This window comes from Streptomyces sp. NPDC094448, from assembly GCF_044763775.1.
Classification (GTDB): domain Bacteria; phylum Actinomycetota; class Actinomycetes; order Streptomycetales; family Streptomycetaceae; genus Streptomyces.
Map to the genome: position 1 here is coordinate 1 of NZ_JBIWGU010000003.1, position 57,671 is coordinate 57,671.

The 57,671-nt window shown below is 73.3% G+C and carries 20 protein-coding genes and 1 pseudogene (1 of these 21 running past the window's edge); 9 read left to right on the plus strand and 12 right to left on the minus strand.

Annotated features, from left to right (window positions below; genetic code table 11):
• A partial coding sequence (locus ACIQ9E_RS06630) for a type I polyketide synthase (protein WP_403704011.1) occupies positions 1-3,201 on the minus strand: 3,201 nt, incomplete at its 3' end.
• Positions 3,165-32,093 (minus strand): type I polyketide synthase, encoded by a 28,929-nt coding sequence (locus ACIQ9E_RS06635; protein WP_403702977.1) that lies wholly within the window; start codon positions 32,091-32,093, stop codon positions 3,165-3,167. The genes ACIQ9E_RS06630 and ACIQ9E_RS06635, both read right to left, overlap by 37 nt.
• Before the next feature lie 162 nt (positions 32,094-32,255).
• On the opposite strand from ACIQ9E_RS06635, the gene ACIQ9E_RS06640 reads away from it, so the two are divergent.
• Positions 32,256-32,528, plus strand: coding sequence for a chorismate mutase (locus ACIQ9E_RS06640; protein ID WP_403702980.1), 273 nt, complete (start codon positions 32,256-32,258; stop codon positions 32,526-32,528).
• 155 nt (positions 32,529-32,683) lie between these two features.
• Here the strand turns inward: ACIQ9E_RS06640 and ACIQ9E_RS06645 are convergent, their stop codons facing one another.
• Complete coding sequence (locus ACIQ9E_RS06645) at positions 32,684-33,721, minus strand: GDP-mannose 4,6-dehydratase (protein ID WP_403702983.1); 1,038 nt, start codon at positions 33,719-33,721, stop codon at positions 32,684-32,686.
• A 563-nt stretch (positions 33,722-34,284) separates the two neighbouring features.
• On the opposite strand from ACIQ9E_RS06645, the gene ACIQ9E_RS06650 reads away from it, so the two are divergent.
• Positions 34,285-41,430, plus strand: a complete 7,146-nt coding sequence (locus ACIQ9E_RS06650; RefSeq protein ID WP_403702986.1) for an SDR family NAD(P)-dependent oxidoreductase — start codon at positions 34,285-34,287, stop codon at positions 41,428-41,430.
• A gap of 253 nt (positions 41,431-41,683) precedes the next feature.
• Here ACIQ9E_RS06650 and ACIQ9E_RS06655 read toward each other — a convergent pair whose 3' ends face one another.
• Complete coding sequence (locus ACIQ9E_RS06655; protein ID WP_403702989.1) at positions 41,684-43,204, minus strand: hypothetical protein; 1,521 nt, start codon at positions 43,202-43,204, stop codon at positions 41,684-41,686.
• A gap of 113 nt (positions 43,205-43,317) precedes the next feature.
• On the opposite strand from ACIQ9E_RS06655, the gene ACIQ9E_RS06660 reads away from it, so the two are divergent.
• Entirely contained in the window at positions 43,318-44,547 is a 1,230-nt protein-coding gene (locus ACIQ9E_RS06660) for a molybdopterin-dependent oxidoreductase (RefSeq protein ID WP_403702992.1), read from the plus strand.
• A 387-nt stretch (positions 44,548-44,934) separates the two neighbouring features.
• On the opposite strand, the gene ACIQ9E_RS06665 is transcribed toward ACIQ9E_RS06660, so the two are convergent.
• From ACIQ9E_RS06665 to ACIQ9E_RS06675, 3 genes are read right to left on the minus strand one after another with little or no spacing between them, the layout of a single operon-like run.
• Complete coding sequence (locus ACIQ9E_RS06665) at positions 44,935-45,696, minus strand: class I SAM-dependent methyltransferase (RefSeq protein WP_403702995.1); 762 nt, start codon at positions 45,694-45,696, stop codon at positions 44,935-44,937.
• The gene (locus ACIQ9E_RS06670) at positions 45,693-46,310 is read right to left on the minus strand and encodes a DUF2064 domain-containing protein (protein WP_403702998.1); all 618 of its coding nucleotides are present in this window, start codon (positions 46,308-46,310) and stop codon (positions 45,693-45,695) included. Before ACIQ9E_RS06670 ends, ACIQ9E_RS06665 begins: the two co-directional genes overlap by 4 nt.
• Positions 46,307-47,062 carry a glycosyltransferase family 2 protein gene (locus ACIQ9E_RS06675; RefSeq protein ID WP_403703001.1) on the minus strand — a complete coding sequence of 252 codons (756 nt, stop codon included), beginning with the start codon at positions 47,060-47,062 and terminating at the stop codon, positions 46,307-46,309. The genes ACIQ9E_RS06670 and ACIQ9E_RS06675 overlap by 4 nt, the downstream gene beginning before the upstream one ends.
• Positions 47,063-47,185: 123 nt before the next feature.
• Here ACIQ9E_RS06675 and ACIQ9E_RS06680 point away from each other — a divergent pair, with 123 nt between their 5' ends.
• Together ACIQ9E_RS06680 and ACIQ9E_RS06685 are read left to right on the plus strand one after the other, a co-directional pair.
• Positions 47,186-47,941: a response regulator transcription factor gene (locus ACIQ9E_RS06680; RefSeq protein WP_403704014.1), complete on the plus strand. Its 756-nt coding sequence runs from the start codon at positions 47,186-47,188 to the stop codon at positions 47,939-47,941.
• A gap of 2 nt (positions 47,942-47,943) precedes the next feature.
• Positions 47,944-49,056 carry a sensor histidine kinase gene (locus ACIQ9E_RS06685; RefSeq protein ID WP_403703004.1) on the plus strand — a complete coding sequence of 371 codons (1,113 nt, stop codon included), beginning with the start codon at positions 47,944-47,946 and terminating at the stop codon, positions 49,054-49,056.
• Between the two features lie 226 nt (positions 49,057-49,282).
• On the opposite strand, the gene ACIQ9E_RS06690 is transcribed toward ACIQ9E_RS06685, so the two are convergent.
• The 4 genes from ACIQ9E_RS06690 to ACIQ9E_RS06705 all read right to left on the minus strand — a co-directional run bounded on the left by ACIQ9E_RS06690 (position 49,283) and on the right by ACIQ9E_RS06705 (position 53,993).
• Entirely contained in the window at positions 49,283-50,284 is a 1,002-nt protein-coding gene (locus ACIQ9E_RS06690; RefSeq protein ID WP_403703007.1) for an NAD-dependent epimerase/dehydratase family protein, read from the minus strand.
• Positions 50,285-50,386: 102 nt separating this feature from the next.
• Positions 50,387-51,265, minus strand: a complete 879-nt coding sequence (locus ACIQ9E_RS06695) for an aldo/keto reductase (protein ID WP_403703010.1) — start codon at positions 51,263-51,265, stop codon at positions 50,387-50,389.
• Positions 51,266-52,426: 1,161 nt separating this feature from the next.
• Complete coding sequence (locus tag ACIQ9E_RS06700) at positions 52,427-53,044, minus strand: DUF4241 domain-containing protein (protein WP_403703013.1); 618 nt, start codon at positions 53,042-53,044, stop codon at positions 52,427-52,429.
• Positions 53,045-53,444: 400 nt separating this feature from the next.
• Complete coding sequence (locus ACIQ9E_RS06705) at positions 53,445-53,993, minus strand: hypothetical protein (RefSeq protein WP_403703016.1); 549 nt, start codon at positions 53,991-53,993, stop codon at positions 53,445-53,447.
• A gap of 93 nt (positions 53,994-54,086) precedes the next feature.
• On the opposite strand from ACIQ9E_RS06705, the pseudogene ACIQ9E_RS06710 reads away from it, so the two are divergent.
• A pseudogene (locus ACIQ9E_RS06710) lies at positions 54,087-54,376 on the plus strand (transposase family protein); the annotation flags it as partial.
• An 842-nt stretch (positions 54,377-55,218) separates the two neighbouring features.
• Here ACIQ9E_RS06710 and ACIQ9E_RS06715 read toward each other — a convergent pair.
• The gene (locus tag ACIQ9E_RS06715) at positions 55,219-55,470 is read right to left on the minus strand and encodes a hypothetical protein (protein ID WP_403703019.1); all 252 of its coding nucleotides are present in this window, start codon (positions 55,468-55,470) and stop codon (positions 55,219-55,221) included.
• Between the two features lie 214 nt (positions 55,471-55,684).
• On the opposite strand from ACIQ9E_RS06715, the gene ACIQ9E_RS06720 reads away from it, so the two are divergent.
• The 3 genes from ACIQ9E_RS06720 to ACIQ9E_RS06730 form a co-directional block, all read left to right on the plus strand.
• Positions 55,685-56,209, plus strand: a complete 525-nt coding sequence (locus tag ACIQ9E_RS06720) for a hypothetical protein (protein WP_403703022.1) — start codon at positions 55,685-55,687, stop codon at positions 56,207-56,209.
• Positions 56,206-56,832, plus strand: a complete 627-nt coding sequence (locus tag ACIQ9E_RS06725) for an SMI1/KNR4 family protein (RefSeq protein ID WP_403703025.1) — start codon at positions 56,206-56,208, stop codon at positions 56,830-56,832. The genes ACIQ9E_RS06720 and ACIQ9E_RS06725 overlap by 4 nt, the downstream gene beginning before the upstream one ends.
• A gap of 428 nt (positions 56,833-57,260) precedes the next feature.
• On the plus strand, positions 57,261-57,671 hold the 5' portion of the coding sequence (locus tag ACIQ9E_RS06730) for a hypothetical protein (protein WP_403703028.1). It continues 117 nt past the right edge of the window; 411 of the gene's 528 nt are visible here — the first part of the coding sequence; the start codon lies at positions 57,261-57,263; its stop codon lies beyond the right edge, outside the window.

The window sequence follows — 57,671 nt, forward strand, 5'->3', positions numbered from 1 at the left end:
CCCCTCCCCCACCACCACCCGCACCACCTCAGCCAACAACGCCGGATGCAGACCAAACCGATCCGCCTCCCGCGCCACCTCACCCGACAGGGCGAACTCCGTCTCGGCAGCGGCGGTGTCCGTCATCGGCCGGCCGTCGACACCGGGTACGAGTACGCCGTTCGCGTGCTCCGTCCACTCCCCACCGTCCGTCCGCGAGAAGAAGGCGACCGTGCGGGCACCCGCCTGATCGGGCTCCCCCACCCGGGCCTGGAGCATGACGGCGCCGTCCACGGGCAGGGCCAGGGGGGTTGTGTGCGCGAGGCGTTCGACGCGGTCGCAGCCGACGTGGTCGCCGACCCTGAGAGCCAGTTCCAGCAGGCCCGTCTCCGGTGTCAGCCACTCCGTCAGCCAGGGCTGCGCATGGGCCGAGAGGCGGCTGGTGAAGACCACGCCTTCCGATGGGGCGAGCGGAAGGACCGCTCCGAGCATGGGGTGTGCGTCGGCGATCAGCCCGGCCGTGGTGATATCGCCGGTGTCCGGGGTGAGTGCCGGCCAGTACCGCTGGTGCTGGAAGGCGTACGTCGGCAGATCCACGCGCCGGGCGCCCGTACCGTCGTACCAACGCTCCCAGTCGACCGCCACACCTGCGCAGTACAGCTTCGCCAGCCCTTCGACGAGTGCCCTCTCCTCTCCCCGGTCCTTGCGCAGTACAGGGACCGCGGCCATGGCTTCCACGCTCAGCCGGGCGAGCGCGCAGAGGGTTCCGTCCGGGCCGAGTTCCAGGAACGTGTCGGCGCCCTGGTCGGCCAGTGAACGTACCGCGTCGGCGAACCGTACGGTGTCCCGGACGTGCCGCACCCAGTACTCCGGATCGCACACCACCTCCGCATCAGCGGCCAGCGCAATCTCCGGCGCCGAGAACGACAGCCCCGACACCACCGCACGGAACTCGTCCAGCATCGGATCCATCAACGGCGAATGGAACGCATGCGAAACCCGCAGCCGCGTGGTCCTGCGGCCTGCTTCGTCGAAGTGGGCCCGCACAGCCTCCACATCGGCCTCGGCTCCCGAGACCACGACGGCCGACGGGCCGTTGACGGCGGCAATCGACACCGACTCGTTCAGAAGAGGACGGACTTCCTCCTCGGTGGCCTGGACGGCGAGCATCGCGCCGCCCTCGGGCAGGGCCTGCATCAGCCGACCTCGGGCCCCGACCAGCGTGCACGCGTCCGCCAGCGACAACACCCCCGCCACATGCGCCGCCGCGACCTCCCCCACCGAATGCCCCGCCACAAAACCCGGCCGCAGCCCCAACGACTCCACCAGACGAAACAACGCCACCTCGACCGCAAACAACCCCGCCTGCGCAAACACCGTCCGATTCAGCTCATCCGCATCCTCACCCCACACCACCTCCCGCACCGGAACACCCAGCCCCGCACACACCGCATCAAAAGCCTCAGCAAACACCGGGAAACGCCCGTACAACTCCCGCCCCATGCCGAGCCGTTGTGACCCCTGCCCCGAAAACAACAGCGCAAGCGAACGCGAGGCAGCCACACCCCGGGCAACCTCCACCCCGTCCACCAACACCGCCCGATGCGCAAACCGCGCCCGCGATACCGTCGACGAGAAACCCAGGTCGAGCGGGGACCCTGTGGCCCCGGTCAGCCGTTCCTGCTGCGCGTCCAGTGCGGCGGCCGACTTCCCCGACACCAGGCACGGTGCGAGCACCGCCGGGTCCGAGGGAACAGCGGCCGGCTCGGCCGGGCCCTCCTCCAGAACCACGTGCGCGTTGGTTCCACTGATACCGAACGAGGACACGCCGGCCCGGCGCGGGCGGCCGCCGACCGTCCACTTCTCGGCGTCCGTGAGCAGCCGTACGCCGCCGGTCGTCCAGTCGACGTGCCGGGACGGCGCATCCACGTGCAGGGTGCGGGGCAGCACACCCTCCCGCATCGCCATCACCATCTTGATGACACCCGCCACACCGGCAGCAGCCTGCGTATGCCCGATATTCGACTTCACCGAACCCAGCCACAACGGCCGACCGCCCTCACCCCGCTCCCGGCCGTACGTCGCCAGCAGCGCCTGCGCCTCGATCGGATCGCCCAGCGGCGTACCCGTACCGTGCCCCTCCACCGCATCGACATCCGCCGCCGACAACCCGGCCGCCGCCAGCGCCTGCCGGATCACCCGCTGCTGCGACGGCCCGTTCGGCGCGGTGAAGCCGTTGCTCGCGCCGTCCTGATTCACCGCCGAACCACGGACCACGGCCAGCACCCGGTGCCCATGGCGACGGGCATCCGAGAGCCGCTCAAGAACCAGTACGCCCACACCCTCCGACCACCCGGTGCCGTCGGCGGCGTCCGCGAACGCCTTGCACCGGCCGTCCCCCGCCAGCCCACCCTGCCGGCTGAACTCCATCAGGGATCCGGGCGTGGACATGATGTTCACACCACCGGCGAGGGCGAGTGAGCATTCGCGCGCCCGGAGGGACTGGACGGCCCAGTGCAGGGCGACCAGCGAGGAGGAGCAAGCGGTGTCCACGGTCACCGCCGGGCCCTCCAGCCCGAGCTGATAGGCGAGCCGGCCGGATACGGCACTGGCGGCAATGCCCGTACCGATGTCCCCCGTGGCATCGGCGAGGGACCGGAGCAGCAGGTACGCGTAGTCCTGGCCGTTGGTGCCGATGAAGACGCCGGTCCGGCTGGAACGCAGCCGGGACGGGTCGAGCCCGGCCCGCTCGAACGCCTCCCAGGAGGTTTCCAGCAGCAGCCGCTGCTGCGGGTCCATGGACACGGCTTCCCGCGGGGAGATACCGAAGAAGTCGGCGTCGAAGCCGGCCACGTCGTCGAGGAATCCGCCACCGCGGCTCACGCCGTGGCCGCGTGCGTCGACTCCGGCGCCGCGCAGGGCATCGAGATCCCAGCCCCGGTCGGCCGGGAAGTCCGACATGGCGTCGGCTCCGGCCGCGATCAGCTCCCACAGATCCTCGGGCGAGTGGACCCCGCCCGGATAGCGGCAGCTCATCGCCACAATGGCGACGGGTTCGGTGGCGGCGGCGACCAGACTCAGGTTCTGGCGCCGCAGCCGCTCGGTCTCCTTCATCGAGGAGCGGAGCGCTTCGACGACCTTGTCGGGGGGCGGGGGCGTGGCCATGTTCAGCTCCGTCTGCTCCGTCAGTCCTGCGGTTCGTCGCGGTGGACCGGTTCGGATGTGGTCGTGTCCGGGGGCGTCGTATCCGTGGCGGTCGTGTTCGCGGGCGCCGGGTCCCTGGCCGTCGTATCCGTGGCCGTCGTGTTCACGGGCGCCGGGTCCGTCGTATCCGTGGTCAGGGCCGCCCGGACGAGTGCGTCCACGTCCATCGCGTCGATGGAGTCGGCGTACGCCGGATCCTCACCCGCCCCGTCCGCGGGCTCATCGCCCCGGCCGTGTTCGGCGGCCAGCCTCAGCAGCGGCTCCAGTACGCCGATACGGCGCAGCTCGGCCACGGACACGGAGGCCAGCAGGGCCTGGAGCCGTGCCCGGTCCGTGCTCTCGGCGGTCCCGGCGTTCGCCGCGTGCTCGGCGTTCTCTCCGTGTTCCGGCTCTGACGCCGCCGGGTCCAGCCCCCGGGCGATGTGCTCGGCGAGTTCGGCCGGGGTCGGATGGTCGAAGACGAGGGTGGCGGGCAGCTCCAGGCCGGTGGCCGCGGTGAGCCGATTGCGCAGTTCCACCGCCCCGAGGGAGTCGAAGCCCAGATCACGGAAGGCCTTCTCCGCGCCGACGGCTTCGGTTCCGGCGAGACCGAGAACCTCGGCGGCACTGGTGCGTACGAGCTGGAGTACGGCCGCCCCGCGCCGGGCCGCGGGCAGTGCGGCCAGTCGGGCGCGCTGCTCCGGGATTGGGGGCGCGCCCACCGGGCCCGCATCGGCCGGGGCTTCGGGCGTCGCGAGACCGTCCAGCAGCCTGCTCGGCCGTACGGCCGTGAAGGCGCGGGCGAACCGGCCGGGGTCGACGTCGGAGACGACGGTCGTCGGCTCGGGCTCCATCACCGCGCGGCGCAGCGCCGTAACGGCCAGGTCCGGGTCCAGGGGCCTGATACCGGCCCGCTCGGCGGCACCGGCCGCCCGGTCGGCGGCGGCCATGCCGGCTCCGCCCCAGGCTCCCCAGGCGAGGGAGGTGGCGGCGAGGCCGCGGGCGCGGCGCTGTTCGGCGAGGGCGTCGAGGACGGCGTTGGCCGCGGCGTAGTTGCCCTGGCCGGGGTTTCCGACGGCTGCCGAGGCGGAGGAGAAGAGGGCGAACACCGACAGGTCCAGATCCCGGGTGAGTTCGTCGAGGAGCAGTGCGGAGGTCACCTTGGCGCGGAAGACGCCGGTGAAGCGGTCCGGGGTGAGGCTGTCGATGACCGCGTCGTCGAGTACGCCGGCGGCGTGGACGACGGCGGTCAGCGGCGCATGGTCCGGGATGGCCGCGAGGATGCCGGTCAGTGCCTCGCGGTCGGCGGCGTCGCAGGCCGCGAGGGTGGTCTCGGCGCCCGCTTCGGCCAGTTCGGTGCGGAGGGCGGTGGCGCCGGGGGCGTCCGGGCCGCTGCGGCTGAGCAGGACCAGACGGCGGGCTCCGGCGGCGGCGAGGCGGCGGGCGACGTGCGCGCCCAGGGCACCGGTGCCGCCGGTGATCAGGACGGTGCCTTCCGGTTCCCAGGTCCGGGCGGGTACCGGGGCAGGGGTACGGGCGGGGGGCGGCGGGCCCAGCCGGCGGCCGTGGAGCGTACCGGACCGGACGGCGGTCTGGTCCTCTCCGTCCGGTGCGGCGAGAAGGGCCGTGAACCGGTCGAGGTCCGCGGGGTCGGCGGGCCCGGCCGGGAGGTCGATCAGGCCGCCCCAGCGCTGCGGGAGTTCAAGGGCGGCGACCCGGCCGAGGCCCCAGACGGCGGCCTGGGCCGGGCCCGGTACGGGCTCGCCGGGGGTGACGGCGACCGCGCCCCGGGTGATGCACCACAGGGGTGCGGTCAGGCCTGCGTCGCCGAGTGCCTGGAGCAGGGTGGCGGTCAGTGTCACGCCCCGCGGGATCTCGCCGGTCTCGTCGAGGGCGAGGAGGGAGACGACGCCGGTGAACGCCCGGCCGGAGGCGGCGGCCAGTTCCCGCAGCCGCTTCGCCGTCCGTTCCCGGTCGGCATCGGCGTCCGGGTTGATCTCGAAACGGACGGTGTCCGGGCCGAGGCGGCCGATGACGGAGTCCGTCCAGGGGTCGGCGGCGTGGGCGGTGGTGACGACGGCCAGCCAGGGGCCGGCGGGCGGGCCGGTACGGGTCCGGGGGCGGGAGAGCGGCTGCCAGGTGATGCGGCGGCGCAGTCCGTCGGCGGTGGTCTCCTCGGCGCGGCGGCGTCGCCAGGTGTCGAGAGCGGGCAGCACTCGGGAGAGTGCGCCGCTGTCGACGTCGAGGGTTCCGGCGAGTGAGTCGAGGTCCTCGGAGCGTACGGCGGTCCAGAAGGCGTCGTCCGTTCCGGTGACCGAGGTGGCCGGTGGGGTGGCCGCGGCCGGGCTCGGGTGGGACCAGTACCGCTCGCGCTGGAAGGCGTACGTGGGCAGTGGCACCCGGCGGGCTCCGGTGCCCGCGAAGACGGCGGGCCAGTGGGGAGCGCGGCCTTCGACGTGCAGACGGGCGACGGCGGCGAGGAGGGTGTCCGGTTCTGGACGGCCCCGGCGCAGGGCCGGTACGGCGGTCACGGCCGCCTCGCCCGGCAGCCCGTCGATGTCCTGGACCAGGGCGGACAGGGTGGCGTCCGGGCCGAGTTCGAGGAAGCGGGTGACACCGCGGGCGGCGAGGGCGCGCAGTCCCTCGCCGAACCGTACGGTCTCCCGGACGTGCCGTACCCAGTAGTCGGGGGTGCACATCAGCTCGGCGTCCGCCGGTTCCCCGGTCAGGTTCGACACGAGGGGCAGGCGCGGGGCGGTGTAGGTGATGCCCCGGGCCACTCGTGCGAAGTCGTCGAGCATGGCGTCCATGTGCACGGAGTGAAATGCATGGCTGACCCGCAAACGCCTAGTCTTGCGGCCGGCGTCCGCGAAGCTCCGGACGATCCGGTCCACGGCTGCCTCGTCGCCCGCGACGACGACGGCCCGGGGGCCGTTGACCGCCGCGACCGACACCCTTCCGGTCGCGGTCAGGTGTTCGCGTACCTCGTCCTCGGTCGCCCGGACGGCGGCCATCGCGCCGCCCTCGGGCAGTGCCGCCATCAGCCGGGCGCGGGCGGCCACCAGGGTGCAGGCGTCGTCGAGGGAGAAGACCCCCGCCACCTGGGCGGCGGCGAGTTCGCCGATGGAGTGTCCGGCGACGAAGTCGGGTCGCAGGCCCCAGGATTCGACGAGCCGGTAGAGGGCCACCTCGATGGCGAACAGGGCCGGCTGGGTGTATCCGGTGCGGTCGAGCAGGGCGGCCTCGGGGGTGCCTTCCCCGGCGAACATCAGGGGGCGCAGTGGCCGGTCCAGTTCCAGGTCGAACCGTGCGGTCACCTCGTCCAGCGCCTGGGCGAACACGGGCTCCCGGGCATGGAGTTCACGGCCGGCGCCTGCGCGCTGGGCGCCCTGGCCGGAGAAGAGGAAGGCGGTCCTGCGGCTGCGGGAGGTGGCTTCGCCGCGCAGTACGTGGGACGCGGTACGGCCGTCGGCGAGGGCCGCGAGACCGGTGAGGAGTTCGTTCCGGTCGCCCGCGAGGACGGTGGCCCGGTGGTCGAAGGCGGACCGGGTGGTGGCGAGGGAGTAGCCGAGGTCGGTGGCCGAGAGGGCGGGCCGGCCGGTGAGGTGGGTGTGCAGGCGGGCGGCCTGGGCCCGGAGGGCGTCGGGAGTGGTGGCGGAGACGGGCACGGGGATGCGTACGCCCGCCGTACCGCTGGTGGTGGCCGGTTCCGGCGTCGGCCGGGCCTCGCTGCGGGGGTCGTCCTCCGGGGGGGCGACCGCCTCTTCCAGGATGACGTGGGCGTTGGTGCCGCCGGCGCCGAAGGAGGAGACGCCGGCGCGGCGCGGGCGGCCGGTCTCGGGCCAGGCCGTCTCCTCGGCCAGCAGCTCGACAGCTCCGGCCGTCCAGTCGACGTGGGAGGAGGGCGTGTCCAGATGGAGGGTCTTCGGCAGGACGCCGTACCGCATGGCCATGATCATCTTGATGACTCCGGCGACGCCGGAGGCTGCCTGGGTGTGCCCGATATTGGATTTGACGGCGCCGAGGAGCAGCGGCTGCCCGGTCTCCCGGCCCTGGCCGTACGTGGCCAGCAGCGCCTGCGCCTCGATCGGGTCGCCCAGTCTGGTGCCGGTGCCGTGTGCCTCGACGGCGTCCACTTCGGCGGCGGTCAGCCTGGCGTTGGCCAGGGCGCGCCGGATCACGCGGCGCTGGGACGGGCCGTTGGGTGCGGTGAGGCCGTTGCTCGCGCCGTCCTGGTTGACGGCGGAGCCGCGGAGGACGGCGAGGACGGAGTGGCCGTGGCGGCGGGCGTCGGAGAGCCGTTCGACGACGAGTACGCCGACCCCCTCCGACCAGCCGGTGCCGTTCGCCGATTCGGCGAAGGCCCGGCAGCGTCCGTCCGGTGACAGGGCGCCCAGCTCGCCGAACTCGACGAACCCGACGGGGCTGGACATGACGGTCACACCGCCGGCCAGGGCCATGGAGCACTCGCCCGCCCGCAGGGCCTGCGCGGCCAGATGCAGCGCGACCAGCGAGGAGGAGCAGGCGGTGTCCACGGTCACCGACGGCCCTTCCAGGCCCAGGGTGTACGACAGCCGGCCGGACAGCAGACTGGCGGACTGGGCGGTCTCGACATGGCCGAACCGGCCGGCGGCGGGCCGGTAGTCGCCGCTGCCGCCGCCGATGAAGACGCCGGTATCGCCGCCGCGCAGGGTGTGCGGGTCCACCCCGGCCCGTTCCAGAGCCTCCCAGGCCGTCTCCAGCACGATCCGCTGCTGCGGGTCGACGATCATCGCCTCGCGCGGTGAGATACCGAAGAAGGCGGCGTCGAAGTCGGCGACATCGTAGAGGAATCCTCCGTTCCGGGTGATGCTGCGGCCCCGGCCCCCGGCGTCGCCGTGAGTGAGCCGGTCCAGGTCCCAGCCGCGGTCGGCGGGGAACGTGCCGATGACGTCGGCCTCGGCGCGCAGCAGTTCCCACAGGTCTTCGGGGGATGCGACCCCGCCGGGGTAGCGGCAGCTCATCCCGGTGACGACGACCGGGTCGTCGGCGGGGTCGAAGGCCGCGCCGCCCGTGGTACCGGCCGTGGCCGCCGGTTGGGTGCCCTCCGTCTCCTCCAGCAGGTCCGCGCGCAGCCGCGCGGCGAGGGCGGCCGGGGTCGGATGGTCGAAGGCGAGCGTGGCGGGCAGGGTCAGTCCGGTGGCCTTGGCCAGCTGGTTGCGCAGGTCCACAGCGGTGAGCGAATCGAAGCCGAGGTCCTTGAAGGCCTGCCCGGCGGGGATGGCCTCCGGGTCCGGATAGCCGAGCACGGCGGCCACTTCGCGGCGTACGAGGGCCGACAGCACCTCGTCCCGTTCGGCGCCCCCGGGCCTGGCGAGCAGTTCGGCACGGAGCACGGCCGCGGTGTCCGTTCCGGTGGTGCGCTCCTCGGCGGGTACGAGCGCGGTACGGGCCTCGGGGAGTTCCGCGAACAGCCTGCCCGGCCGGGTCTGCGCGAAGGCGGGCGCGAACTGCTCCCACCGTACGTCCGCGACGACCACGGCCGCCGCGCCGTCGCCCATGGCCCGGCGCATGGCGGCCAGGGCCCGGTCGGGGTCCATGGCGGGCAGACCGCTGAGCCGCAGATGCCGGTCGAGGGAGTCGTCGGCGAGCCCGGTCCAGGCGCCCCAGGCCACGGCGAGTGCGGTACGGCCGCCCGCGCGGCGGCGGTCCGCGAAGGCGTCGAGCCAGGCGCTGGCCGCGGCTCCCTCGCCCTGGCCGCGTACGCCCCAGACACCGGCGATCGACGTGAACAGGACGAAGGCGTCCAGTTCCCGGTCCCCGAGGAGGTCGTCGACGGCACCTTCCAGGGTTTCCAGGCCGGCCCGGACCACGTCAGGACCGGCGGGATCCGCGCCGTAGCCGGTGTGGATCACGGCGGTCAGCGGCCGGTCGGCCGGGATCGCGGACAGGGCCGCGGTGAGCGCGGTCCGGTCGTCGGGAGCGGCGGTCGCCACCGTGAGGGCCGCTCCGTGCCGGGCCAGCCGGTCCCCGAGTCCGGCGCGCAGGGCGGTGTCCTGTTCGCGTGCGGCGACGAGGAGCACGTGGGGTGCGCCCTGCCGGGCCAGCCAGTCGGCCGTCCGTCCGCCGAACCCGGCGGCGTCGCCGATGACCAGCACGGTCCCGGAGGGGGTCCAGGATCCGGCCGCCGGGTCGGCGGCCGACGACCGTACGAGGCGGCGGGCGTAGCCGCCGGACGGGCGCAGTGCCAGCTGGTCCTCACCGCCGGTGGCGGTGAGGAGGGAGCGCAGCCGGGCGGCCGTGCGGGTGTCGGGTACCTCGGTCACATCGAGGAGTCCGCCCCAGCGGTCGGGGGCTTCGAGGGCCGCGACCCGGACGAGGCCCCAGACGGCGGCCTGTGCCGGATCAGCGGGATCGTCGGCGCGGCCGACGGCCACCGCCCCCCGGGTGACCCACCACAGCGGTGCCTCGACACCTGCCGCCGTGAGGGCGGCCGACCAGGCGCCGGGCAGGGTGGTCTCGGCGGGGAGCAGGGACAGCACCCCGTCGAACCGGCGGCCGGGCTCCGTGAGCCGGGCCGGGAGTCCTTCGGTGTCGGCGGGGTCGACCACGACGCGTACCGTGTCCGGTCCGAGGGCGGCCACGATCCCGGCGGTCCAGGCGTCGTCCGCGTGGCTCTCGGGGACGAGCGCCAGCCAGCTTCCGGTGTCCGGGCCGGCCGGGGCGGTGTCGAGCGGCTTCCAGGCCACCCGGTAGCGCCAGCCGTCCACCAGCGCGTTCTCGTCGCGGCCGCGACGCCACGCGGACAGCGCCGGTACCAGCTCCGACAGGGCCGTCCCGTCCTCGGACAGACCGAGGACGGTGGAGAGTTCGGTCAGATCCTCCCGTTCCACCGCCGCCCAGAATCCGGCGTCGTCCGTGTCCCGCTCCCGCGTGTCCTGCCCGGGTGCGGGAAGGGCCGCGGGCTCGGGCCAGTACGGCTCCCGCTGGAACGGGTAGGTGGGCAGGTCGGCCCGCCGGGCGCCGGTACCGTCGTACAGCCGGGTCCAGTCGACCCGTACACCGCCGACGTGCAGCCGTGCGAGCCCGGTGACGAGGGCGGACTCCTCGGGCCGGTCCCGGCGCAGGGCCGGGGCGACGACGAGGTCCCCGTCCGTCAGGTTCTGCTCGGCGAGGGCGGCCAGGACACCGTCCGGCCCCACTTCCAGGAAGGCGGTCGCCCCCGCATCGCCGAGTGCGCGGACGCCGTCGGCGAAGCGGACGGTCTCGCGGACGTGCCGCACCCAGTACTCCGGATCGCACACCAGCGCCGCCGTGGCGAACCCGCCCGTGGTGTTCGACACGAGCGGCAGCAGCGGTGCGGCGAAGGACAGCCGGGAGACCACCTTCCGGAAGGCGTCCAGCATCGGTTCCATGAGCGGTGAGTGGAAGGCGTGGGAGACCCTCAGCAGCGTCGTCCTGCGCCCCGTCCCGGCCAGTTCGGCCCGTACGGCCTCCACCGCTTCGGCCGTGCCCGAGACGACGACGGCGTCCGGGCCGTTCACGGCCGCGAGGGACACCCCCTCACCGAGCAGCGGCAGGACTTCGTCCTCCGTCGCCTGGAGCGCGGCCATGGCGCCGCCCTCGGGCAGGGCTTCCATCAGCCGGCCGCGCGCCGCCACCAGGGTGCAGGCGTCGGTGAGCGTGAGGACGCCCGCGATATGCGCCGCCGTCACCTCGCCGATCGAGTGCCCGGCGACGTACTCGGGCCGCACGCCGAACGACTCCACCAGCCGGTACAGCGCGACCTCCACCGCGAACAGTCCGGCCTGCGCGTACTGGGTACGGTCGGCCGGGGCCGCGTCCGTACCCCAGATCACCTCGCGCAGCGGCCGGTCCAGTTCCCGGTCCAGCTCGGCGCAGACGGCGTCGAAGGCCTCGGCGAACACCGGGAAGCGGGCGTGCAGTTCGCGGCCCATGCCCGGACGCTGCGAGCCCTGGCCGGAGAAGAGGACCGCGGGGGACCGCTCGGCCGCCGTACCCCGGGCGATCTCCGTGCCGTCCACGAGTACGGCCCGGTGCGCGAGGTGTGTCCGTCCGGCGGCCAGCGAGAAGCCGACGTCCAGCGGCGACTCCCCGGCGCGACCGGCCAGCCGCGCGAGCAGTGCGTCGAGTGCGGGCCCCGACCTGGCGGACACCACCCACGGCAGCACCGACGGCACCACCGAGGGAACGTCCGGACCGGGCGCGGGCGGCGCCTGTTCGACGATCACATGCGCGTTGGTGCCGCTGACGCCGAAGGCGGAGACACCCGCCCGGCGGGGGCGCCCGGTCACGGGCCACGCCTGCTGCTCACGGACCAGGGTGACGGCGTCGTCCGCCCACTCCACATGCGTGGACGGGGTCTCCACATGCAGGGTGCGCGGCAGCACGCCGTGCCGCATGGCCAGGACCGTCTTGATGACACCGGCCATTCCGGCGGCGGCCTGGGTGTGGCCCAGATTGGACTTGACGGCGCCGAGGAGCAGCGGCCGTTCCCGGCCCTGCCCGTACGCGGCGATCAGCGCACCGGCTTCGATCGGGTCGCCGAGCGGGGTGCCGGTGCCGTGCGCCTCGACGGCGTCGACTTCGGCGGGCGCGAGTCCCGCGTCGGCCAGCGCCTGGCGGATCACGCGCTGCTGGGCCCGCCCGCTGGGCGCGGTCAGGCCGTTGCTGGCACCGTCCTGGTTGACCGCGGCACCGCGCAGCACCGCCAGGACGGGGTGTCCGTGGCGCCGGGCGTCGGAGAGCCGCTCCAGGACGAGGACGCCCGCGCCCTCCGACCACGAGGTGCCGTCGGCCGCGTCGGCGAAGGGCTTGCAGCGGCCGTCGGGCGCCAGCCCGCCCTGGGCGGAGAACTCGACGAACGAGTCGGGACTCGACATCACCGACACACCGCCGGCGAGGACGAGGGAGCACTCGCCGCCGCGCAGGGCGCGGATACCGAGGTGGAGGGCGACCAGCGAGGAGGAGCAGGCGGTGTCGACGGTGACGGCCGGGCCCTCCAGACCCAGGGTGTAGGAGAGCCGTCCGGACATCACACTGGCGGTGTTGCCGGTGGCGACATGGCCCCGGACGTCGGCGGTGCCCCGGCGCAGGACGGAGGTGTAGTCCTGGCCGTTGGTGCCGATGAACACCCCGGTGGCGCTGGCACGCAGCGAATCGGGGGCGATACCGGCCCGCTCCAGGGCCTCCCACGACGTTTCCAGCAGCAGGCGCTGCTGCGGGTCCATGGCGAGGGCCTCGCGCGGCGAGACACCGAAGAAGGGGGCGTCGAAGTGGCCGACGCCGTCGAGGAAACCGCCCTCCAGGGTGGCGGAGCCGCCTCGGCCGAGGGTGTCGAGGTCCCAGCCCCGGTCGGCGGGGAAGGCCGAGATGGCGTCCTCACCGTCGGCCAGCAGCCGCCACAGGTCCTCGGGGGAGGCGACCCCGCCGGGGAACCGGCAGCCCATGCCCACGATCACGACCGGGTCCCGGTCGGCGTCCACGACGGTTACGGGGGCGGGGGCCTGCGGGCCGGCGGCGGACTCCGCATCGCCCGTCAGCTCGGTGAGCAGGTGCGCGGCGAGATCCTGCGGGGTCGGATAGTCGTACACCAGGGTCGCGGGCAGCCGCAGACCGGTGGCGGCGCTCAGGGTGTTGCGCAGTTCCACGATGGTCAGCGAGTCGAAGCCGAGGTCGGTGAAGGCCTGGTCGGCGCCGATGGCGACGGCGTCGGCATGTCCGAGTACGGCGGCCACCCGGGCCCGCAGGAAGTCCAGGGCGAACTTGGCGCGGGCGGCCGCCGGCAGGGTCGCGAGCCGCTGCCGCAGGCCGCTCTGATCTTCCCCGGCCGGCTGCTCCGGAACGCCCGCGCCCCTGGTCTCCGAAGGATCAACGAGTTCGCCGATCAGGGGGGTGGGCCGGACCGCCGTGAACACCCGGGCGAACCGGGCCCAGTCGATGTCCGCCACGGTCAGCGCGGCCGGGCCGCCGTGGTCCAGGGCCAGGGTCAGCGCGTCGAGGGCCTGCTCCGGCGCCATGGGCGTGTAGCCGCCCCGGCGGACCCGGGCCCCGACGCCGGTCCTGTCACCGGCCATACCCGGGCCGGCCCAGGGGCCCCAGGCGACGGAGGTCGCGGGCAGACCCTGGCCGCGCCGGTGTTCCGCGAGCGCGTCGAGACAGGCGTTGGCGGCCGCGTAGTTGGCCTGTCCGGCGGCGCCGAGAACGGCCGCGGTGGACGAGAACAGCACGAAGGCCGCCAGGTCCGTGTCCCGGGTCAGCTCGTGCAGATGCCGCGCGGCCGTGGCCTTCGGGCCGAGTACGGCCGCGAACGCCTCCGGGGTGAGCGTGTCGAGGACACCGTCCGCGACCACTCCGGCCGCGTGGAAGACCGCGGTCAGCGGCAGATCTTCCGGAACGGCGGCCAGGACCCGGGCGAGCGCGTCGCGGTCGGCGGTGTCGCAGGCGGTCAGGGTGGTCCGGGTGCCGAGGGCGGCGAGTTCCCCGACGAGTTCCGCCGCGCCGGGCGCGTCGGCGCCGCGCCGGCTCACGAGCAGCAGATGCGCGGCTCCGCGGGCGGCGAGCCGGCGGGCGACGTGCGCGCCGATCCCGCCGGTACCGCCGGTGATCAGGACGGTTCCGGTCGGGGTGTACGGGCGGGCGTCGGTGCGGTCCGCGCAGGGGAGCCGGACCAGCCGGCGGGCGTACACCCCGGAGGCACGTACCGCCAGCTGGTCCTCGCCCCTGATGTCGCCCCTGATGAGACCCGTTTCCCCGGTCCCCGCGAGTAGTCCGGCGATGCGGTGTACGGCGGGTTCGTCGAGGGTTTCGGGCAGGTCGAGCAGCCCGCCCCACCGCTCGGGGTGCTCCAGGGCCGCGCTGCGGCCCAGGCCCCAGACGGCGGCCCGGCCGGGCCGGCCGAGCCGGTCGGAGCGGCCGACACTGACGGCACCCCGGGTGAGACACCACAGCGGAGCCTCGATCCCGGCGTCGCCCAGGGCCTGGACGGCGGTGGCCGTCGGCAGCAGGCCGTCCTCCTGGAGCGCCAGCAGGGACAGGACCCCGGTGAACGGACCGTTCGCCGAGGCCAGGTCGCGCAGCCGGGCGGCGAGGGCGGTACGCGTCTCACCGGCCGGGACGGCGAGGGTGAACCGGTCGCCGCCGAGGCGGCCGAGCAGCTCTTCGGCACCGTCGGCGCCGTCGGGGTCCGCCGGTACCAGGCAGAGCCGGTTGCCGGTGAGCGTGGTGGCCTTGGTGCGAGTCGCGGGCAGCGGCTTCCAGATGCCGGTGTAACGCCAGCCGTCGACGGTCGACTCGGCGCGGCGCTTGCGGCGCCACGAGGTGAGGGCGGGCACGACTGCCGTCAGGGTGGCATCGTCCAGCCCGAGGCCGGCGCCGAGCGCGGGCAGGTCGGCCCGCTCGACGGCCGCCCAGAACGCGGCGTCCACCGGATCGGCGGCGGGCCCTGACGTACCGGACCGGCCGTTCTCGGGCCAGTAGCGCTGCCGCTGGAACGCGTAGGTCGGCAGGGTTCCGAAGGCAGTGCCCGGATCCGGGGCGCCGCTCGCGGAGAAGAACCCGGCCCAGTCCACCCGTACCCCGTGGATATGGAGCCGGGCGAGGGCGGTGGCCAGCGCCGGGGCCTCCGCGCGGTCCCGGCGCAGCGCCGGTACGGCGGTGACCCGCTCATCGGGCAGGGCTTCCCGGGCCACTCCGCTCAGCACGGCGTCGGGGCCGATCTCCAGGAGCACGGTGGTGTCGAGACCGGCGAGGCAGTGGACCGTATCGGCGAACCTGACCGTGCCGCGCGCCTGCTCCACCCAGTACTCGGGCGTGCACAGCCGCTCGGATTCGGCGAGCCGGCCGGTCACGGCCGATACGAGGGGGATCACCGGCGGGTGGTAGGCGATCCCGCGCGCGACCCGGGCGAAGGCATCGAGCATCGCGTCCATCTGCGGGGAGTGGAAGGCATGGCTCACCCTCAGCCGCCTGGTCCGGCGGCCCTGTGCGGCGAACCGCGCCGCGGCCTCCAGGACGGGTTCCTCGTCGCCGGACAGGACCAGCGAGCGGGGGCCGTTGACGGCGGCGATCGCCATCCGGTCCTCCTGGCCGGCCGGCAGCGGCAGCACCTCCTCCTCGGTGGCCTCCACGGAGACCATCGCACCGCCGCCGGGCAGGGCCGACATCAGCCGGCCGCGCGCGGCGACCAGCGTGCAGGCGTCGTCCAGCGAGAACACCCCGGCCACATGGGCGGCGGCGAACTCTCCGATCGAGTGCCCGGCCAGATGGCCGGGCCGGACGCCCCAGGATTCGACGAGCCGGTGGAGAGCCACCTCCAGGGCGAACAGCGCGGGCTGGGTGCAGGCGGTGTCGTCGAGCAGCGCGGCCTCGGCGGTGCCGGGCTCCGCGAACATCACCTCGCGCAGCGGCCGCTCCAGTTCGAGGTCGAAGCGGGCCAGTACGGCGTCGAGCGCCTCGGCGAACACCGGATAGCGGTCGTACAGTTCACGGCCCATGGCGGGGCGCTGGCTGCCCTGCCCGGTGAAGAGGAAAGCGGTCCGGACGCCGCGTGCGGCGGCGCGGGCGGTCAGCAGCGCGGGGTCCGGCAGGCCGTCCCGCAGTGCGGTGAGGGCCCGTACGCACTCCTCGTGGCTGTCGGTGACCACGGCGGCCCGGTGTTCCAGGGCGGCGCGGCCGGTGGCCAGGGCCCGTCCCAGGACGGGCAGCGGCAGCGCGTCCGGCCGGTCTTCGAGCGTGTCGAGCAGACGCCCGGCCTGAGCGCGCAGCGCGGCCTCGGTGCGGCCGGACAGCAGGAGCGGAACCACGGCCGCGGGGTGCGCGGGCGTCCCCTCCCGCAGGACCACGGCCGCGGGCCGCGCGGGTGTCTCCCGCGGAGCTGCGTCCGCCGACTGCGCGGGCCTCTCGCGCGGCGCTGCGTCCGCGGGCCGCGCGGGTGTCTCCTCCGGCTCGGGTGCCGCGGCCGGGGCCTGCTCCAGGATCGTGTGGGCGTTGGTGCCGCTGAGGCCGAAGGAGGAGACGGCGGCGCGGCGCGGGCGGCCGGTCTCGGGCCAGGCCGTCTCCTCGGCCAGCAGCTCGACGGCTCCGGCCGTCCAGTCCACCTGGGTGGAGGGCCGGTCGATGTGCAGACTGGCGGGCAGCACCCCGTGCCGCATGGCCATCACCATCTTGATGACGCTCGCGACACCGGAGGCCATCTGGGTGTGGCCGATATTGGATTTCACCGAGCCGAGCAGCAGCGGCCGGCCGGCGTCACGGTCCTGTCCGTACGTCGCGAGCAGGGCCTGGGCCTCGATGGGGTCGCCCAGCCGGGTGCCGGTGCCATGGCCTTCGACGGCGTCGACATCGGCGGCGCGGACGCCCGCGTCGGCGAGGGCCCGCAGGATGACGCGCTGCTGGGAGGGCCCGTTGGGGGCGGTCAGACCGTTGGACGCACCGTCCTGGTTGACGGCGGAGCCGCGGATCACGGCGAGGACCCGGTGGCCGCCCGCCAGGGCGTCGGAGAGCCGTTCGACGAGGACGAGGCCGACGCCCTCCGCGAGACTCATGCCGTCGGCGGCATCCGCATAGGCCTTGCAGCGGCCGTCGACGGCCATGGCCCGCTGCCGGCTGAAGCCGACGAAGGCGTTGGGCGTGGCCATGAAGCTGACGCCGCCCGCGAGGGCCATGGTGGATTCGCCGTTCCGCAGCGACTGGCAGGCCAGGTGCAGCGCCACCAGCGAGGACGAACAGGCGGTGTCGAGGGTGACGGCGGGGCCCTCGAAGCCGAAGGTGTACGAGATCCGTCCCGACAGGACGGACGGGATGGTGCCGGTGATCAGATGGCCCTCGGCGCCGTCCTGGGCGGAGCCGCCGGACGTGTAGTCCTGGTAGCCGGCGCCGATGAAGGTGCCGGTACGGCTGCCGCGCAGGGTGGCCGGATCGATCCCGGCACGCTCCAGGGCCTCCCAGGAGGTTTCGAGGAGCAGCCGCTGCTGGGGGTCCATCGACAGGGCCTCGCGCGGCGAGATACCGAAGAATCCGGCGTCGAAGTCGGCCGCCTGCTCAAGGAATCCACCGCGTGTCGAGTACGTCCTGCCGGGCCGGTCCGGATCGGGATCGTAGAGCCCGTCGGTGTCCCAGCCCCGGTCGGACGGGAAGTCGCCGATCGCGTCGGCGCCGGCGGCGACGAGCCGCCACAGGTCCTCGGGGGACTCCACACCGCCGGGGTAGCGGCAGCTCATGCCGATGATCGCGATGGGTTCGTCGTCGGCGAGCGGGGATCCGGCGACGGCCGGGGTACCCGTTCCGGTCGGGGCGCCGGTGGTCTGCGTCCGCAGGAACTCCACCAGGGAGAGAGGGTTGGGGTAGTCGAAGACGACGGTGCTGGGCAGGGCGAGACCGGTCACGGCCGACAGCCGGTTGCGCAGGTCCACGGCGGTCAGCGAGTCGAAGCCGACGTCGCGGAAAGCCCGGTGCTCGGAGAGCGTATCCGCGGAGGCGTGCCCGAGGGCCGTGGCCGCCTCGGCGCGTACGAGGTCCAGCAGGGCCCGGTCCTGTTCGACGGCGGGCAGCGTCCGCAGCCGTACCATGAACTCGCTGTCACCGGTCGGCCGTTCGACGGCCCGGCTCGCCGCCTCCCGTACCTCGGCGATGTCCTCGAAGAGGGTGGTGGGCCGCCCGGAGGTGAACACCGGGTGGTAGCGGTCCCAGTCGATATCGGCGACGGTGAGCACCTGCGCGTCGTCGGCCAGGGCCTGGTCGAGCCCGGTCAGGGCCAGCTGGGGGTCCATGAAGTTCAGGCCGCTGCGGCGGATCTGGCCGGGGTCGACCCGGCCGAGTTTCAGATCGTCGGACCAGATGCCCCAGGAGATCGACGTGGCGTGGGCGCCACGGGCCCGGCGGTGTTCCGCGAGTGCGTTGAGGTACGCGTTGCCCGCGACGTACGCGGCATGCCGGCCGCTGCCCCACATTCCGGCGGTCGAGGAGTACAGGACGAACGCGTCGACCTGTTCGTCGTCCAGGAGTTCGTCGAGGTGCCGGGCGCCGTTGACCTTGGCATCGACGACCTCGGCGAAGGCCTCGGGACCGGTTTCGTCCAGGGAGGCGAGCGCGATGACGGCGGCGGTGTGCACGACGGTGCGCACGGTGTGGCCGTCGGCCGTCAGTCCGCCGAGGAGGGCCGCGACATCGTCGCGGTCGGTGAGGTCGCAGCTGCGGAACTCCGCCGCGCAGCCCAGCGCATGGAGTTCGGCGAGCAGTCCGGCGGCGCCGGGCGCGTCGGCGCCGCGCCGGCTGGTGAGCACGAGATGCTCGGCGCCCTGTCCGGCGAGCCGGCGGGCCAGGTGCGGGGCGAGGGTGCCGGTGCCGCCGGTGATCAGGGTGGTTCCGCGCGGGCGCCGGGCGCCGCCGCCGGTCGCGCTGTTCGTCGTGGTGCGGGCGATACGGCGGGCCAGGACGCCCGAGGCGCGCAGCGCGAGCTGGTCCTCGCCGGTCGTCCCGGTGAGGACGGCGGCGAGGCGTTCCCGGGCCCGTGCGTCGAGCGGGGTTTCGGGCAGGTCGACGACGCCGCCCCAGCGGTCGGGGTGTTCCAGGGCGGCGGTCCAGCCCAGGCCGTGGATCTGGGCCTGGGCGGGCCGGGTGAGCCGGTCCGCCCGGCCGGTGGATACGGCGCCTCTGGTGATGCACCACAGGGGCGCGCCGATACCGGTGTCGCCCAGGGCCTGGACGAGGGAGAGGGTCAGGGCGAGCCCGGAGGTGAGCGCGGGCACGGCCCCGCTCGGGCTTTCGTCGGCGGCCAGGAGCGACAGGATCCCGGTGAGGTCCGGGCCGGGCCCGGCCTGGGCGGCGCTTTCGGCGGCGATCCGGTCGGCCAGGGCCGACCGGTCGGCGCAGGTCTCGTCCAGGACCAGATGGCGTACGTCGGCTCCGGCGGCCGTCAGTGCCTCGGTGATATCGGCGTCGGCCGGAGCACCGGCCGTGGTGACCACCAGCCAGGTGCCGGGGGTCCGGGGGGCCGGGGGCAGTGCGCCGAGGGGTTTCCACACGGCGCGATAGCGCCAGGAGTCCACGGCCGCGCGGTCGCGGCTGCGGCGCCGCCAGTCGGCGAGCGCGGGCAGCAGCGGGGTGAGTTCGGATTCGGCCAGCCGCAGACCGGCGGCGAGGGACTCGACGTCGGCCTCCTCGACGGCGGTCCAGAACTCGGCGTCCGCCGGGTCCCCTTCGCCCGCGGCGCCCGGCCTGACCGGCACCGCCCACAGGTGCTCGCGCTGGAAGGGGTACGTGGGCAGGGCGACGCGGCGCGCGCCGGTGCCTTCGAAGACCCGGGTCCAGTCGGCCCGGGCGCCGCGGACGAACGCCTCGGCGAGCGAGGTCAGGAAGCGCCGGGTGTCGCCCTTGTCGCGGCGCAGGGTGCCGATCGCGGCGGCCCGGTGTCCGGTGTCCTCGGCCACGGCCTGGACGGCCATGGTCAGCACCGGGTGCGGGCTGCTCTCGACGAATACCTGGTGGCCCTGGTCGAGGAGGGCGGCCACGGCCGGGCCGAAGCCGACGGTCCGGCGCAGATTGCGGTACCAGTACGCGGCGTCCAGCGCGGCCGTGTCCAGCCAGTCGCCGGTCACGGTCGAGAAGAACGGGATCTCGGACGTGCGCGGGCGTACGGGTGCCAGGGCGGCCCGGAGTTCGTCCTCCAACCGCTCGACCTGGGCCGAGTGGGAGGCGTAGTCGACGGCGATCCGGCGGGCCCGGATGTCCTCGGCGGCGAGTTCCCCGATGAGCGCGTCCAGCTCCTCGGGGGTACCGGCGACGACCACGGACCGGGGCCCGTTGACGGCGGCGACCGAGATACTGCCGGTGCGCGCCGCCAGACGGTCCCCGACCTCGTCGGCGGAGAGCGGTACGGAGACCATGCCGCCGGAGCCCGCCAGCCGGCGGGCGATGGCCTGACTGCGCAGAGCCACCACCCGTGCCGCGTCGTCCAGGGTGAGGGCCCCGGCGACGGCCGCCGCGGCGATCTCGCCCTGCGAATGGCCGACGACCGCGTCGGGCGTGATGCCGTACGAGGCCCACAGATGGGCGAGCGACACCATGACGGCGAAGGTCACGGGCTGGACGACGTCGACCCGGTCCTGGGAGGGCGCGCCTTCGGCCTGCCGCAGGACGTCGACCGGCGACCAGTCGACATAGGCGGAGAGGGCCGCGGCGCATTCGTGCAGCCGCTCGGCGAAGGCCGGGGATTCGTCGAGGAGTTCCGCGGCCATGCCGATCCACTGGGAGCCCTGGCCGGGGAAGACGAACACGGTCCTGCCGTCGAGATCCGCGGTGCCGTGGACGACGGACGCGGAGGAGCCCCCGGTGGCCAGTGCCCCGACTCCGGCGCGCAGCGGTTCGGCGTGGTCGCCCAGGACGACCGCGCGGTGCTCGAAGAGGGCGCGCGTGGTGGTGAGGGAGTGGCCGATATCGGTCGGCAGCGCGCCGGGCCCGGTTTCGAGGCGTTCCAGGTGTTCGGTGAGCTGTGCGGCCTGGGCGCGCAGGGCGCCGGGCGTCCTGGCGGACAGCACCCATGGAATCGCGGCGCCGGCCGGAGCGGACGCCCGCCCTTCGTGCTCCGCCGCGGCCGCCGGTCCGTCCGGCGGCAGTGGTGTACCCGGGGCGGCCGGATCGCCAAGGGCGGGCGGGGCCGGGGCGGCGTCCGCTGCCGGTACGGCGGCCGTCTCCGTGGCCGCCCGTGCCGGTTCCTCGCCGGCGGGCGGTGCCGGGGACGGTACCGGCTCGCCGCCGGAGACGGCGGCAGGGGCCTCTTCCAGGATCACGTGCGCGTTGGTGCCGCTGATACCGAAGGAGGACACAGCGCAGCGGCGGGCCCGCTCACCGGCCGGCCAGGCGGCCGGGGTCCGGAGCAGAGCGACCGTACCGCCGCTCCAGTCGATGTGCGAGGACGGTTCGTCGGCGTGCAGGGTCCGCGGGAGCAGTTCGCCGCGCAGGGCGAGGACCATCTTGATGACGCCCGCCACACCGGCCGCGGACTGGGTGTGGCCGATATTGGATTTGACGGAGCCGAGGAGCAGCGGGTTCCCGGCGTCGTGGCCCGGTCCGTAGACGGCCTGGAGTGCCTGGGCTTCGATGGGGTCGCCGAGGGCGGTGCCGGTGCCGTGGGCCTCGACGGCGGTGATATCGGCGGCGGTCAGGCCCGCGTTGCCGAGTGCCTGGCGGATGACGCGCTGCTGGGAGGGTCCGTTGGGGGCGGTGAGCCCGTTGGACGCGCCGTCCTGGTTGATGGCGGAGCCGCGGATGACGGCCAGGACGTCGTGGCCGTTGGCCCGGGCGTCGGAGAGCCGTTCGAGGACGAGGACGCCGACGCCTTCGGCGAGGGTCATCCCGTCGGCGGCGTCGGAGAAGGGTTTGCAGCGGCCGTCGGCGGCGAGCGCCCGCTGCCTGCTGAAGGCGATGAACGGGGCGGGGTTGGTCATGACGGTGGCGCCGCCGGCCAGCGCGAGCGTGCTTTCCCCGTTGCGCAGGGACTGGCAGGCCAGATGCAGCGCCACCAGTGAGGACGAGCAGGCGGTGTCCACGGTGACGGCCGGGCCTTCGAGGCCGAAGAGGTAGGCGAGGCGGCCGGAGAGCACACTGGGGCTGGTCCCGGTGACGGCGTGCCCGGCGGACGCGTCGTCCATGCCGGTGCCGTACTCCTGGTAGGTGGAGCCGATGAAGGTTCCGGTGGCGGTGGAGTGCACGGCTGCCGGGTCGATGCCCGCGGATTCGAAGGCTTCCCAGGTGGTTTCGAGGAGCAGCCGCTGCTGCGGGTCCATGGAGAGGGCCTCGCGCGGGGAGATGCCGAAGAAGGCGGCGTCGAACTCGCCCGCCTCGTGGAGGAAGCCGCCCCGGGTGGAGTACGTCTTGCCGCCCGCGTCGGGGTCGGCGTCGTACAGGTTCTCGTCCCAGCCCCGGTTGACGGGAAAGTCGGAGGTGGCGTCGGCGCCCTCGGCGATCAGCTGCCAGAACTGCTCCGGGGAGCGGACGCCGCCGGGGAACCGGCAGCTCATGCCGACGATGGCGACGGGTTCGTCGTACCGGCCGGCGACCGCGGCCCGTGGGGCCGGCCGGTCCTCGGCCGCTCCCAGGATCTCACCGCGGAGGAAGGCGGCGAGGGCGACGGGCGTCGGATGGTCGAAGGCCATGGCGGCGGGCAGTGCGAGGCCGGTTGCGGTCGCGAGCCGTTTGCGGAGTTCGACGGCGGTCAGCGAGTCGAGACCGGCGTCGCGGAAGGCCCGGGTGGGGGCGACGGATTCGGCGGAGGCGTGTCCGAGGACAGCAGCCGTCTCGCGGCGTACCAGGTCCGCCAGGGCCCGGTCCCGCTCGGCATCCGACAGTGCCCGGACTTTGCGCACGAACGGTGAGGGACCGGCGTCGGTCGTCGGTGCCGCGGCGAGTGCGCGGACCTCGGGCAGTTCATCGAAGAGCCGGCTGGGCCTGGCCGCGGTGAAGACGGGGACGTAGGTCGTCCAGTCGACGTCGGCGACGGTGACGGTGGTGTCCCGCTGGAGGATCGCCCGGCCCAGTTCGGCGAGGGCGGTTGCGGGTGCGAGGGGGCGCAGGCCCTGGCGGGCGAGGCTGTCGGAAACGGCCTCGTGGGCGGCCATACCGGCTCCGGCCCAGGGGCCCCAGGCCAGGGAGGTGGCGGTCAGGCCGCGGGCCCGGCGGTGTTCGGCGAGCGCGTCGAGATAGGCGTTGGCGGCGGCGTAGGCGCTCTGCCCGGCGCTTCCCCAGATCCCGGCGACTGAGGAGAACAGGACGAAGAAGTCCAGGTCGTGGCCGTCCAGCAGGGCGTCGAGGTGAGCCGCGCCGAGGGTCTTCGCGGCGGCGTACTCGGTGAGGTCGGCGAACGGGGTGGCGGCGAGCGGCGTGGCCTGGCCGAGGCCGGCCGCGTGGACCACACCGGTCAGCGGATGCTCGGCGGGTACGGCGGCCAGCACGGCCGCCAGCGCGTCCCGGTCCGCGACGTCGCAGGCGGCGAAGGTGGCCCCGGCGCCCAGTTGCCGCAGTTCCTCGGCCAGTTCGGCGGCGCCCGGGGCGTCGGGGCCGCGCCTGCTGGTGAGGATCAGATGGCCGGCCCCGTGCCGGGCGAGCCAGCGGGCCACCTCGGCGCCGAGCGCGCCGGTGCCGCCGGTGACGAGTACGGTGCCGGTGGCGGTGAACGCCCCGTCCTTGGGGAGTCCGGCGGCCGGGCGCCGCATCAGCCGTCGGCCGTACGCGGCGCTGCCGCGCAGGGCGAGCTGGTCCTCGGCGGCTTCGCCCGGGGTGGTGGCCAGCGCGCTGACGAGGCGCTGCACGGTGGGCGCGGTCAGGGTTTCGTCCAGGTCGACGAGGCCGTGGAAGGCCCGGGGGCGTTCCAGGGCGGCGACCCGGCACAGGCCCCAGGCGGCGGCCTGGGCGGGGCGGGTGACCGGATCGGCGGCGCCGGTGGAGACGGCGCCGCGGGTCAGCGTCCACAGCGGGGCGGTACTGCCAGTGTCGTGCAGGGCCTGGGCGAGGACCGTACCGAGCGCGAGGCCGGTGGGCAGACCGGGGCCCCGGTCGACGGCGGTGTCGGCGAGCGGCAGCAGCGACAGCAGCCCGGCGGGCTCACCGGCCTCCGTCGCCGCGGTGAGCCGGGCGGCGAGTTCGGCGCGGTCCGGGCAGGTGTCGTCCAGGACGAGGCGGGTGAACCGGGCGCCGTGGCCGCGCAGGGCGTCCAGCAGTTCGGTGTCGTCGACGCGTTCCGTGGTGAGCACCAGCCAGGTGCCGTCCAGGACGGGTGCGGCGCCGGTGCGGATCTGCTGCCAGGCCACGCGGTAGCGGGCGGAGTCGAGCAGGGTCTGTTCGGCGTGGTGGCGCCGGTAGGTCGACAGGGCGGGCAGCAGGGCGGCGAGGCCGGCGTGCTGTTCGTCGCGGAGGCCGAGGATTCCGGCGACACCGTCGGTGTCGCCGCGTTCGACCGCGCCCCACAGGGCGGTATCGGCGGCCCCCGCGGTGCCGGACGCGCCGGGGGCGGGGGCGGTCCGCTCGGGCCAGTAGCGTTCGTGCTGGAAGGCGTACGTGGGCAGTTCGACCCGGCGGGCGCCGGCCGGGGCGTGGCAGGCGGCCCAGTCCACGGCGATCCCGCGTACGTGGAGCCGGGCGAGCGCGGCGACGGCGCTGTGCTCCTCGGCCCGGCCGGTGCGCAGCAGCGGGACGGATTCGACGGCGTCGCCGAGGATGTCCTGGGTGAGGGCGGACAGTACGCCGTCCGGGCCGAGTTCGACGAAGGTGGTGACACCGGCGGCGCGGGCCGCGCTCACCGCGTCGGCGAAGCGGACGGGGCGGCGGACCTGCTCCACCCAGTAGCCGGGGGTGCACAGTTCCTCGGCGGTGGCCGTCGCGCCGGTGGTGCGGGACACCAGGTCGAGTACCGGCGCGGTGTACGTCAGCTGCTCGGCGGTCTGCCGGAACTCCTGGAGCATGGGCTCCATCCGGGCGGAGTGGAAGGCGTGGCCGACCCGGAGCCGTTTGGTCCTGCGGCCCTCGGCGGCGAATGCCTCCGCCAGGGCGAGGGTTCCGGCTTCGTCGCCGGAGACGACGACGGCACGGGGGCCGTTGACGGCGGCGACGGAGACTCCGCCGGTGAGCCGGGCGAATACCTCGTCCTCGGTGGCCTCGACGGCGATCATGGCGCCGCCTTCGGGGAGGGCCTGCATCAGGCGGGCCCGGGCGGCGACCAGCGTGCATGCGTCGGCGAGGGTGAACACCCCGGCGCAGTGCGCGGCGGCGATCTCGCCGACGGAGTGGCCGAGCAGCGGGCCGGGGCGCACTCCGAAGGAGGTGATCAGCCGGAAGAGGGCGATTTCGACGGCGAACAGGGCGGGCTGGGCATAGCCGGTACGGTCGAGCAGGGCCGCCTCAGCGCTGCCCTCGGCGGCGAACAGCACCTCGCGCAAGGGGACTTCGTACCCGTGGTCCAGGTACTCCAGGGCCTCGTCCAGGGCGGTGGCGAACACCGGGAACCGGCCGTACAGCTCACGGCCCGTACCGGCCCGCTGCGAACCCTGCCCGGCGAAGAGGAATCCGGCCCTGGTGTCGCCGGTCTCGCCTTCCTGGAGCGCCGGGTCGGTCTCGCCGCGGGCCAGTGCGCGCAGAGCGCGCAGCAGTTCGGTGCGGCCGCCGACGGCGACGGCGCGCTGTTCGAAGGCGGACCGGGTGGTGGCGAGGGAGATTCCGATATCGGCCGGGTCGAGTTCGGGGTGGGCTTCCGTGTACGCGGACAGCCGGGCGGCCTGGTCGCGCAGCGCGGTCCGGGTCCGGCCGGAGAGCGGCCAGGCGGTGACCGGGGTCTCCTCGCGTGCGGCCGGCGCGGGCAGCGGCGGGGCCTGCTCGATGAGGACATGGGCGTTGGTGCCGCTGATCCCGAAGGAGGAGACTCCGGCGCGGCGCGGCCGGCCGGTCTCGGGCCAGGCCGTCTCATCGGCCAGCAGTTCGACGGCTCCGGTCTGCCATTCGACGTGCCGGGACGGCTCGGCGGCGTACAGGCTGCGCGGGACGAGGCCGTGGCGCAGGGCCATGACGGTCTTGATGACTCCGGCGACACCGGCGGCTGCCTGGGTGTGGCCGATATTGGACTTGACCGAGCCGAGCAGCAACGGCCGTGCGGGGTCGCGGTCCTGTCCGTAGGTGGCGAGCAGCGCCTGGGCCTCGATGGGGTCGCCGAGGGTGGTGCCGGTGCCGTGGCCCTCGACGACGTCGATGTCCGCGGTGGTGAGCCCGGCGCCGGACAGGGCCTGGCGGATGACGCGCTGCTGGGCGGGCCCGTTGGGGGCGGTCAGGCCGTTGGAGGCGCCGTCCTGGTTGACGGCGGAACCGCGGACCAGGGCCAGGACCCGGTGTCCGTTGCGGCGGGCGTCGGAGAGCCGCTCCAGGACCAGGACGCCGACTCCCTCCGCCCAGCCGACACCGTCGGCGGAGTCGGAGTAGGCCTTGCAGCGGCCGTCCGGGGAGAGGCCGCGCTGGCGGGAGAACTCGATGAGGGACGTCGGGGTGGACATGACGGTCACGCCGCCCGCGAGGGCGAGCGGGCAGTCACCGGCGCGCAGGGCCTGCATGGCCCAGTGCATGGCGACGAGTGAGGAGGAGCAGGCGGTGTCCACGGTGACGGCCGGGCCTTCGAGGCCGAGGGTGTAGGAGACCCGGCCGGAGGCGATGGACGGCGAGGTGCCGCTGCCCTGGTGGCCTTCGAAGCGGCTGTCGGCGAGGGTGGCCGCGTAGTCGTTGTACATGACGCCCGCGAAGACGCCGGTCCGGGATCCGCGCAGCGAGACCGGGTCGATGCCCGCATGTTCGATCGCCTCCCAGGAGGCCTCCAGCAGCAGCCGCTGCTGGGCGTCGGTGGCCAGCGCCTCGCGCGGGCTCATACCGAAGAAGCCGGGGTCGAACTCGGCTGCCTCGTGGAGGAATCCGCCGGAGCGGGTGTAGGCGGTGCCGGGGTGGTCCGGGTCCGGGTGGTAGAGCCCGTCGAGGTCCCAGCCCCGGTCGGTGGGCAGACCGGAGATGGCGTCGGTGCCGTCGCGGACCAGTCGCCAGAGGTCGTCGGGGGAGGCGACGCCGCCCGGGTAGCGGCAGCTCATGCCGACGATGGCGATCGGGTCGTCGGAGGCCGCGGTGGTGCGCGGGGCGGGGTCCGTGGCGACGGCGCCCCGGTCGCCCATGAGTTCGTCGACGAGGTGCGCGGCGAGCGCGGTGACCGTCGGATAGTCGAAGATCACGGTGGCGGAGGTGCGCAGCCCGGTGTGCAGGCGCAGCCGGTTGCGGAGTTCGACGGCGGTGAGCGAATCGAAGCCGAGGTCCTGGAACCGGTGGAGCGGGTCCACGTCGTCGGGTCCGCCGTGCCGCAGTACGGCGGCGACCTGGGTGCGGACGAGGGCGACGACGGTCTCGGTCCGGTCCTTCCCGTCGAGGCGGGCGAGTTGCCGGACGAGTCCGGCGGCGGCTTCGGACCCGGCGACGACCGCGCGCCGCACGGCGGGGCGGACGAGTCCGCGCAGCAGCGGCGGTACGTCGCCCAGCGCGCCCAGTACGGGCAGGTCGAGCCGGGCGGGCAGCAGGACCGGCGCGTCCACGGCGAGGGCCGCGTCGAACAGGGCGAGTCCTTCCCGCACCGTGAGGGCGGGGGTGCCGCTGCGGGCGAGCCGCTCCAGGTCGGCCCCGGTCATCGTGCCCGTCATTCCGGCGGTGAGGGCCCACGGTCCCCAGCCGAGTGAGCGGGCTGGCAGTCCGGCGGCGCGGCGCGACTGGGCGAGGGCGTCGGCGAAGGCGTTCGCGGCGGCGTAGTTGCCCTGGCCCGGCGCGCCCACGGAGCCGGAGAGGGAGGAGAACACCACGAAGGCGGCCAGGTCGGGGCAGCTTTCCGCGGTGGCTCGGTGGAGGTGCCAGAGGGCATCGGCCTTGGGCCGCAGGACGGCGCTGATCCGTTCCGGGGTGAGGGCGGTGAGGACGCCGTCGTCGAGGATGCCCGCGGTGTGCACCACGGCGGTGAGCGGATGCGCGGCGGGCACGGCCGCCAGCAGCCGGGTGACGGCGGCCCGGTCGGTGAGGTCGCAGCTTTCGACGGCGACCTGTGCGCCGAGGGCCTCCAGTTCGCCGGTGAATTCGGCGGCATCCTCGGTGGCGGGGCCGCGCCGGCTCGCCAGCAGCAGACGGCGTACACCGCGCTCGGTGACGAGGTGGCGGGCCAGGATCCGGCCGAGGCCGCCGAGGCCGCCGGTGATCAGGACGGTGCCCTCGGGGTCGAGAGCCGGTTCCGCCTGCTTCCGGCGGGCCCGGACGAGCCGGGCCGCGAGGACGGCGCCGTCGCGGACGGCGAGCTGCGGTTCGTCGCCCGCCAGGGCCTGCGGGGGCAGGGCGGCGGGCGCGCCGGGGTCGAGGTCGAGGAGGCCGAACCGGCCGGGGTGCTCGGCCTGGGCGGAGCGGACGAGGCCCCAGACGGCCGCGGCCGCCGGATCGGTGACGCCCTCGCCGTCGGCCGTGGCGACCGCGCCGCGGGTGACGAAGGTCAGCCGGGCGTCGGCCGTGGTCTCGTCGGCGAGCCACTCCTGGATCTGCCGGAGCACCTGCGCGGTCAGCGGGTGCGCGGCGGCGGCCGGGTCCTCGGCGGGCGCCGCGGAGACGGGGGCGACGACCTCGGCGGGCGGGGCGGCGCCCTCGGTCCGGACCAGCGGGGTGCCGAGGCCCCACGGATCGGTGCCGAGGACGGCGACGGAGGGCGGGGCGGGCTGCGTGGTGCCGCCGGGCGGCCGGGTCCAGCGGAGTTCGAACAGGGAATCGCGGACCGGCGCAGTGGCGGGGTCCGGCGCGGTGTCCCGCAGGGGGCGCAGGACGAGTGAGCCGACGGTGGCGACCGGGCGGCCGTCGGTGTCGGCGACGTCCAGGGTGACCGCGCCGTCTCCGGCGGAGGAGAGTCTGACCCGGACCGCGGTGGCACCGGTGGCGTGCAGGGTGACGTCCTGCCAGGCGAAGGGCACTCCACCGGTCCCGTGTTCGCCGAGGTCGAGGAAGGCGCAGGGGTGCAGGGCCGCGTCGAGCAGTGCGGGGTGGATGCCGAACACGTCCGTGGCCGTCCCGGTTTCGGGCAGCGCCACCTCGGCGTACACGTCGTCGCCGGCCTGCCAGGCGGCCCGTATGCCCTGGAACAGCGGCCCGTAGGCGAATCCGGCCTCGGCCGTCCGGCCGTAGAACCCGTCGAGGTCCAGCGGGCGGGCGCCAGCCGGGGGCCAGGCTCCGGCCGCGAACCCCTCCCCGGCCGGGGCGGGCCGGTCCGTGGTGGCCAGCACTCCCTGGGCGTGCTGCGTCCACGGCTGTTCGCCGGCGGCCCCCGCATCCCGGTCGCTGTCGGGCCGGGAGTGGACGGTCAGGGTGCGGCGGCCGGTCTCGTCGGGGCTGCCGGCCCACACCTGTACCTGTACGCCGCCCTGTTCGGGCAGGACCAGGGGCGCGGCGAGGGTGAGTTCCTCGATCAGATTGCAGCCGACCTCGTCGCCGGCCCGGACGGCCAGTTCCAGGAAGCCGGTGCCGGGCAGCAGTACGGTGCCGCGTACGGTGTGCTGGGCCAGCCAGGGGTGGGACCGGACGGAGAGCCGGCCGGTGAGCAGCAGTCCGTCGGAGTTGGCGAGCGACACGGCGGCGGCCAGCAGCGGGTGGCGGGCCGCGCCCAGACCGGCGCCGCGTACGTCTCCGGCGGGCCGGCCGAGCGCGGTGCGGGGCCAGAAGGCGCGGTGTTCGAAGGCGTAGGTGGGCAGGTCGACGGGGCGGGCCCCGGTTCCCGTGAACCAGGCGTCCCACCGGACGCGGACCCCGTGCACGTGGAGGGCGGCGACGGCCTCGGTGAAGGTGTCGGCCTCGGGACGGCCGGGGCGCAGCAGCGGGTTCGCCACCGGCTCCTCGGGGCGGGTCCGGGCCAGGGCGGACAGGATTCCGTCGGGGCCCAGTTCGAGGAAGGCGCCGGTGCCGTGGCCGGTGAGCCAGTCGAGCGCGTCGGCGAAGCGGACGGTGCGGCGGGCGTGGTCGGCCCAGTAGTCGGGTGAGGCGAACTGTGCGGCGGTGGCGGGGACGCCGGTGAGAGTGGAGATCACCGGGACGGCCGGGGCCTGCGGGGTCAGTCCGGCGACGACGGCGCGGTACTCCGCGAGCATCGGCTCCATCAGGGGCGAGTGGAAGGCGTGCGAAACGCGCAGCGGCCTGGTCCGGCGGCCGAGTCCGGCGAAGTGCGCTCCGACGGCGGCGGTCTCGTCGGCGGTTCCGGCGACGACGACGGCGTCCGGTCCGTTGACGGCGGCGACGGAGACTCCGCCGGTGAGCCGGGCGAGTACCTCGTCCTCGGTGGCCTCGACGGCGATCATGGCGCCGCCTTCGGGGAGGGCCTGCATCAGGCGGGCCCGGGCGGCGACCAGCGTGCATGCGTCGGCGAGGGTGAACACCCCGGCGCAGTGCGCGGCGGCGATCTCGCCGACGGAGTGGCCGGTGAGGAAGTCCGGTGTGATCCCGAGGGATTCGACCAGCCGGAAGAGAGCGACCTCGACGGCGAACAGGGCGGGCTGGGCATAGCCCGTACGGTCGAGCAGGGCCGCCTCAGCGCTGCCCTCGGCGGCGAACAGCACCTCGCGCAAGGGGACTTCGTACCCGTGGTCCAGGTGCTCCAGGGCCTCGTCCAGGGCGGTGGCGAACACCGGGAACCGGCCGTACAGCTCACGGCCCGTACCGGCCCGCTGCGAACCCTGCCCGGGAAAGAGGAGCCCGAGCCTGGTACGTGCCCGGACCGCGCCCCGTACTGCGGTCCCGTCCTCGCCGTCCCTGAGCGCCGCGAGCGCGGACCGGACCCCGGCCCGGTCGGCCGCGGTGATCACGGCACGGTGCTCCAGGCCGGCCCGGGTGGTGGCGAGGGAGTACGCGAGATCGGTGTCGGCGTGCCGCGGGTCGGCGTCCAGGAACTCCAGCAGCCGTGCCGCCTGGGCGCGCAGGGCCGCCGGGGTACGGCCGGACACCAGCCACGGCAGCGGGCCCGGCGCGGCGGCCCCCGGGATCCGCGGCTCGGGCGCGGCGGCGTCCTCGGGGGCCTGCTCGATGATGGCGTGCGCATTCGTACCGCTGAGGCCGAAGGAGGAGACTCCGGCCCGGCGCGGTTCCTCGCGCTTCGGCCACGGGGTGGGCTCGGTGAGCAGGCGTACGGTGCCCGCCGACCAGTCCACATGGGTGGACGGCTCGTCGACGTGCAGGGTCCGGGGCAGCAGTTCGTGCCGCAGGGCGAGCACCGTCTTGATGACGCCGGCCACCCCGGCGGCGGCCTGGGTGTGGCTGAGGTTGGACTTCACGGAGCCGAGCAGCAGCGGCCGCGCGGGGTCACGGTCCCGGCCGTACGTCGCGAGCAGCGCCTGGGCCTCGACCGGGTCGCCCAGGGTGGTGCCCGTACCGTGGGCCTCGACCGCGTCCACCTGGTCGGCGGAGAGCCGGGCAGCCCGGAGTGCCTGCTCGATGACCCGCTGCTGGGAGGGTCCGTTGGGGGCGGTCAGCCCGTTGGACGCGCCGTCCTGGTTGACGGCGGTGCCACGGACGACGGCCAGGACCCGGTGCCCGTTGCGGCGGGCGTCCGCGAGCCGCTCCAGGACGAGCACGCCGACGCCTTCGGCCCAGCCGGTGCCGTTCGCGGCCTCGGCGAAGGAGCGGCAGCGGCCGTCCGCGGCCAGCCCGCCCTGCCGGGCGAACTCCACGAAGGTGGTGGGGCTGGACATGACGGTGACGCCCGCGGCGAGCGCGAGTCCGGACTCCCCGGAGCGCAGCGACTGCGCGGCCAGGTGCAGGGCGACGAGGGAGGAGGAGCAGGCGGTGTCCACGGTCACGGCCGGGCCGACCGTACCGAGGACGTAGGCCAGCCGGCCGGAGATGACGCTGGTCGCGTTGCCGGTCAGGACGAAGCCCTGCACATCGTCGTCGGGCCCGGTGCGGTACTCCTGCGGCATCGCGCCGACGAAGAGGCCGGTACGGGTGGAGCGCAGGGCGAGCGGGTCGATGCCGGCCCGTTCGAAGGCCTCCCAGGACGCTTCCAGCAGCACCCGCTGCTGCGGGTCCATGGAGAGGGCCTCGCGGGGTGAGATACCGAAGAAAGCGGGGTCGAAGTCGGCGGCGCCGTGGAGGAATCCGCCGCGGATGTCCATGGGCCCGTCCGCGGGATCGAACTCCCAGCCACGGTCGGCGGGCAGCCCGGTGATGCCGTCCCGTTCCGCCACGAGCATGTCCCACAGGTCTTCGGGGGAAGCGACCCCGCCGGGGTAGCGGCAGCTCATCCCGATGACGGCGATCGGCTCGTTGGCCGCCGCCTCCAGCTCGTTCACCCGCTGCCGTGAGCGTTGCAGATCCGCGCCGGCCCGCTTGAGGTAGTCCCGGAGTTTCTGCTCGTTGCCCATATCAACTCAATCCATCTGGAAGACCGGCGGACAGCAGGGGACCGGGCGTGGCAAAGCCGCGCGTACCTGCGGATCAGCGCTAGTCTCCGATCGGCCGCGCCAGGAAATTCCCTAGTCATGGACTAGGGGTTTACACAGCGGCGTGAGGGCAGGATCGGCGGCATGTCCGAAACCGTGGAGGGCGGCTCGGCGCCCGACCGACTCGCCGGGCCCTCCGAGCCGGACGAACTCGACCGGCTCGACGAGCAGCTGATCGCTCTGGTGCTCCTGCGAGCGCGGCAGGCCCGTGGCCGGCAGTCGGACCGGCGTGCCTCGGGTCTGCCGGTGTCGCCGCTCGCCCGGGAGAACGCGATGCTGCGGCGGTACACGGAACGGCTGGGCCGGGAAGGCACGGCCATTGCGCTGGCGGTCCTCGCCCTGTCGCGGCACCGCTGATCTTTCGGGCGCCGTGGAGGTGTCCGGAACGGCTCCGGTCCCACCGGCGGCCGGAGCATCGGCCGGCGGCGGAGCGGCACTGCCCCACCACCGCGTACCGGTCCCGCGCCGGGGACCGGTGGGTGCCCGGATCGCAGGTCCGGGTGCCACCGGAGCTACCAGCGGGCCCCGGAGAGTGCGGCGCCGTGCTCTCGTACCAGACGCGCCTGCCTCAGGTCCGACTCGACCATCATCCGCATCAGTCCGGGGAAGTCCACCGTCGGCTTCCAGTCCAGCTGCTTACGGGCGCTGGAGGAGTCCGCGCAGAGCGTCTCCACCTCCGCGGGACGTACCAGTCCGGGATCGACGACGACATGGTCCTCCCAGTTCAGCCCCACGCAGTCGAATGCGATCCGGGCGGCGTCGCGTACCGAGTGCATCTGCCCGGTGCCCACCACATAGTCTTCCGGCCGGCCCTGCTGGAGCATCAGATGCATGGCGCGGACGTAGTCACCGGCGAAGCCCCAGTCCCGTACCGCATCGAGATTCCCCAGGCTCAGCCGCTCCTGAAGGCCCAGCTTTATCCGTGCGACGGCCAGCGAGATCTTCCTGGTCACGAACTCTGCGCCCCGCCGCGGCGACTCATGGTTGAACAGGATCCCGGAGACCGCGTACATACCGTAGGACTCCCGGTAGTTCCGGGTCATGTAGTGGCCGTACGTCTTCACCACACCGTAGGGGCTGCGCGGGTGGAACGAGGTCGTCTCGTTCTGGGGTGTCTGTGTCACCATGCCGAACATCTCGGACGAGGAGGCCTGGTAGAAGCGGATCTGCCCGGCGACAACGCTGCTCGACGACGGCTTGCTGAGGCCGCTGACGATCCGGATGGCCTCCAGCATCCGCAGCACACCCGTTCCATTGACCTCGGTGACCAGCTCCGGCTGCTGCCACGACATCGGTACGAAGGAGATCGCCCCCAGGTTGTAGACCTCGTCGGGCTGCACCGCGTTGAGCGCGGAGACCAGACTGCCCTGGTCCATCAGATCGCCGTCGACGAATCGGAGATCGGGGATCAGCCGGCTGACACGGTCCTTGCGCGGGTTCGCCTGCCCCCTGGTCAGCCCCCAGACCCGGTACCCCAGGGAGAGCAGATGCTCCGCCAGATAAGACCCGTCCTGTCCGGTGACGCCGGTGATCAGCGCGCTCTTGGCCATCCCATTCCCCTTCGTTTCACGGAAGGACCAGCGAAGCAGGAACGGGCTAAGGAATTTGCGAGACTTCGGCCGGGCCGTACGCAAGGGCGCCCGGCCGGGCGGGCTGACGGCAGTCCGGTCCCGGGCGGCGGGCGCAGGCGCGCCCGGCCGGGGCCGTAGCCGAAGACCATGCGCTCTCCGGCGGCCGTGCCGGCCGGATGCGGTATCCGAGGACGGCGCGGAGCGCAGCCACGGTGGCGAGCCGCCGCGCACCCGCCCGGCACCCGCGAAGCTGCGGCCGAGGATCGTACAGCTGTCTCCAGGTCCACTCGAACGGGTTCGCCCAACGCCCCTGCCCAGCAGGCCACTTCGCCATACTTCGCATCAGCCCGGCCGAACGGCGGGGCGAATCCCCCTGCGAGCGGTGTACCAGGGGTGCAGCGGTCGTCGATGTCCGGCGGAGCCGGGGGGAAGACGTTCGCCACCGCCGGTGCACAGGACGAACGCCACTCCCGCTCCTCCATTCCTGTTACCGGACCACGGCCGAGCGCGCCCCCGGCGGCACGGCCTGAAGGAACATCGCCATGAGCACCTTCGCAGCAGCCGCCCCGTCCGACGACGGGACCGCCCCCGCGGGCGGTTCCCGGGAGACGTCGGACCGGCCGCGGTATCGGAACGAGCCGGTCGCCGTGATCGGGATGGCTTGCCGCTTCGCCGGTGGTATCTCCACTCCGGAGGGGCTCTGGCAGCTGGTGGCCTCCGGCGGGGAGGTGATCGGCGAACTGCCCGCTTCCCGCGGCTGGGACCTTGGTTCGCTGTACAACGCGGACCGGCGGAGCCGGGGCACCTTCTCCATCCGGCAGGGCGGTTTCCTCGACGATCCGGCCGGTTTCGACGCCCGGTTCTTCGGCATCGGGCCGCGGGAGGCCGCGGCCATGCACCCGCATCAGCGGCTGCTGCTGGAGACGGCGTGGGAGGCGTGCGAACGCGCCGGAATCGTCCCGGAATCGCTGCGTGGCACCGGCGCCGGATCGTTCGTGGGCGCCTTCCACACCGACTACGGACCGCGGATGCACGAGGGATGCGATTCGGAGGGGCATCTGCTGATCGGCTCGACCGGTGTCGCCGCCGGACGCCTCTCGTACACTATGGGACTCGAAGGCCCGGCGAGTGTCGTCGACACCTCCTGCTCGTCCGGTCTCGCAGCGGTGCATCTGGCCGTCCGGTCGCTCCGGTCGGGCGAGTGCCCGCTGGCCCTGGCGGGTGGGGCATCGGTCCACGGGACACCCGGTCTGCTGGTGGACTTCAGCCGGCAGGGGGTACTGGCCGAGGACGGCCGCAGCCGCGCCTTCGGCAGCGGGGCCCGGGGGTTCGGCGTGGCCGAGGGCGCCGCGATGCTGGTACTGGAGCGGCTCTCGGACGCACAGCGCCACGGGCACCCGGTCCTGGCGGTGATCCGGGGCACGGCCTGGAACCAGGACGGCGCGAGCCAGGGTCTCTCCGCCCCGAGCGGAGCCGCGCAGCAGCGCGTCGTCCGGGCGGCCCTGGCCGACTGCCGGCTCACGGCCGGGGACGTGGATCTGGTGGAGGCCCATGGCACCGGGACCCGCCTGGGCGACCCGGTCGAGGCGGGCGCTCTGCTCGCCACCTACGGGCAGGACCGGCCGGCGGACCGGCCGGTCCAGGTGGGCTCGGTGAAGTCCAATATCGGGCACACCCTCGCCGCGGCGGGTCCGGCCGGTCTGATCAAGGTGATCCAGGCCATCCGGCACCGCACCCTGCCCAAGACCCTCCACGCCGGGACACCGAACCCCGAAGTCGACTGGGACAGCGGGCATCTGCGGCTGCTCACCGAGTCGATCCCCTGGCCCGGTCTCGGGCGGCCGCGCCGGGCCGGGGTCCTGTCCTACGGAGTGAGCGGCACCAACGTCCATGTGATCGTGGAGGAGGCTCCGCCTCCGCCGCCGGCCGTGCCCCGGCAACCGGTACCACCCGCCGGTGAACCGGTCGCACCCGAATCCATGAGGCCCTGGATCCTGTCGGCACGGACTGCCGAGGCACTGCGGGCCCAGGGACAGCGGCTGCTGACGCGCCTGCGGGAGCACGAGACCCTCGCCCCCGTCGACGTGGGCTGGTCACTGGCCGCCACCCGGGCACGGTTCGAGCACCGCGCGGCAGTGTTCGGCACCGACCGCGAGCAGCTGACCGCGGCGCTGCGACGGCTGGCGGACGGCGACGCATCACCGGACGTCGTACGGGGCACGGCCCACGCTCCGGCGCGCACGGCCTTCGTCTTTCCCGGCCAGGGCTCCCAGTGGCCGGGCATGGCCGTCGGCCTGCTGGCGTCGTCACCGGTCTTCGCCGAGCGCATGGAGGCGTGTTCCCGGGCGCTGTCCCCGCATGTGGAATGGTCGCTGACGGACGTCCTGCGCGGTGCGCCGGACGCGCCCGGTCTCGACCGGGTGGATGTGGTGCAGCCGGTGCTGTTCGCCGTCATGGTGTCGCTCGCCGCGCTGTGGCAGGCGCACGGAGTGGAGCCCGACGCCGTCATCGGCCACAGCCAGGGCGAGATTGCCGCGGCCTGTGTCGCCGGTGCCCTGAGCCTGGAGGACGCGGCGAAGGTGGTCGCGCTGCGCGGCAGGGCGCTGCTCGAACTCTCCGGCACCGGCGGTATGGCAACCCTGGCACTCTGCGCCGAGGACGCCGGAGAACTGGCCGGCGGCTGGGCGGGGCGGCTGTCCGTCGCCGCTCACAACAGTCCCGGCAGTACGGTCGTGTCCGGCGACGCGCAGGCGCTCGCGGAGCTGCTGTCCCGGTGCGAGGAGCGCGGGGTGTGGGCCCGGAGGATCGCCGTCGACTACGCGTCGCACTCCCCGCACGTCGACCGCCTCCGGGAACGGCTGTCGGCCGAACTCGCAGACATCCGGCCCCGGCAGGGCACGCTCCCGTTCTGCTCCACCGTCACCGGGGACATCATCGGCACCGGCGGGCTCGACGCCTCCTACTGGTTCCGCAATCTGCGCCGGCCGGTCCGGTTCGCGCCCGCCCTGGAGTCCCTCCTGCGCGACGAGCACACCGCCCTCGTCGAGATCAGTCCGCATCCGGTGCTCACCATGAGCATGCTGGAGATCACCGAGACCGCGGGCTCCCCGGCCGCCGTGCTGTCGACACTGCGGCGCGACGACGGCGGCATGGACCGCTTCCACCGGGCGCTGGCCGAAGCCCATGTCCACGGGGTCCCGGCCGACTGGGCGACGGTGTTCGCCGGAACCGGCGCGCGGCCGGTGGATCTGCCGACGTACGCCTTCCAGCACGAGCGGTTCTGGCTGGACGAAACCTCGGGCAGGCGCTCCGGTGCCGCAGCCGGCGGCCAGGACGCCTCCGGCCATCCGCTGCTCGGCGCGCAGACCTTCCTCGCCGATTCGGGGCAGCTGCTGCTGACCGGACGGCTGTCCCGGCACACCCATCCCTGGCCGGCCGACCACGCCGTACGCGGGACGGTACTGCTGCCCGGTACCGCCTTCCTGGATCTGGCCCTGCACACAGCCACCCAGCTGGGCTGCGACCGTGTCGCCGAACTCGTCCTGGAGCGGCCGCTCGTCCTGCCCGGGGACGACGCCGTCCGCATCCAGATCGCCGCCGTGCCGTCTTCCGACGGTACGTATACCCTGCGCATCCACTCGCGCGCCGAGAACGCCGCCGACGGCACGCCCTGGACCCGTCATGCCTCCGGCGTACTGTCGGCCGGGCCCCCCGCACCGCCGACCGCGCCCTCCGGCGAACCCTGGCCCCCGTCCGGTGCCACGCCCGTCGACCTCAGCGGTCTGTACCCCCGGCTCCGGGACACCGGCTACGAGTACGGTCCGGCCTTCCGCAATCTGACAGCCGTATGGCGCGACGGCGACACGATCCTGGCCGAGGCCGGTCTCGACCGGGAACATCACGCCGACGCCGGCCGCTTCGTCCTCCATCCCGCCCTGCTGGACGCCGTACTGCACGCGCTGCTCGCGGTCTCCCCCGACGGTACGGACGGGCTGATGCTGCCGTTCTCCTGGCACGACGTCAGGCTCCACGCCGCAGAAGCCACCCGCCTGCGGGCCCGTCTCGTACGCGCGCCGGACGGCACGGTCGGCATCACGCTGAGCGACCCCGCCGGCGCGCCGGTGGCCACGGCCGGGGCACTGGCCCTGCGGCCCGTCAGCGAGCAGGCCCTGCGATCGTCGACGATCACCGAGACGGCTCTGCACCGGGTCGTCTGGCCTACGAAGCCGCTCGGCACGGCCGACGACGCGGGCGGCACGGGCTGGGCCTGGGCGGGTTCCGGTACGGCGCTGCGCGCGGTGACGGCCGGTCTCGTACCCGACGGTCTGTGCCATCCGGATCTCGCGGCCCTCCGGCAGGCTTTCGCCGGCGGGGCGCCGATCCCGGAGACAGCCGTCCTGGTCCCTCCGCTCCAGGACGGCGACGACGTCACAGCGTCCGGAGTGCGCGCTCTCGTCCGAGAGACCGTCGAACAGCTTCAGACGTGGCTGGCCGACGACCGGCACACCGACACCCGTCTGCTGGTGGTCACGCACCGCGCGGTGACCACCGAGGCGGGCGAGGAGCTTCGCTCCCCCGGGCAGGCCGCGCTCTGGGGGCTGCTGCGTTCCGCCCAGAACGAGCACCCCGGACGGTTCACCCTCGCCGACCTTGACGGCCTGGAAGCCTCGTTCCGGGCCCTGCCCGCCGCCCTGGCCACCGGCGAACCCCAGTTGGCGCTGCGGGACGGCACGATGCGCACGCCCCGGCTCGCACCGGCCGTCGCGACGACCGCGCTGACGCCACCGGACCTCCGGACGCCCTGGAAAGTGGAGTTCGGCACCACGAACACCTTCGACTGCATGCGGCCGGCCCCCGCGCCCGAGGCGGACCGTCCGCTCGGCGACGGGGAGGTCCGGATCTCCGTGCGCGCGACCGGCATCAACTTCCGCTTCGTCCTGCTGGCCCTCGGGATGATCCAGGACCGCAGCGCCTCTTTCGCGGAGGCGGCCGGTGTGGTGACCGGTACCGGGCCGGGTGTCACCGGCCTGGCCTCCGGCGACCGGGTCATGGGGCTGCTGCCGGACTGTGCCGTGTTCGCCACCGATGCCATCACCGACCAGCGGCGGCTGCTGCCCGTCCCGGACGGCTGGTCCTTCCCTCAGGCGGCGACCGTGCCGGTGGCGTACCTCACCGCCTATGACGCCCTGGTACGCCTCAGCGGTCTCAAAAAGGACGCCAAGGTCCTGATCCACGCCGCGGCCGGCGGGGTCGGTATGGCCGCCGTCCGGCTCGCCCGGCATCTGGGTGCCGAGGTCTACGCCACCGCGAGCCCCGCCAAATGGGACACCCTCCGGGCCATGGGAATCCCCGGCACCCACCTTTCGTCCTCCCGCGCCCTCGACTTCGAGCGCGACTTCCTCCAGCGCACCGAGGGAGCCGGAGTGGACGTCGTACTGAACTGCCTGGCGAAGGAGTTCATCGACGCGTCTCTGCGCCTGATGCCCCGCGGCGGACACTTCATCGAGCTGGGGAAGACGGACCTCCGCGACCCCGCGACCGTCGCCGACGATCATCCCGGTGTGAACTACCGGGTCGTCGACCTGTCCTCGGCGGACACCGCCCGGTGGCACACCCTGCTCACCGGGCTGTCCGACCTGATCCGGCAGGACGTCGCCACTCCCCTCCCGGTGGTCGCGTGGGACGCCCGCCGCGCACCCGAAGCGCTCCACCATATGAGCCGGGCCAGGCACACCGGCAAGAACGTCCTGATCGCACCCCGGACCCCGGACCCCGACGGCACCGTCCTGATCACCGGCGGCACCGGAACCCTCGGCAGCCTCCTCGCCCGCCATCTGGTCACCGAACACGGCACGCGCCACCTGCTGCTGACCAGCCGCCGGGGACCTGAGGCACCGGGCGCGGCCCGGCTGCGTGACGAGCTGACCTCGCTCGGCGCCCGGGTCACCATCGCCGCCTGCGACGCCGCGGACCGGGACGCCCTGCGCGGCCTCCTCGATACCGTGCCCTCCACGCACCCTCTGACCTCCGTCGTCCACACCGCCGGTGTCCTCGACGACGCCACCCTCGCGTCCCTGACCCCCGGGCAGGTGGACCGGGTACTGCGCCCGAAGGCGGACGCCGCCCTCAACCTCCACGAACTCACCCGTGACATGGACCTCTCGGTGTTTGTGCTCTACTCCTCCATGGCCGGGCAGCTCGGCACCGGCGGGCAGGCCAACTACGCCGCGGCCAATACCTTCCTGGACGCCCTCGCCCACCACCGGCGCGGCCAGGGCCTGCCGGGCACATCGCTGGCCTGGGGGCACTGGGAGCGGGACAGCGGTATGACCGGCCATCTGGGCCGCGCCGACCGGGCCCGCATGCGGGGCCAGGGCCTGCGGTCCCTCACCGACCGGGACGGCTTGGCCCTCTTCGACGCGGCGGCACGCTACGACGATCCGCTCCTCGCCACGGCCGCTCTGGGCAGCGCGGACACCGGACGGGACGGCGTGCCACTCCTGTTGCGCGACCTCGTCCGGCCACGGAGCCGGCTTGCCCGCCCCGCGGTGCACAGCGCACCCGCCGGCGCCGTGCGACTGGCCGGGCTCGACGCCGCGGAGCTGCGATACACGCTGCTCGACCTGGTGCTCGACCACGCCGCCACGGCGCTCGGACATACCGGCAAGGAAGCCGTGGACCCGGACCGCCCCTTCCGTGCCGCCGGGTTCGACTCCCTGACCTCCGTCCAGCTCCGCAACGGACTCAACACCGCGACAGGCATGCGTCTGGCCACGACAGCCGTCTTCGACCACCCCACCCCGCGGAAGCTGGCCGAGCATCTCGGCACCCGCCTGTCGCCCACCAGCGTCCTGCCCGGCGCCGATAGCGGGAGGCCGGACCACTCCGTCGCCCGGTATCACGGCGCCCGCCGGGCCGGCGACCCGGCCGCCGCCGTGACAATTGCACGCGCCGCCGTGGAGACCCGGCTGGCCGCGGAGTGCGAACGGGAGGACCGGGTGGTGCCGGTCCGGCCGACCGTCCTGGCTCCGGGAGGGCGGGCGCCCCGCATCATCTGCGTCCCCGCGCTGCCCGCCCCGGCCGACCCGCTCCAGTACCGGACACTGGTCCGGCATCTGCCCCCGCACCGGGGCGTGACCGTACTGCCGCTCCCGGGTTACACCGACGGCGAATCCCTGCCGTCCACACGGGACGCGCTCGTCGGCGCCGTGGCCGAAGCCGTACGGGAGGCGTCGGAGGGCGAACCGTACGTACTACTGGGACACTCCAGCGGCGGCTGGGTCGCCTACGCCACGGCCCAGCAGCTCGCCGGCCACCCGAACCCACCCCTCGGAGTCGTCCTCCTGGACACCGGTGTCGGCCCTGAGGTCACATCCGGCCTCGCGCACGAAGTGACCTGGCGCTCCTGGGAACACACCGGTGAAGCGGACCTCCTCGACACAGCCGGACTCACCGCCATGAGCCACTACTTCGACCTGTTCACCGCATGGCACCCGGACCACCCCCGGGTGCCCGCCCTCCTCGTGGCGGCCGAGGCCCCGATCCTCGGCCGGAAAGCCGAATTCCCCCTCGCCCCGAGCACCACCACACCCGGCGGCCATCTGACGATGATGCGGGAGCACGCCGAGACCACCGCCCACGCCGTCGAGGAGTGGATCGACCGCATGACCGTCCCGAACACCGGCTGAAGTCCCGGCAGCAGACGCGGCAACGACCCCCGGCGTCCCGGGGCCGGAGTATGCGGGTGACCTCTTCGGCCACGGCCCGGCCGCACCCGGTGGACTCGGCGGCCACCGCCGTGATGCCGGGGCCGGCGAGGACCGACGACCGCGTCCAGGTGGCCACCGTGCGGAGCCTCCACGACACGATCCGGAGCAGTCCGCCGCTCGCCGCGCTCGCAGAGGTGCCAGGGGCGCGATCAGCCGCCGGCACAGGGTGGGATCACCATCCTGTCCACAGCAGATGGTTGAGGAGCAACGCCGACATGGCCTGGGTGGCAAGCCATGCCCGGGGGCGGGTCAGGAAGGCACCCGCCGCGAGCAGCCATACGGCGAAGGGGAGCCAGATGCGTTCCGTTTCCGCTTTGCTCATCCCCGACAGATCGGCGACCAGCACCGCGAGCACGGCGGCAGCCACCAGCAGGGCGAGACGGGCGGGGGCGGTTTCGAAGGCACCGTTGCGCCGGGCGGGCGGGTTCGGGACCGCCGTGCTCGCGGCTGCGGCAGCCCGGTCGGGAACGGCCGTACGTACAGCGGTGCCCGGTGTGGGCATCGCGGGTACGGCGGCCGGGCAGGCGGCGCGGGTCGTGGTGGCACCCGCCCGGTCCCGGGTGCGGCCCAGCACCACCCCTGTTCTGCGCAGTCCCGCCGCAATCGCAGGCCCGGTGAGCAGTACGGTGCAAGCAAGGTTGGCCCAGACCCAGTACCCGTATGGACGGATTCCGCCGATTCCCTGGTGGTAGCGGGTGACCAACAGGTGGTAGGCCGCCCACCAGTCGAATCCGGCGGATGCGAACGCGACGGGGACGGCGGCCAGCCCCAGGGTGAAGGGCACCAGCAGTGCCGGGCGTGCCGCAAGCCCCCTGCGGCCGAGGTACACCACCGCCACGCCGATCACCGCGATGAGGACCAAGCCGTAGGAGAGGTAGCAGGTCAGCCCGAACAGCAGGCCGCAGCCCGCGGCTGCCGCGGCCGACGAGCGGGTGAGCGCCAGGGCGAGCAGGGCCACCGCCCATGCGGCGACCGCCGTGAAGTAGGCGTCGGCGGATGTGCCCATCCACACGGCGGCCGGTGCCAGGACGACGAAGGGCGCGGCCCGCCGGGCGAGCCGTTCGTCCGCCAGGGCTCGGACGGCCACCAGTACGGCCGTGGCCGCCGTCGCCCCCACGACGAGGCACCACGTTCCGGCCCAGCCGCCGCCGCGCAGCCCGATGCGGTCGAGGAGGACGAACGTGAGGGTGGCGGCGGGAGGATGCCCGACCACATGCGCGGGCCAGGGGTCGGCGGAGTCGGCCAGGATATGCGAGGCGAAGCCCCGCAGGGCGGCCGGGATGTCCTGGAATCGGTCGACGACCTGGAGGTACTCGTAGCGGGTGGTGAGCCGGGCGACCACGCCGCGCTGCCAGCCGTCGACCAGGGCCAGCGAGAGGGTCCAGGCGAGGGCGGCCGCCCAGACCGCCGCCAGAAGGCCGCGCCAGGGCAGGCGGGCCGCGAGGGCGGGGCCGTGGACGACGACGGCGACCGCGACGAGCACGGCCGCGGGGGAGCCGGGTCCCGTATGCGGTCCCCAGGAGGCGAACAGGGGCGGCCAGCCGACGAAAAGGGTGCCGTCGGTGTTCTGGATGTGGTGTCCGACCAGCGCAGCGGTCACCACCAGCAGGGCGGCGGCCCCGGCGGCGTACAGGTCTCGGCGCGGGCCGGGGCGGGCTGTTTCGTCCTCGGCGGGGTATGAGGTGGGGGTCACAACGGCACGCTAGGCCGCGCAAGTGCCGGATGGACGCGGTACCAGTTCGACGTCAGCGTTTCGTCATGGGTTGCGCCCCCTTCGGCCGGGTGCTCCGAGCCTAGGGTCGGAGCATGCGAGACGACCCCCGGCTTCCCTCGTCCCCCGGTTTCTGGCGCAGCCCGGTGCGCGGCCTCCGGTTCACTTCGGTGCTCGGCATGGTGCTGCTCGTCGGCATGACGGTGCTGTTCGTGACGGGCCTGCTGTCGTACGCCGCGTACAACCCGGACCTGTCGCCGGTGAACGACCGGACACCCGGCAAGGGACTCCTCGGCTTCTACCTCGTCGACTGGCCGACGGATCCGCACTGGCTCTACCGACTCAACCAGGGCGTGCACGTCACCCTGGGCATCACCCTGATCCCCGTACTGCTGGCCAAGCTCTGGTCCGTGATCCCGCGGCTGTTCGCCCTGCCGCCGGTACGCTCCCTCGCCCATGCGCTGGAACGCCTGTCGCTGCTGCTCCTGGTGGGCGGCGCGCTGTTCCAGTTCGCCACCGGGGTACTGAACGTCCAGCTCGACTACGTCTTCCCCGGCTCCTTCTACACCCTCCACTTCTACGGTGCCTGGGTCTTCTTCGCGGCCTTCGCCGCCCATGTCGCGCTGAAGCTCCCGAAGGCGCTGCGCAACCTGCGGGGGCCGGGAGACGAGGACGGGCTCAGGTCCCCCCGCCCCGCCCCGCCGACGGTCTCCCGGCGCGGCGCCCTGTGGTTCGTCGGAGGAGGCGCCCTGCTGCTGTTCGTCACGACGGCGGGGCGCAGCTTCGACGGCGTACTGCGGCGCACCGCACTGCTCGCCCCGCACGGCGGCGCCGATCCCGGCAGTGGGCCGAACGGCTTCCAGGTCAACAAGACCGCCGTGCAGGCGGGGATCGATCCGGTCGAGGCCGGCGACGACGTCTGGCGCCTCGTGGTGACGGGCCGCACCGGCACCGTGCGGCTGAGCCGGGCCGACCTCGGCCGGCTCTCCCTGCACAGCGCGGCGCTGCCCATCGCCTGTGTGGAGGGCTGGGCAACGTCGGACCAGTGGTGGCGCGGGGTGCGCCTGCGGGATCTGGCCGCCCTCGTCGGCTACCCCGACGGCCCCCCTGACGTCCTGGTGGAGTCCCTGCAACGGCGCGGGGCCTTCCGCCGGGCCGCGCTGCGCGCGAACCAGGTCGCCGACCCGCGCTCCCTGCTCGCCCTGTGGGTCAACGGCGAGGAACTCTCCCCCGACCACGGCCACCCGGCGAGGGTCATCGTGCCGGCCGCACCCGGTGTGCTGAACACCAAGTGGGTGGCCCGTATGACCTTCGGTGACCTGTGAAGGGAGCGATGGCACAGTGGTGAAGCGTCCGATGCGGCGAACGGTGAGTCGCCCGGCGGCGGAACCCGTGCGGTGGTTCCGTGCCGGGCTCGGCAGCCCCTTGCGGATCCTTGTCCTCGGCTGCTCGTTCGCGGTGGCCGCCTACTCCGGCGTCCGGCTGTTCGCGGGAGACTGGACGGGGGTGGTGCTGTGGCTGGTGGGCGCGGCGCTGCTGCACGATCTCGTGCTGTTCCCCCTGTACACGGCGGCGGACCGGGCCCTCGTCCGGGGCCTCGATACGGTGGGCCACCGGGAGCAGGTGATGTACGTCCGGGTCCCGGCGGCCCTGTCCGGCCTGTTGTTGGCCGTATGGTTTCCGCTCATCAGCGGGATGGTGAGCGATTCGCGTTACCGCTTGGCCACCGGAGTGTCGGCGCAGGGATCCCTCGGCCGCTGGCTCGTGATGACCGCTGTGCTGTTCGGCGGCTCGGCGCTGCTGCTGGCGCTACGGCTGCGCAGGGCGACGAAGCGGCGGCCCCCCGCGGTCCAGTGAGCGGCGGTCTCCCACCCCTGGGCACGGTGCAGCAGCGCCGGTGTGCCGAGCCGGGCCCAGGGGAAGGAGGTGCCGGCCGTACGGGTGCCGAGGTGCCGGACGACCCGCACTTGTGTGTGTTCATCGACATCTGCCGGGTCGGTCTCGGTGATGAGCAGGCCACCGGAGCGCAGGAGTCCCTTCATCCGGGCGAGGAGCACGTCCGCATTCCCGCCGATGCCGATGTTGCCGTCCATCAGCAGGGCCGTGTCCCACCGTCCTTCACCGGGCAGCGGCTCGAAGACCGAGCGGCACAGGGCCCGGCCGCCCAGGCGCAGGGCACGGGCGACGGCGGTCCGGTGGACGTCGATGCCGAGGGCGGTACGGCCCCGGGCGGCGAGTTCCGCGATCAGCCGTCCGGGGCCGCAGCCCACATCGAGTACGGCACCCTCGCAGCGGTCGAGCACATCCCGGTCGACCCGGTCGGCCCGGCGGCACCAGCGCTCGACCTCCAAGGGCAGCAGCCAGCCGTCGTCGCGGCGCAGGAACAGCGGCCCCCGGCCGGCGCACAGAGCCACCGCGTAGGGGTCCGCGCCGGCCCACTCGTCGCCCGCCCGCACCGGTACGGCGGTGCTCATCGGCGTCCCGCCGGTGCGCACCGGGCCAGCCTGGCGGCGAACCGCCCGTGCGGGGCGAGTTCGGCGACCGCGTAGGCGTCGGCGGCGGTGTCGACGTCCCGCAGCCGAGGCAGCTCCCGCACCCGCAGCCCCGCGGCGGCCAGCCGCTTCCGCTGGACTGCCCCGGTGACGGGGGACGACATCGGCACACCGCGCAGCAGGACCGGATCGGGGCTGGCCAGGCCGAGCGCCCAGAAGCCGCCGTCCTCGGCGGGGCCGAAGTACGCGTCGCAGCCGGTGAAGTCGACCGTGAGCAGCCCGGCGGTGACCTGCGGGGTGTCCATGCCGATGAGCAGGGTCGGACCGGTGCAGTGGGCGAAGGCGTCCGCGAGGCGCTCGTCCAGTCCGCCCGGGACCTGGGCGACGACGTCGAAGCCGGGCGGCAGCCAGGGCCCGGGGGCACCGTCGAGGGCCAGCAGACGTCTGGCCACGGGTACGGCAGCCACGGCGGCCAGGGTGTCGGCGAGCGCCGCCTCGGCCAGTTCGGCCGCCTCGCCGGGAGTGAAGGGCGGGGCGAGCCTGGTCTTGACCCGTCCGGGACGGGGCTCCTTGGCGATGACGACCACGGTGCTCACCGCGACGCACCTGCTCGGTGCGCGGCGGATCCGGCGGACTCGACCGCGGAGGGGGAGCCCGCGCCGGGGCGGCCGGAGCAGGAAGCGGGCGGCGCGGCCAGGACCCGGCTCATATCGCGCACCGCCTGCCAGGTGCCGCGCCAGGTACCGGTCACCTTCGAGGCTCCGGCGCGCGGCAGATACGGCACATCGCGCTCGGTGATCCGCCAGCCCGCGTCGGCCGCGCGTACGACCATCTCCAAGGGGTATCCGCTGCGCCGGTCGGCGAGGCGGAGCGCGAGCAGCGGTTCGCGGCGGGCGGCGCGCAGCGGCCCGAGGTCGTGCAGGCGGAGCCCGGTGCGGCGGCGCAGCATCCGGGCGAGCGCGAGGTTTCCGGCACGGGCGTGCGCGGGCCAGGCGCCGCGGCCCTGCGGGCGTCGCCGGCCGAGCACCAAGTCGGCTCTTCCGGACCGGATCTCGGCGACGAAGGGCACGAGGAGGGCGGGGTCGAGGGAGGCGTCCGCGTCGCAGAAGCAGACGATATCGGCGTCCGCGACGGTCAGCCCGGTGTGGCACGCCGCGCCGAAACCGCGGCGCGGCTCGTGTACGACGATTGCCCCGAGCCCGCGGGCGAGATCCGCCGAGCCGTCGGTCGATCCGTTGTCGACGACGATGGCGCGCCAGCCGTCGGGGATCCGGGCGAGCACCCGGGGCAGCGCCTCGGCCTCGTTCAGACAGGGCAGGACGACATCGGCATGGGGTGGTGAGGTCACGGCTCCCACCCTACGAGCGCAAAACGCCCATTCAGGTCTTCCAGCTCTTACGAAACGAGGACGGCCGAGGAGCCCGGGCGCATGGCGGAGACGCCGGGCGGCGGGCAGTGCCAGGCTGGAGCCATGCAGCAGTCGCACAAAACCCGCGAACCGGCCCCCCGGGCGGATTCCGGCCGCCACGGTGCCCGGATTCTGGTCGTCGACGACGACCCGACCGTCTCCGAGGTGGTCACCGGTTACCTGGACCGCGCGGGATACCGCGTGGACCGTGCCGACGACGGCCCAGGGGCCCTCGCCCGCGCCGCCGCGCACCGACCGGACCTGGTCGTTCTGGATCTGATGCTCCCGGGCATGGACGGCCTGGAGGTCTGCCGGCGGCTGCGCGGCCACGGGCCTGTGCCGGTCATCATGCTGACCGCGCGCGGCGACGAGGAGGACCGCGTTCTGGGCCTGGAGATCGGGGCCGACGACTATGTCACCAAGCCCTTCAGTCCACGGGAGCTGGTCCTGCGCGTGGAGTCGGTCCTGCGCCGCTCGGGTCCCGGCGCGGACACCGGCCCCCTGGGTGCGGCCGGACTCACCGTGGACCCGGTCTCGCACCGGGCCACCAAACGGAGTGAGGAACTCGCCCTCACGCTGCGGGAGTTCGATCTGCTCGCGTTCTTCCTGGCCCACCCGGGGCGTGCCTTCAGCCGGGAAGCCCTGATGCGCGAGGTGTGGGGCTGGGAGTTCGGGGACCTGTCCACCGTCACCGTCCATGTCCGCCGGCTGCGCGGCAAGGTCGAGGACGACCCGGCGCGGCCCCGGTTGATCCGGACCGTGTGGGGCGTGGGCTACCGCTTCGAGCCGGACCTGCCGGACCCGGCGGAGGGGGACTGACCGTGCGCGACACCCTTCTCATCGCCGGGTACGCCTTCGCCGGGGCCGCCTTCTCCGGTCTGGTCGGCGCGGGTGTGCTGCGGCTGATCCGCCGCCGCTCGCTGATCGCGTCCCTGACCGTGGTCGCGGCGGTCGGAGTGGTCGCCATGCTCCTGGGAACCCTGGCCGTGGCGTGGGCGATGTTCCTCTCCCCCCACGATCTGACCGTGGTCACCACGGTCGTGGCCATGGCAGCCGCGGTCTCGCTGGGAACCGCTGTGCTGCTGGGGCGCCGGGTCGCCGCCCGCAGCCGTGCCCTGGCCGTCGCCGCCCGCTCGTTCGGCGACGGCGGCGCCTTCGCCGCGCCCGAGGGACCGGTCACGGCCGAACTCGACGCCCTCAGCCTCGAACTGGCCGCCACCAGCGCCCGCCTCGCCGAGTCCCGGGCACGCGAAAGGGCGCTGGAGACCTCCCGCCGGGAACTCGTGGCCTGGATCTCGCACGATCTGCGCACCCCGCTCGCGGGCCTGCGGGCCATGGCTGAGGCGCTGGAGGACGGCGTCGCCACCGACCCGCCCCGCTACCTCGCACAGATCCGTACCGAGGTCGAACGACTCGACGACATGGTCGGCGACCTCTTCGAACTCTCCCGTATCCATGCGGGCACCCTGCCCCTGGCCCTGGCCCGGATCTCCCTGTACGACCTGGTCGACGACGCGCTCGCGGGCGCCGGGCCACTCGCCCGACGGCACGGCGTCAGGCTGGTGGGCGAGCAGGTCGAACCCGTCCCCGTGGAGGTCGACGGCCGGGAGATGAGCCGGGTGCTCGGCAACCTCCTCGTCAACGCCATCCGGCGCACTCCGGCGGACGGCACCGTCGCCGTGGCCGCCGTCCGCGTCACGGGCGGCGAGGTCGTCCTGTCGGTGACGGACGGCTGCGGCGGGATCCGCCCGGAGGACCTTCCACGGGTCTTCGACACCGGCTGGCGCGGCAGCGACGCGCGGACGCCTCCGTCGGGCGCGGGCCTGGGCCTCGCCATCGTGCGGGGCATCGTGGAGGCGCACCAAGGCCGGTCCAGGGTGCGGAACATTCCGGGCGGCTGCCGCTTCGAAGTCATCCTGCCGGCAGCGCCCTGAACACCCGGGAGACGCACCGCGGGGCGGCCGGGGCGGCGCGGTGCCCACCGACGGCGTCCCCGTAACGGGCCCCGTCGCGGTGCCCACCGGCGGTGTTCCCGTAACGGAACCCCGTAACGGAACCCCCGTCGCGGATCGCGAGCGGACCGCCCGCGGAACGCCCGGCGCGATCGGGCCGGGCGCCGACCCCTCGGCCCTGCCATGGGGCTCGGGTCCGCTGCCCGCCTCAGTCGCCGCGCATGGCGTCCGTGGCGAACTCCCGGATCCCCGCTTCGAACCCGGTCCGCGGCGCCCATCCCAGCTCCGCCCGCAGCCGGGACGAGTCCGCGACGATATGCCGTACGTCCCCGAGCCGGAACTCGCCTGTGACGACCGGCGCGGGCCCGCCGTACGCGACGGCCAGCGCCCGCGCCATCTCTCCGACGCCGTGCGGCTCACCGCTGCCGGTGTTGAACACTCTGAGCACCCCCGGGGCCGAATCCGCCTCCAAGGCGGCAACATTGGCCGTGGCCACGTCCCGTACATGGACGAAGTCCCGCAACTGCCCCCCGTCCTCGAAGACGCGTGGGGAGTCCCCCCTGGCGAGGGCCGAACGGAAGAAGGAGGCGACCCCCGCGTACGGGGTGTCCCTGGGCATCCGGGGCCCGTACACATTGTGGTAGCGCAGTGATACCGCCGACCCGTCCGTCGACCGGGCCCAGGCGGCGGCCAGGTGTTCCTGGGCAAGCTTGGTCGTCGCGTACACATTCCGTGGATCGGCCGGTGCGTCCTCGCCGACCAGCGCCGGAACCAGTCCCTCCCCGCACACCGGGCACAACGGCTCGAAGCGTCCTGCCAGCAGATCCCCGGCGGCCCTCGGCCCCGGCCGCACGACCCCGTGGACCGCGCACTCGTAACGCCCCTCCCCGTAGACGACCATCGAGCCCGCGAGCACGAGCCGGCGCACCCCTGCCCCGGCCATGGCCGCCAGCAGTACCGCGGTCCCGAGGTCGTTGTGCGAGACGTACGCCGCCGCGTCGACGACACCGTTTCCGAGACCGACCATGGCCGCCTGGTGACAGACCGCGTCGACCCCGACGAGCGCGCGCGTCACTTCGCCGGGGTCACGCACGTCGGCGGCCGGATCCTGCCGGATGTCGTACACCACCGCTTCGTGCCCGCGCGCCCGCAGGGCGTCGACGACATGGGACCCGATGAACCCGGCACCGCCGGTGACCATTACGCGCACCCTCCTACGCTAGGGGCAGTCCCGCCCCGCCGCCGGTGGCAACGCTCCGTGTCACCGTTTCGTCAGGCGCGGGCCGTCGTCGGTGCTCGTGCTCCTTGCCGGTCAGGGCTCCAGCGGGGTGTCGCCGAGTTCCCGGTAGGCGGCGTCGTCGAGAGTCACCTGGGCGGCTCGGACGTTCTCCTCCAGATGGGACACCCGGGAGGTGCCCGGGATGGGCAGTACGACGGGAGAGCGGCGCAGCAGCCAGGCCAGGGCGAGCTGGGAGGGGCTCGCGCCGTGGGTCTTCGCCAGGGTGTCGAGCGGGCCGCCTTCGCGTGCCAGCCGCCCGGTGGCCATCGGGAACCAGGGAATGAAGCCCAGGTTCTCCCGTTCGGCGTAGTCCAGTACGTCCTCGGCACCGCGGTCGGCGAGGTTGTACAGGTTCTGCACGGAGACGATGTCCGCGATCGCACGGGCTTCGTCGATCTGCGGGACCGTCACTTCGGAGAGCCCGATATGGCGGATCTTGCCCTCCTCCTGGAGCCGGCGCAGCTCGCCGATCTGGTCGGCCAGGGGCACCTTGGGGTCGATGCGGTGGAGCTGGTAGAGGTCGATGCGCTCGACGCCCAGGTGGCGCAGGCTCAGTTCGGCCTGCTGCCGCAGATACTCGGGCCGGCCCAGCGGCTCCCAGCGGTCCGGGCCGGGGCGAGTGAATCCGCCCTTGGTGGCGATGGCCAGGTCCGCGGGGTAGGGGTGCAGTGCCCTGTGGATGAGCTGTTCGCTGACGAAGGGGCCGTAGGAGTCGGCCGTGTCGATGAAGTTCACGCCCAGCTCGACGGCTCGGCGCAGAACGCGCACGGCCTCGCCGGGATCCCCCGGCGGACCCCACACGCCCGCTCCGGTGAGCTGCATCGCTCCGTATCCGAGCCGGTTGACGGGCAGGTCGCCGCCGATCCGGTAGGTTCCGGATGCGTCCGCGGGACGCTGTTCTTCCTGGGTCATGAGCTACCTCTCGCTATGGGGTCGCCGTCCGGCAGTGCCGGGTTCGCGCGGTTACCGTCGGGCGACGGTTCCTTGTACGGCGGTGCCCGCACGGCCCCGGGGGCGGTGTCGGTGTCACGGTAGTAGGCGTGGCCACGAGGTTGCAGGAACCCGGATCGCCGAGCCGCTGGAGCCCGCCCGGTCAAAAGCTTCCGGCAGGGCCGCAGGGTCAGGGTCTCGTCGTCGAACGAGACGGCGGCGACCTTGCCCGCGAGTTCGGCTCGTTCCTCAACATCCCGCGGTCACTCTTTGGAGTGATTGCAGGGTATGAGGCGGCCTTCCTCGTGACCGCAGCGGCTGTTCTGCCACGTAAGCAAGAGCACCCCGGACCGTCACCCCGTCGGTCTTCTCGATAGAACCGCTGCCGAAGCGGACCCATAGCGAGTAGGCGCCGACTTCGCGGGCGAAGGTCCGCTTCTGCGCGGATGCCGGGTTGGGCCGGGAGTCGGGCCCCGACCGCGAGGGCGGGGAAGCCGGGCAGCTAAACCACGACGTCCAGCCCGCCCGAACCTGCCCTTGCCGTCCGGGACAACCGGCATCCACAGCTCTCGGTAGACACGAGCGTACTTCGCGGTCGGACCGATCACACCGTCCCGGAAGAAGGTCACCGCCCGGGGCAGGCTCCGGGTAACCTCGGCAGTGCCCGGCGGGCGGTGACCGTTCGCCCGGTCCCGCGCGGCGGCCGCGGCGGCGCGCTGAGACCAGTCGGCCAGGACGTTGCCGAGCATGATTGCCACGCCCTCAAGGTCTTTCTCCGGCACCGGGCGCGGCCCTCGCCCGGTGGGCATGTCACACCCGGGTACCCCGACCAAAGATCACATGGGCACTTCGCGAAGCCGCCCCACGACGGACCGGTGGCAATGCCGCGGGGCTCTTGCGCCCACAACCACCACCGCTGCCGCACCACACTCAACGGACACCCGGCCATCCATCGCGTCAACAACGTCGCCGGCCAATGCATCCAGGCTGTCCTGAGCAGACGAATGGCCCCCGCCTCGGCGGGGGCTGTTCGCTTGCATGCACTGGCATCGGTCTCGCAGCGTCTCGGTATTACCGCCGGTCAGAGACATCCCCTGAGATCAGAGCGGGCGGGTGAAGGAGGCTGTAGACCAGGAGGCAGCCCTATTCCCAGGGGTCCGGGTAGATACACGTGTGCCGGTCGACGGATTCCACGCGGGGGACCACTGCCACCGTGGCGATGTCACCCCGGGCGGTGCGGCCCAGCCAGACGGTCGTCACGCCTTCGGCCACCGCCACGGTTACCAGGTCCGCGCCGGTTGCCGGGTCGTGGACGGCCTCCACCCCGCTCGGGAGGCGGATCGTGTCCCGGGGCCCCCGGGGGAACGGCGTTTCCCAGAACCTGCGGAACGGTTCGGTAAGGGACTCCCACGACGGGGCGTCCGCGAAGCAGCCGATCCCCGTATCGGTGCCGAACTCCGCGATTCCGCGCTCCGGTGTGTCGCCGGACTGTGGTCCCACCCCCAGGCCCATCTCCCAGCCGGTCACAAGCTCGTCGCGGATGACGAGGCGACAGCCGGCTGACTCCCGGCCCTCGAACGCCTCGTCCATGAAGACGTACGGCGCCCTCGTCCACGCCTCCTCCATCCGGTGGGCGCCCGGTGGGATCCTCTCGGCCAGCTCCAGCCACTCCTCCCCGGGGAAGGGACAGCCCACCGCCAGCCGTCCACTGGGAACACGGACCGCCGTCACGAAGGTCACCTCGTGCACGACAACCGACACGCCCGGATAACCCTCCCGCATCCCCAAACGGGTACCCGGAGTGAAGGCCGCATCCAGATACGCCGCCATCCGCGGCCCGGCCGCCAGCCGACAACGATCAACAGACCCCACCCCACCAGCCCCCTTTCCCTTGTATTCGACCCTGCACGGCCCATGGTGACAGCCCGGCCAACGTGACAGCGCGAGGGGAGGACCACCCGGCCTCGACGAGAACCGCAGCAGGACGAACTGCCCGAAGTCCTGCAACCCTGAGCTGGGGTGTTGCGACGGCCACGGGACAGGAAGATGGAGGGCGGGGCGGTCAGGTCGGGGTGTCCCGGCCAGTGTCCTCCGGATAACAGTGCAGCACGACGCGTATCAACGACACCGTGAAGGCTGTCCTATTGATCTTTTCGTAAGTTCATTGGGTGTGGTGGGTGGTGGCCAGGGACCGGGTGAAGTCGGCAAGTGTGCGGAAGTCGTTCTCCCGTAGGCCGATCCTTGGGTTGACGTGGTGCAGGAGCCCGGGCCCTTGGTGGTGGGCAGTCACGTAGGTCTGATCCAGCTCGCTCTGCTCGTCGTCCACCCAGGCGAAAGGACGGCCACCTGCGTAGGCCACCAGCGGCCCGGTCTTCCAGTGGACTCCGTCAGGGCGTTCTCGGAGCAGGGCGTCGCCGAAGTCCACAAAGGGAAGTTCCGGAAGGCACAGGACCGGTCCGATCCACCGGTTGGCGTCGTCCATCCATGAAGTGGCCCAGCACAGCTCGAAGCCGAGCTCGAGCAGGGTTCGTCCGTGCTCCGGGTTGAGCCGGACCCGCAGGGGCCGTCTGGACGAGAGGCCTCTGTCGTCCTGATGGGCGTCGTTCCGGGGGACTCTGAGCGTGGTGTAGCCGTCGGGGCGCCTCGCCGGCTGGGCCGCGTATGGGTTGAGCGGTCCGTCCACGTCGAGGAACAGTAGTGGTCGGTTCACGGTATCCCCCGGTCTTGCGCACTGCGGACTGCCCCGATCAGCGTAACTGCGGGATTGCCTCAGCATGGGACCGGCCCGAGTGATGATCATGATGTGGCGAGCGTGATAACGGCATCGAGGCCATCCTGGACAGCCCCGTTCGCGGGCTGAGCCCGCGCTGCTTCGGCAAACTGCTGACCACGCTCCGGCGCGATGGAGCAGATCTGGTCCACCGAGGCCGGCCATGGAGGCTGCCGCTGGAGGACCGGGTGCTGCTGGTCGCGATCTACTGGCGCACCAATCTGACGTTACGGCAACCCGCTCCGCAGTTCGGCTTCTCGAAGTCCACGGCCGGCCGGGTCATCAACCACCTCGGAACCCTGCTCGCACTCCACCACCGCAAGCACAATGGCAATGCACCGCTGGACTTCCGAGGTGCTGTGCCGAAGTGGGCGACCCCGGGCCCCTGGGGTCCCGCCGCGTGACGCAGCGGGACCCCAGGGAGCTCTATCGGAAAGGCCGATGGCTACCCCGTCACCGCCGTACGAGAGTAGATCTCATCCGGCTCCGGGAATTCGACGACGGGAGCCAGGAGGAGCTCTTCGGATTCTCCGTAGTAGTAATGGAGACCGAACCTACCCGGCCCGGAGAATCCGCACCGCCCCGCCGGGTAGGTGATGGAGACCCAGGTGTCCTTGCCTGCAGGCATGCGATCCACTCCCCAGGAGAACTCACACATTCCATCGGGCTCGCCTTCCTTGCGGGCACCGCTGACCTGGAGCTGAGCCTCCTTGGATATCAGGCCGCTGCCACCTTCCCTGAATTCGATTTGGGCCCCATCGGGATTGCTCCAGGAGCCCACCAATTGACGCTCCGCCGGAACGGGGAGGTCGTCCCTCTCACCGCATCCCGCCAACCCGACCACCAGGATCGCGCAGAGGGTACCGCCAAGCAGCCTGCTTCGGTGTTCAGTAGGGCGCATAGACTTCCTCGATCCAGTTGATCTTCACCAATGCGCCCTGCTGCCCGTCCGGGTAGAACCGCTTGGCGGTGCCAGAGAGCCCCTGCCTGACGGGGTTGCTGCTTCCCTTGTTGTAACCGTCCTTCGACAGGCTACGGTGGCAGAGCCCACGGTCATCCTATTGGAGATCTCAACCTTCACCTGCCCGACGACTCCGCCGTCGTGCGAATCTGCCAGTGCGAACAAGAAACATTTAGGCAAGGGCCAACTGCTTGAGCGGCCAGGTCACTGCCCTGAACGGTCCGGTGCGCAGTGCTGGCAGAAGCCGCCGTTGAACCCGTCCCCGGCTGCATGCGCATAGGAGTCCAGCGCCCGCAGGGCGTTCCATGCCTTCGCCGCCCACACCCGGGCCCGCTCCGCTTCGTCCAGTTCAAGTGCCCTGCTCTTGTCCACCGTGACCCGAAGGCCTTCGAAAGTGTCCAGCCGCTCCCACAGCTCCTCGAACGATTCCATCCAGAACGCCGGGCGGCTGCTCAATGACGACGGCGTCGTCGTAACGGCCTTCCTCACGAAGCCGGCAGCGCAGTGCGAGCCGAGCAGCGAAGCCCCTCTGTGGGTCAAACGCCAAGCTCAAAACCAACACCCCTTCCCCCGCCGATGAGAATCAGATTCGGACGTCGTCACGTTGTCGCCCTACCCTGGGCTGTTCCTCCGTGGGGAACTGGCCGAATCCAAGAGGACGGGGTGGGCATTGGAGAAGATGACGTCTTCCGGGCGGCGGGCACATCCGGACGGGGTTGAGTTTCCGGCGGTCCGTGTGCAGGTGGCTGCTGTCCTGAAGTCGCTGGCAGATTCCCGACACCAGCAGCACGTCTGGGCCGACAGAGCCCAGGGTCCCGGCGATGCGGTGGACGATCTCACGATGGTGGTGAACGTCCTCGACGACGCCCGCGTTCTGGAGAACCCGGAACAGACCGTTGGCGAGGTTCTCCGGGACGAACACGAGGCCGCTGCCCTGCGTGAACTGGCAGAGCTGCTTGACGTACTGATCGACATGCTGGGTGATGCGCCCGATGCCGACTACATGGCATCGCCTCGCTGGCCCGCGATAGTGCGAGCGGCCCGGACGGCTCGTGAGCGCATGCGACACACGGATGACCAACGTTCAGGTGTCCGGAGCCGGAGCGCTCAGAAAGAGCACTGTGTGATTCGGCAGTCCCCCACCGGAGGGTCCACCAGCGGATCGCGCAACTGCCCGAAGTGGACTGGCCCATGACCGGCGGAGACCATCTGGCGAAGGTCCTCGCGATGCTCGGTGAGCCCATCGCCGAGCCCGCGGCGGCCGCCGACTGGCGGCGGGCGGAGGCGGCGGCCGGGGCGGCGCTGCCCGAGGACTACCGGATCATCATGGACCGGTACGCCCCGGTCCGGCTCAACCACCACCTCTATCTGCCGCGCCCCGGCCGGGCGCGGTGGAACCTGGAGAAGTGGATCGAGGAGACCATCACGGCCTGGAATGATGTGGACTGGTCCGGGGACGACTGGTACGACGACGAGGCGGGAGTCGATCCCCGGCTGGTCCTGGGCAGCGACACCCTCATCTTCGGCGGGCCCGGCGGGCTGATTCCGCTGCTGGGCAGTGACCGGGGGGAGACGGTGTTCTTCGCCCCCGGTGCCGCCGGGGGAGCGGACGGGCAGATCTTCGCGGAAGGCGGTGACGGTGACTTCCACCACCACCCCGTGTCCTTCGCGGAGTGGCTGTACGGATATCTGATCGGAGCGAACATGACCGGCCCGTACAGCGGGATCCTCTATGAGGGCCCGGTGCAGTTCGCATTGCTGCCGGACGGTCCGGGTGATCCGGAGCGGATCCACTACGGGCCCGACCGGGGCATGTAGGGCCTCCGTTCGCCGTCGACCGCCGCCCGGGGCCGGGAGGACCACTCCCGGCCCCGGGCGGCGGTGGGGCGCGACGGCCGCGATCCGGTCGTTTTCAAAGCGCTGATCGCCGAGCGGGCCTGAAAGCGCCCGGCCACCAGCGGCGCGCTGCGCGAGCGGGTGGGCTGCCATCGCCCCCCGACCTCACCGGGCACATGGCGACGATCGGATACGAGACGCAGACCAGTGAGCCGACCCTGCGCACGGACTCCGCGGGCTGGGCGACGAAGGCCCGCATGGAGACATCACGGATCATCGCCGCCGCCAACCAGGCGGCGGAAAGCAGGGGGTGCCCACGAGTCGCAGGGCATGGAGGTGAACTGCTGAGTGACGAACAAGAAGACGAGCCGGACGGTGTGCTCGTCCGAGATTTATGAGAAGTGATGCCAATGTCCAGTTCCTTCAGTCGTCTTCTCGGTGATCGCCAGCGGTTTCGGTCCGCATCTTCCGCGTCATGGCGTGCCATTGAGGAATGGGTCGGGGAGGAGCTTCCTCACGACTACCGGGAGTTGGTAGACGGGTACGGCGACGCGGTTCTCGCTGGACACCTCTATCTGCCGCACCCGGAAGGCAGCGAGCCACTGCTCGGCTTCATGGAAGATCACCAGGGTGGCCACCACACGGTCTACCGGGAGGAAGACGTGGCCCGCATGCCCGATAGCGTCAGCGCGGTGTGGAGCCGAATCGTCCCGTGGGCCTACCACGACTGGAACGGAGACGAGTGTCTGCTCCTCCCTCCCACCGGGAAGGCCGGATGGCAGGTCGCGGTGTCCTTCCGCCAGTACCCCGGAGTCACACCG

Excerpts from the sequence above, each read along its gene's own strand:
- ACIQ9E_RS06645 (WP_403702983.1), bottom strand. The coding sequence starts at position 33,721 with ATGGCCAAGAGCGCGCTGATCACCGGCGTCACCGGACAGGACGGGTCT.
- ACIQ9E_RS06650 (WP_403702986.1), top strand. The coding sequence starts at position 34,285 with ATGAGCACCTTCGCAGCAGCCGCCCCGTCCGACGACGGGACCGCCCCC.
- ACIQ9E_RS06635 (WP_403702977.1), bottom strand. The coding sequence starts at position 32,093 with ATGGGCAACGAGCAGAAACTCCGGGACTACCTCAAGCGGGCCGGCGCG.
- ACIQ9E_RS06695 (WP_403703010.1), bottom strand. The coding sequence starts at position 51,265 with ATGACCCAGGAAGAACAGCGTCCCGCGGACGCATCCGGAACCTACCGG.
- ACIQ9E_RS06680 (WP_403704014.1), top strand. The coding sequence starts at position 47,186 with ATGCAGCAGTCGCACAAAACCCGCGAACCGGCCCCCCGGGCGGATTCC.
- ACIQ9E_RS06665 (WP_403702995.1), bottom strand. The coding sequence starts at position 45,696 with ATGAGCACCGCCGTACCGGTGCGGGCGGGCGACGAGTGGGCCGGCGCG.
- ACIQ9E_RS06660 (WP_403702992.1), top strand. The coding sequence starts at position 43,318 with ATGCGAGACGACCCCCGGCTTCCCTCGTCCCCCGGTTTCTGGCGCAGC.
- ACIQ9E_RS06725 (WP_403703025.1), top strand. The coding sequence starts at position 56,206 with ATGACCGGCGGAGACCATCTGGCGAAGGTCCTCGCGATGCTCGGTGAG.
- ACIQ9E_RS06640 (WP_403702980.1), top strand. The coding sequence starts at position 32,256 with ATGTCCGAAACCGTGGAGGGCGGCTCGGCGCCCGACCGACTCGCCGGG.